We start from the raw sequence: 57,671 nt of genomic DNA on the forward strand, positions 1-57,671 counted from the left end.
CTCGTTGCCGACCTTGACCTTGGTGCCGCCGCCGGTCGCCAGGAAGCCCTCGGCCACGATGTCGGTCGTCACCGAACGGAGGCCGAAGTCGCCGCGCAGGGGCCGGCCGAAGATTTCGGTGCGGAACTGGCCCATGAGGTAGGCGCTGGTGACGGTCTCGGTGGCGCCGCGGTTGTTGCCGCGGGCGGCGCCGTTGGTCTCGCCGGCCAGGCTGAAGTCGCCGCCGGGGACGCCGGTGTTGCAGTTGCAGTAGATGTCATAGAGCTGCGCGATGGCGCGAACGTCGGGGATCACCCAGCTGCCGTGCATGCCGCCGGAGCTGTAGCCGGTCAGCAGCTTGGAGATGTCGGCGATGGTCTTGCCGGGCGGCAGGGCCGGGACGGAGGTCTCGGTGGCGCGCCGCTTCTCGAAGCTCTCGAAGGTGAACTCCGACCAGTTGACGCCCGCCTTGACGGTCAGCCAGTCGGTGGCGTCCCAGGCCATGTCATAGCGGACGGTCTTGTAGGCGTTGTCCACGCCCTGCGGGCGGATACGGATTTCGGTTCCGGTGGCGCCGGCGGCGGGGGCGTTGATCCATTGCCAGTTGGTCGCATCGGCGACGTCGAAGCCGTAGTCGATCTTGGGCTGACGATCATTGCCGCGGAAATCCCAGCTGTAGCCGTCGATGTCGAGCCGATCGAGGGTGACCGTCGTCTGCAGCGGGTTGCGGAACACCGACAGCGCGCTGCCGGCCACGAAGGTGGCCCGCCACTGGTCGTTGAACTCGTGCTGCATTTCGAAGGTGTACTGGGTGAACTCCGTCTCCAGGGCGTCGAAGCGCGATTCGCTGCGGACATCGACGTCGTCGAACAGGCCGTAGACGATATTGCCGTTGGCGTTGACTTCGGCGGCGAGCACATCGGTCGCGCCCTTGCCCTGAGCGCCGGCGCGGCTGAACGACAGGCTCTCGAGGAAGTCTTCCTGGCGGGTCGACTTCAGGTCGGCGTAGAGGACGTCGAACGAGAAGGTCGTGCTGTCGAGCGGCCGCCATTGCAGGCTGCCGGTGATGCCCAGCCGCTCCTGGCTGTGGGTCAGCCGGCCGTAGCGCGGAATGCGCGGGCTGTAGATGGAGTCCCGGGTGGCCGGCGCGCAGACCGCCGCCGCCGCCGCCGTGCAGGACTGGAACGCCGCGCCGGTGGCGCCGGAGTCGGCCCAACGCACCGAGCTGAAGCCTTCTTCCAGCAGGTCGCGTTCGCTGTAGGCGATGGAGAACAGGGCGCCAAAGGCGCCGCTGTCGGTCTGGTCGGACCAGAGGAAGGCGCCGCGCGGGTTATACTCGCTGGCCAGGTCGTTGTAGCCGTACTGGCCGGCGATGGTCAGCACCCGGTCCTTGAAGTCGAAGGGCCGCGAGGTGCGCAGATCGACCGTGGCGCCCAACGAACCTTCCTCGACTTCCGCCGACTGGGTCTTGCGCACGGTGATCGAGTTGAACAGTTCCGAGGCGAAGATGTTGAAGTCGAACTGCCGGGTGCGGTTGGCGCCGCCCGAGCTGTCGGTGCCGCCGGTCGTGGCCAGGGCCTGGATGCCGTTGACCCGGATGCGGGTGAAATCGGAGCCGAGACCGCGCACGGTGATCGACCGGCCCTCGCCGGCGTCACGGTCGATCGAGACGCCCGGGATACGCTGGATGGATTCGGCCAGGTTGAGGTCGGGGAAATCGGCGATGTCCTCGGCCTTGATGGTGTCGACGACGGCGGTTTCCTGGCGCTTGACGGAGATGGCGCTGGCCAGGCTGCCGCGGAAGCCGGTGATGACGACCTCCTCGACCTCTTGCGGCTCGCCGGCAGGCGCCGCGGCGTCCTGCGCCGAGGCATAGCCGCCGGCGCCAAGAGCCATGGTCATCGCCGCCAGCGAAGCGCCGCAACGAAGCGCAAACGTGCGCGATCGGTCCCTGTTGGTCACTTGTAGTCCCTCCCCTTGTCAGGCCGTTCGCGGTCTTGCGCCGCCGTCGCCCCATGTGAAATCGATCCCGAAGGGCCGGACTCTGCCAGACCCCCGAAGTTGTGACACCGGTGTCATTCCTCAGCGGAACTTGTTTGACACCGGTATCATCGCCGTTGATATCTCAGTTCCGAACGATTTGACAAGCCCCTCGCCGAACTTCCGACGAAGTTCCCGTCCCAGGAGATCGCCGCCTTGCACCGCCTCACCGCCTGCCTGATGGGCGCCGCCCTGACTGCGATCACCCTTCCCGCGACTGCCGCCGATCCCTTGCCCGCCTTTCCCGGCGCGGAGGGCCACGGACGATTTTCCCTAGGCGGCAGAGGGGGTTCGGTGCTTTTCGTGACCAGTCTGGAGGACTCCGGCCCGGGCAGTCTGCGGGCCGCCGTCGAGGCCAAGGGGCCGCGGACGGTGGTGTTCGAAACGGCCGGAACCATCCGCCTGAAATCGCCCCTGAAGATATCCCAGGGCCGGATCACGATCGCCGGCCAGACCGCGCCGGGAGAGGGAATCACCCTGGCCGACCAGCCGCTGATCGTCGCCGCCGACGATGTCGTGGTCCGCTACCTGCGGGTGCGACTGGGCGACGAATCGGGCGCGCAGGCGGACGCGGTCACCGTCTCGCGCGGCCGGCGCATCGTGCTGGACCACCTCTCGGCCAGCTGGTCGGTCGACGAGACCCTGTCGGTCGGCAGCAACTACCGCCCGCCGGAGGATGGCGTCTATGACGTCACCGTGCAGTGGAGCGTCATCGCCGAGTCGCTCAATCGCTCCGTCCACGACAAGGGCCAGCACGGCTATGGCAGCCTGATCCGCGGCGGCCACGGCGCGAGGATGAGCTTCCACCACAATCTGTGGGCCAACCACCAGGCGCGGATGCCCCGGCCCGGCAACTACAACGGCCCGGACATCGATCCCACTGGGCCGCTCATCGAGTTCCGCAACAACGTCTTCTACAACTGGGGCGGCAGCCGTTCCGGCTACAACGCCGACAAGGCGGCGCATACGGCCTACGATTTCGTCGGCAACAGCTACCTGCCGGGTCCCGACAGCACCGGCCAGCTGGCCTTCTGCGAGGACAACAGCCTGTCCCGCGCCTGGTTCGCCGACAACGCCATGGCCGGGGCCACGCCGGCCGATCCCTGGAGCCTGGTGGGGTGCAAGCCACCGGGGGGCTACCGGGCGGCCGGTCCGCTGGCCGCTTCGGATGTCGCCACCAGTTCGCCCGCCGTGGCGGCGAGCGCCGTGCTGGACCGGGCCGGCGCCTCGAAGGCGCGGGACGCGGTCGATCTGCGCATCATCGCGGGCGTGCGGGACGGGACCGGCCGGCTGATCGACAGCGAACAGCAGGTCGGCGGCTGGCCGGCGCTGAAGGGCGGCGTTGCGCCGGCCGACCTCGACCGGGACGGCATGGCCGACGCTTGGGAACGCAAGCACGGCCTGAACCCGAAGGACGCCGGCGACGGGCAGCTGGACGGAGATGGCGACGGCTACCCGAATGTCGAGGCGTACCTGAACGCGCTGATCTAGGTCCTTTTCCCGCTTGTCGGGAGAAGGGACCGCCCTAGCCCGTATTCCGCAGCCCCGCCGCGATGCCGGTGACCGTCAGCTGGATGGCCAGGCGGGTCTCCTCGCTGTCGTCGCCCTTGCGCCGGCGGCTGAGCAGTTCCAGCTGCAGGTGGTTGAGCGGCTTCACCGACCCCGCCGCCAGGGCCACCGACTCGGCCAGGTCCGGCCGGTCGTCGAGCAGCCGCGTGCCGCCCCGAATGGCCAGGGCCAGCTCAACAGCCGCGTCGTGCTCGCGGCGGATGGCCTCGAAGATCGGATCGGCGCTCGCGCGGTCCTCGCACAGGGCGGCGTAGCGGGCGGCCAGGGCCATGTCGCTCTGGGCCAGGGCCAGTTCCATGTTCGACAGCAGGGCCTCGACGATGTCGAACTCGGCGGCCAGTTCGGCCAGCCGCGCCGGCTCCAGCCCGGCCCGCCCTGCCCCGCCGGCCAGGCCGTACCAGCCCGGCAGCATGATCCGCGCCTGCGACCAGCTGAACACCCAGGGGATGGCCCGCAGGTCCTCGATCCGCCGGCTCTTGGTGCGCGAGGCCGGGCGGCTGCCGATGTTGAGGGTGACGATCTCGGCGATCGGGGTGGCCGACCAGAAGAAGTCCTCGAAACCGGGCGTGTCGTAGACCAGGGCCCGGTAGTGGGCGAAGGCGCCGGCGGCGAGGGCGTCCATGGCCTCCACGGCCTTGGGATGAACCGCCTCATACGGCCGCGCCGTGGCGGTGAGGACGGCGGCGGTCAGACCTTCGAGGTTGCGGCGGGCCGTGGGTTGATCCCCGAAACGTCGGAAGATCATCTCCCCCTGCTCGGTCATCCGCAGGCGGCCCTGAACGGTGCCGGGCGGCTGGGCCAGCACGGCCTCGGCCGCCGGCCCCCCGCCCCGCCCGACCGAGCCGCCCCGGCCGTGGAAAATGCGCAGGCCCACGCCCAGCCGGTCGCATTCGGCGGCCAGCGCCGTGGCGGCGCGGGCCACGCCCCAGCGGGAGGCGACATAGCCGCCGTCCTTGTTGCTGTCGGAATAGCCGACCATCACCTCCTGCACCGGCTTGTCACCGAGCAGGGAGCGGGCGGCGTCAGTCTCCAGCCAGGCGCGCAGCACGGCCGGGCCGGCCTCCAGATCGCCGATGGTCTCGAACAGCGGGCTGACCCGCACGGCGGCGCGCGGCTGGGCGCCGCCCCAGACCAGGCCTGCCTGCTTGAGCAGCACCAGGGGTTCGAGGATGTCGGACACCGTCGCCGACTTGGAGACCACATAGGCGCCGATGGCGGCCGGGCCGTAGTCGGCGATGGCGCGGGCGGCGGCGTCGATGATGGAGAGCTCGCGGGCCGTCTCCTCGCCATAGGCGGTAAAGGGCGAGCGCAGCGGCCGGCGGCTGGCCAGCTCCTCCAGCAGCAGGGCGACGCGGCCGTCCTCGGGCAGGTCGAGGTAGCCGTCGGTGGCGCCGGCCTGGGCCAGCAGCTCGGCGATCACCCGCTCATGGACGTCGGAGTTCTGGCGCAGGTCGACCGCCAGCAGATGGAAGCCGACGGCGCGGGCCAGGGCCAGCAGGGTCTTCAGCCGGCCGCCGACCAGGCGGGCGCCGCCGTTGGCCTCCAGCGAGGCGCGGATGACCTCCAGGTCGGCGATGAAGGCCTCGGGCGCCTCGTAGGCCGGGCCGTCGGGCGGGCTGACGGCATAGGCCACCCGCGCGCCGGTCAGCTTGACCGAGGTGGCGCAGAGGCGGTCGAATATCCACTCGAAGGCCAGGCGGTAGGGCTCGTCGAGGCGGTGGACGCTCGGCTGGTCGGCCTGCAGGGCCAGGGCCAGCAGGGCGTCGGAGGCCGGGCCATAGGCGGTGGAGATGGCCAGGTCGGACCACAGACGGCGCACCTCGCCGGCATAGTGGTCGAGGATCAGCCGGGCCTGCGAGCGCAGGGCCAGGGCCAGGGTTTCGGCCCCGACGCCCGGGTGGCCGTCGCGGTCGCCGCCCAGCCAGGTGCCGAGCTTGAGGATCGGGCCAAGCTCGCCGATCTCCTCGCCCCAGCGGTCGTAGAGTTCGATCAGGGCCGGCAGAATGGCGGTGCGCACCACCGACAGGGCGTTGCGGATCTCGTCCGCGACGGTGATCTTTTCCGGCCGGTAGAGGCGGGTGCGCCAGAGCAGGGCCGTCTCGCGGAACAGGTCTTCGCGGATCTGGCGGTCGAGGCCCGGCGGCAGGTGATGGCGGCGCAGGGCCATCAGCCGGGTGATCTCGACCTGCCGCTCGACCAGGGCCCGGCGGCGCACCTCGGTCGGGTGGGCGGTGAGCACCGGGGTGACCGCCAGGCCGTCCAGCGCCGCGCGGCCGGCTTGGCCGAGGGCTTTCAGGGCGTCGGCCAGGGTGGCGGTCTCGGCCAGGCTCTCGGCCTCGGCCTCCAGGCGGCGGCCGGCGACGTCCTCGCCGATGTTGGCCAGCATCGAGGCGCAGGCGAAGGCGCGGGCCAGAAGCGAGGCCTCGGCGGGGGTGACGGCGTTGAACAGGAAGCCCAGGTGCGGGGCTTCGCCGCCCTCCTCGGCCGCCGCCCGGGCGGTCTCGACCAGGCGGGCGACGTCCTCGCCGTCCAGATAGCGGATGGCCTCGGCGAGCAGTTCGCCGAGCAGGTCCAGGTTCTTGCGAACCTGGCCGTTGGAGGTGGGCGAACCGGTCAGCGGGCCAGCCATCCCCCGTCCACGGGCAGGATGGCGCCATGCACATAGTTCGAGGCCGCCGAGGCCAGGAACACGGCCGCGCCGCCCAGGTCCGACGGCTGGCCCCAACGGCCGGCCGGGATACGCTCGAGGATGGACTTGTTGCGCGCCTCGTCAGCCCTCAGGGCCGTGGTGTTGTTGGTCGAGAAATAGCCGGGCGCGATGGCGTTCACATTGATTCCCTTGGCCGCCCACTCATTGGCCAGCAGGCGGGTCAGACCGGCGATGCCGCTCTTGCTTGCCGCATAGGAAGCCACGCGCACGCCGCCCTGGAAAGACAGCATGGAGGCGATGTTGATCACCTTTCCGGCGCCTTTCCCGACCATCTCGCGGGCGGCCGCCTGGGAGAGGAAGAAGGCGGTCTTCAGGTTGACGTCCATCACCGCATCCCAGTCCTCTTCGGTGAAGTCGAGGGCGTCGTTGCGGCGGATGATGCCGGCGTTGTTGACCAGGATGTCAGGCGCGGCGGCGGCGGCCTTGGCGGCGGCGATAACGTCGCCCGAGACATTGGACTGACCAAGGTCGGCCTCGATGAAATGGAAGGCCCGGCCGGCGGCGCGGACCCCCGTTTCGGTGTCGGTCGCCGCCGAGCGGCCGACGGCGACGATGTCAGCGCCGGCTTCCGCCAAAGCGACAGCCATCGCCTGGCCGAGACCGGTGTTGGCGCCGGTGACCATGGCCGTGCGTCCGGCCAGGCTGAAGAGATCGCTCATGGTGTCAGAGCCTACTTGAGCTGGCAGATGTCGAGGACGTTCATGTCCGTATAGTCCAGGTTCTCGCCGCCCATGGCCCAGATGAAGGCGTAGTTGGCGGTGCCCGAGCCCATGTGGATCGACCAGGGCGGGCTGACCACGGCTTCCTCGTTGGCCACCACGATATGGCGGGCGCTGTCGGGTTCGCCCATGAAGTGGAACACCCGCTCGTCGCCCTTGAGGTCGAAGTAGAAGTAGATCTCAGAGCGGCGATCATGCAGGTGCGGCGGCATGGTGTTCCAGACGCTGCCGGTGTTGAGGATGGTCAGGCCGAGCAGCAGCTGGGCCGACTGGCAGACGCCCGGGATGATGTACTGGTAGATGGTCCGCTCGTTGGAGGTCTCCAGCGACCCGCGTTGCAGGGGCGTGGCCTGGGCGATGTCGATCTTCTTGACCTCGAAGCGGGCGTGGGCCGGGGTCGAGGCGAGGTAGAAGCGAGCCCCCTCCCCTTCGAAGATGACGTCCTTGGTCCCCATCGGCACATAGAGGCCGTCGCGCGGGCCGAGGTCGAAGGCCTGGCCATCGACCGTCACCTTGCCGGCCCCGCCGACGTTGATGATCCCCAGTTCCCGGCGCTCGAGGAAGGGATGACCGGCGGCGCTGGCCGGCTCGGTCTGGTCGGGCAGCTTCAGCGGCGAGGCGCCCGGCGCGGCCCCGCCGATGACGAAGCGTTCGTTGTGGCTGTAGTTGAGGACCACCTGGCCGTCCGCGAACAGGCCGCTGATCAGGTAGCGATCCCGCAGTTGGTCGTTGGTGGCCCCGTCCATCATGTCCGGATGGGTGGCCTGAAGGGTCTTGGCGAACATGCGGCGGTCTCCTCGAACGGTCGTGCTTGTGGTCAGGTAACCGGTGTCATGGATTTGGGCAAGGGCTCACAATGCCCAGTCTTCTCTGTTTACATCATCCCGATCACCCTCGCGAAGGCGAGGGTCCATGCATGGGTTGCCGTTGGCCGGACGGCGGCGGGGACAGGTCGCCACCGCATGGACCCTCGCCTTCGCGAGGGTGGACGGTGGGAGGGGTGACGATCGCACCCGGCGACGAAAGGCCGTCCAATAAAAAAGGACGCCCGCTTTTCAGCGGACGTCCTTAGCTCGCGACCCGCCTGGTGCGGGGCGGGACAGGACGGCGAGGGTGGATCGCGTCACTGTCCCCGGCCGGCCGCGAGCATTCGCTCGGGCGCGGGCCCTATTCCTCGTCGTTGTCCGACGGACCGACCAGCAGTTCTTCCTCGATGTCGGCGGCCTTGCCACGGACCTGGGCCTCGATCTCGGCGGCCATGTCGGGGTTGTTCTTCAGGAATTCGCGGACGTTGTCGCGGCCCTGACCAATGCGCTGGCTGTTCCAGGAGAACCAGCTGCCCGACTTCTCGATGACCCCGGCCTTGACGCCCAGGTCGATGATCTCGCCAAGCTTGGAAATGCCCTGGCCGTACATGATGTCGAACTCGACCTCGCGGAACGGCGGGGCCACCTTGTTCTTGACCACCTTGACCCGGACGTTGTTGCCGATGATCTCGTCGCGCACCTTGACCGAGCCGGTGCGGCGGATGTCGAGGCGGACCGAGGCGTAGAACTTCAGGGCGTTGCCGCCGGTCGTCGTCTCCGGGCTACCGTACATCACCCCGATCTTCATGCGGATCTGGTTGATGAAGATGACGATGGTCTTGGCCTTGTGGATCGAGCCGGTCAGCTTGCGCAGCGCCTGGCTCATCAGACGGGCCTGCAGGCCCGGCAGGCTGTCGCCCATCTCGCCTTCGATTTCGGCGCGCGGCGTCAGGGCCGCAACCGAGTCGATGACGATGATGTCGACGGCGTTCGACCGCACCAGGGTGTCGGTGATCTCCAGGGCCTGTTCGCCGGTGTCCGGCTGCGAGACCAGGAGGTCGTCGAGGTTGACCCCCAGCTTGTGGGCATAGGACGGGTCGAGCGCATGCTCGGCGTCGATGAAGGCGGCGGTGCCGCCGGCCTTCTGGACCTCGGCCACCACATGCAGGGCGAGCGTCGTCTTGCCCGAGCTTTCCGGCCCGTAGATCTCGATGATCCGCCCCTTGGGCAGGCCGCCGATGCCCAGCGCCATGTCGAGGCCGAGCGAGCCGGTGGAGACGCTTTCGATCTCCTCGATCTTGCCCTTCACGCCCAGCTTCATCACCGAGCCCTTGCCGAACGCCCGATCGATCTGGCTCAGCGCCGCTTCCAAAGCGCGCTGCTTGTCACCGTCGTCTTTACCCACGAGCTTCAATGCCGCCTGATTAGCCATACTGATTCCACCTTGTCCCACGATTCTCGCCGGCCCGCCCGACGCGTCGGAGACATATGTGCATGGTTTGTTCTCGTTCGCAATATGTTCTCATTCCGAAAGCGATAAAATGCGCCGACATCGCCGCGACCGGCTGACGCAGGCGCGCGACAACCACCCCTTAAGGTCCGACCGCTAGCAAGGCTGCTGACGTCCGGAGCGCCGCCTTGTCCACCTCTCCCCGCACTCTGCTCGGCTTCGCCTTCGCGGCCGGCGACCTGCTGCTCGAACTGGACGCCGCCGGCATGGTGCTGGAAGCGGTCGGGGCCGCCCAGGCTCTGGTCGGGACGCCCGAGAGCGCCATCGTCGGCCGCCCCCTGGACGCCCTGTTCGACGAGGCCGACGCCCCGCTGCTGGCCGCCATTCTCGAATGCCTCGACGAAGGCCAGCGGCGCGGCCCCGCCACCCTGCGCCTGATCCGCCCCGGGGCGCACGGCGCCGCCGTCACCCTGCGCAAGCTGCCCGGCAACGGCGGCCGCATCTCCTGCGCCCTGGTCTCCGCCCCCCTGCCCAACACCCGCGGCGGCGAGGACGGCATGCACAGCCGCGAGAGCCTCGAAGGCGTCGCCCGCGGTCTGACCGAAGCCGCCCACCTGGCCGGCCGCGAGCTGGAGCTGGCCATGGTCGAGCTGGCCGGGCTCGACGCCGCCCGCCGCGACCTTGCCCCCGCCGCCGCCAAGGCGCTGGAGGCCCGTGTCGCCGGCGCCCTGCGCGCCGAGGCCGGACAGCATGGCGTCGCCGCCCGGCTGGAGGGCGAGCGCTTCGCCCTGCTGCGTGAGGCCGGCGACACCCCCGACATCCTGGCCCGCCGCCTGAGCCGCGCCATCGCCGCCACCTGCGGCGCCGTGCCGATCCACGGCAAGGTGCAGTCGGTGCCGCTGGAGATCGCCTCGCCCAATCGCCTGGCCCGCGCCATGCGCTATGCGCTGGACGACTTCCTGGCCGAGGGCCTGAAGGACACCGCGCCGCAATCGATGGCCGACGCCATGAACCGCTCGGTGCGCCGCACCCTGGCCCGGGCCGGCGAGCTGGGCGCGGCGGTCAGCCAGCGCCGCTTCACCCTCGCCTACCAGCCGGTGGTGCTGCTGGCCGGCGGCAACCTGCACCACCACGAGGCCCTGGTCCGCTTCGAGGACAACGCCAGCCCCTTCGCCATGGTCCGCATGGCCGAGGAGTTCGACCTCATCGAGGAGCTCGACCGCGCCGTTCTCGAACAGGCCATCCGCCGACTGAAGTCCGACCGCTCCGGCGCCCTGCGGCTGGCGGTCAACATCTCCGGCCGCAGCATCGGCTCGGGGCCGTTCGTCGAGGGCCTGCAGCGGCTGATCGCCCAGACCCCGACCCTCGCCCAGCGGCTGATCCTTGAAATCACCGAGAGCGCCGCCATCGACGACCTGGCCCAGGCCAACCGCCACATCCAGGCCCTGCGCGGGCTCGGCAGCGTCGTCTGCCTCGACGACTTCGGGGCCGGCGCCGCCTCCTTCGCCTATCTGCAGACCCTGACCGTCGATGTCGTGAAGATCGACGGCCGCTACGTGCGCGACCTGGCCGGCGGCGGCCGCGACGCCGCCCTGGTGCGCCACCTGGTCCAGCTGTGCCGCGACCTCAAGGTCCGCACCGTTGCCGAGATGGTCGAGACCCGCGAGGTCGAGCAGGCCGTCCTCGACGCCGGCGTCGACTACGCCCAGGGCTGGTACTACGGCCGCCCGGCCGACACCCCCGAACAGCCGATCAAGCACGCCACCGTCGTCAACGCCCGCCGCACGGGCACGACGGACGACTGGCGCTAGCTTCCGCGCACGTCCACCGCCAACAGATAGCCCCGCCCGCGGTAGGTCCGGATGACCTCGCCGCCAGCCGCCAGCCGCCGGCGCAGCCGGCTGATGCGCAGATCCACCGCCCGGCTGTCGTCGGTCCAGTCATGGGCGCTCGACAGGGCCTGCAGCCGGGCCCGCGTCACCACCCGGCCCGGCCGTTCCAGAAGGGCCTTGAGCATCAGGTATTCGGCGCGCGGCAGGCGAACCGCCGCCCCGTCCGGTCCGTACAGGGTCTCCTCCGGCAGGTTCAGCTCGAAGCCGGCGAAGGTCAGCCGGTCGCCGGGGTTGTCATTGGCCGCCGCCTGCCCCTTGAGCCGGCCGCGCAGCACCGCCTTGACCCGGGCCGTCAGCTCGCGGGCGTTGACCGGCTTGGCCATGTAGTCGTCGGCCCCCAGCTCCAGCCCCAGCAGTCGGTCGACCAGGTCGTCGTCCGCCCCCAGCAGGATCACCGCCGGCCGGCCTGGCGCGCTGAGCAGGGTCTGCAGCATGCGCTGGCCGAACTCGGCGGACGGCGGCAGGTCGCAGACCACCGCCGAATAGAGGCATTCGCCCAGCGCCCGGTACATTTCCGGCGGCCCGCCCACCTCGCGGACCTCGCAGTCCTGGGCCTGCAGCCGTTCGGCCAGGGCCTGGCGGTGGCTCTCGTCGCGGTCGACCAGCAGCACGCGCAGACCATCGAAGACAGACAGGGACAAGGCGGACGCTCCGTCAGGATGCCGTGTCTCCCCCTCATGAAAAGTCCGCCCCGCGGGCCCGGGATACATCGTCCCGGAGCCTCGCGGGGACTTGCGGTCACCAGCGCTTCTGGATGGTCAGGAAGGCCCGGCGGCCGCGCAGGTCGTAGCCGTTCAGCGCCGAGGTCCCGACCCGGAACTGCCCGGCCGAGGCGGCCGGCGGGTCCTCGTCGAAGACGTTCTGCAGGCCGGCCGTGACGGTCATGTCGCCGAACGTCTTGCGCACCGACGCCGAGTGATAGGTTTGGAACTCGGTGTACTGCTTGTAGTAGATGTAGTTGTAGTAGGTGCTGCCGACCTTGTAGTCGTAGTTCGAGGCCGAGGCGTAGCGGGTGGACCCGTAGGTGTCCGTGCCGAACAGTTCGGTGTCCGAACCCTTGCCTATGTATTGCGTCATCCAGCTGTAGGTCCAGTCGCCGGTCCGCCAGGTCAGGGTGGTGTTGCCGACGAAATCGGGCCCCCGGTAGTTGTAGGTCGAGCCGTTGTAGTCGTCCTCCGTGCTGCCGAACACGCGGGTGGTGTCCTGCAGCTGCCAGGTGAACTGGGCGGCCAGGGTCAGGTTGCCGGCGTCGAACTCGTGCCGGTACTGGATGGCCAGGTCGACGCCCCGGTTCCGCTGCTCGGCCACGTTGACGTAGCTGTTGTAGACGGTGGTGATCTGGCCGGTGGTGGCGTCACGCTCGAACAGGCTGCAGAACGGGCTGCCGCCGGTCGTGGTGGCGTTGTAGCACTGGTAGAGGATGTTGGCGGCGCCGAACTGGTCGATCTCGTTGTTCACCTGGATGTCGAAGTAGTCGACGGCGACCGACAGATCCATGAACTGCGGGGTGAAGATCACCCCCAGGGTCGAGGCGTCGGAGGTTTCCGCCTTCAGCACCCCTGCCCCGCCGCCGGCCACGATCAGGGCCGAGGAGCCGTAGCCGGCCCAGTCCGAAGCCAGACCCGCCGCGGCGCAGTTGGCCTGGATGCGGGCATTGGTGCTGTCGCCCCAGTTGATGCAGGGATCGATCGTCGTTTGGCCGGCGTAGCTGGTCTGGTTGGCCAGATAGAGCTCATACAAGGCCGGGGCCCGGAACGAGGTGCCCTTGGTGCCGCGCAGCCGCAGCCAATCGTTGATCTGCCAGTTGAGGCCGAACTTGTAGGTGCTGTCGCTGCCGAAGCTGGAGACGTCGGTGTAGCGGCCCGACACCGACAGATCGAGCAGCTCGATGCCCGGCACGCCCTTGAGGATCGGGATCGACAGCTCGCCGTAGATCTCCTTGGTCTCGTCCGAGCCATAGGTGTGGCCGGCGGCGGTCAGGCCCCAGTTGTTGCTGTTGACCGACTCGCGGCCGGGCTGGTCGTCGATCTTGTCATGCCGGTAGACGACGCCGAACGCCGCCCCGACCGGACCGGCTGGCAGGTTGAACAGGTCGCCCGAGGCGCTGGCCTCGACCGTGTACTGCTCATAGTCGGTGTGGCCGGTGTCGACCCCGAACAGGAAGGCCTTTTCCGCCTCGGTGAACTGGCCGGACAGGATGCGGGCGCTGGACCAGGGGATGCCGGTGCTGGGCAGGGTGGAGCAGTCGCCGCCGGAGATGGTGATGGCCGCCTGGTTGCAGGCCACGCCGTAGGCCGTCGTCGCCAGGACGCGGTCGTTGTAGACCGAGCTGATCGAGTACTCGCCGCGCGACAGGCCGTACTGGGCATAGGCGTCCCAGCTCCAGGTCGCCAGCGGACCGCCGCCGAAGTCGCCCTTCAGCCCGACCAGGGCGCGGTAGTAGTCGACGTCCTGCTTGCTGTCATAGGGGATGGAGATGACCGGATAGACCGTGCCGCCGCTGATGCCCGCCGCGGCGTATTTGTTGTTCGGATTGCTGTTCGACAGGGTCGGGAACAGCTGGCGGGTGCTGTCCTGCTCGGAGGTGCGGTTGTTGTAGAGCGCCTCGCCGTACAGCGTCATGTGCGGGGTGATGTCGAAGCCGCCGGCGGTGTAGAGGGTGGCCCGCTCGACCGGGCTGATGATCGTCGAGCGGTTCCAGTTGGGGCTCGCATAGTTGGCGTAGGCGAAGGTGTCCGGATAGTTGGCCCGGCCCTGGCGCGCCATGTCGGCGAACGGCGAGTTGTTGCCATTCGCGGCGGTCGGATAGGTCACCCCGTCCTTGAGGTACTGCATGTAGCCGTAGGCCGAGGAGTAGAGGACGTTGTTGATCTGGTTGTAGCACTTGTACTCGTTGGTGCCGTATTCGTAGTAGTCGGCCCGCTGGCCGGTGTCAGGATCGACGACGTAGTCGGCGGCGCACTGGGTGTCTTCCCGGTCGCCGCGGCGCAGGGCCACCTGCTCGTAGTAGTTGGCGGCAAAGGTGATGTAGCCGCGGTCGAAGGTCTTACCCCAGGCCCCGTCGATGCTGTACTGCTCGCCGCCCGACTGGAAGGGGATGTTGGCGTTGACCGTCACCTTGCCGCCATCGAGGTTGGTCTGGGTGATGTAGTTGACCACCCCGGCCACCGCGTCCGAGCCGTAGACCGAGGAGGCGCCGTCCTTCAGGATCTCGACCCGCTCGACCAGCGAGCTGGGGATGGTGTTGAGGTCGGCCGGTCCGACCGTGCCGCGCACCCCGGCCGGCGGCAGGCGACGGCCGTTGAACAGCACCAGGGTGCGGGTGGCGCCAAGGCCCCGCAGCGAGATGGTGTTGACCCCCGGTCCGCCGGTGACGACGTAGCCGGTCAGGCTGTTGTTGACCTGGAACGAGCCGCCGGTGACCGACGAGCTCTGCAGGATCTCGGCGGTGTCGACCAGGCCGGCCAGCGAGGCCTGGTCGGCGGTGATCACCTGCACCGGCATCGCGCTGTTGTATTCCGAACGCTTGATCCGCGAGCCGGTGACGACCAGGGCCTCGACGTCGCCCTCATCCTCTTCGTCTGCGGTGGCGGTGGGCGGAGTCTGGGCAGCTGGAGCCGGCTTGGTCTGCGCCGTCGCCGGCGCGCCGAAACCCGCCGCCGCCAGACCCACCAGGGCCGTGGCGCCCATCAACTTCAGTCTCGTGATCATCAGGACCTGTTCCTCAACGCTTGCCGCCACCCCCGCTGGGCAAACGGACACGCTGGGAGCGGCGGTCCGGCGGATAGGGGCCAAGCCTATCGGTCCCGTTCCGGCCCAGATAAATACACATTCAGCATCGAGATGAATTGCAGCGACTAAAGCGGCCCGATTTCCACAGTTTGTATCTGATTGTGTAATTTCTATTCTTGAGTATTGGCCAAAACGCGGCGCTGTATTTCAGGTCGCAACGGAAAGGTAGTCGATAACGCCGGTATTGCGGCGTGAATCGTCGCTTCACATCTCAACGGTCTCGTTCCCGCGCCGACGGACCCAGCCCTGGCCACAGGGCCGTCCGATTAGGGGCGCTAGAGCAGGGCGCGATTTGATGGAATCAAGTCGCTTGCTCTAGCTTTTTCGTGGTCGCGCGTTTGGTCCGATAACCGGTTCCCACTTATCGGAACGCGCTCTAAAGCAGGAAATCGCCCACCGTCAGCGTGTTGGTCCCCAGCATCGAGAGGCTGAAGTCCGCCGTCCCGTCGCCATCGACGTCCGCCTCCAGCATCAGGTCGGCGCCGGCCACCGTGTAGCGCAGCTGGCCCGCCACGTTGGAGAAGGCTGACAGGCCGATGAAGCTGAACGCCTGGTCGCCGGCCACGCCGCTGTTGGCGTCGAGGCCGTACAGGTAAAGCCGGTCGCCGGAGCCGCTGACGAAGTCGGTGATCACGTCCACGTCGGCGCCGTCCAGATCGGCCTGGTCGAAGACGAACAGGTCCATGCCATCCCCGCCACTGAGGGTGTCGACGCCCAGCCCGCCGACCAGGATGTCATTGCCGCCCAGCCCGGACAGCCCATTGGCCGCCCCGTTGCCGACTAGGGCGTTCTTGACGCCGTTGCCCGTCCCGTCGATGGCCGCGACGCCGGTCAGCACCAGGGTCTCGATGTTGTCGCCGAGCACCCAGCTGATCGCCGCCTGCACCGTGTCGTTGGTCCCCTCGCCGCTGAGCTCGGTCACCGTGTCGCCGGCCGTGACGACATAGATGTCCGACCCCAGGCCGCCCTCCAGCACGTCGACGCCGGCCCCACCGTCGAGGGTGTCCTTGCCGTCGCCGCCGACCAGGGTGTCGGCCCCGTCGCCGCCGCTCAAGGCATTGTCCTTGCCGTTGCCGGTCAGGACGTTGTCCAGCGCGTTGCCCGTGCCGTTGATCACCCCCTCGCCGGTCAGGGTCAGGTCCTCGACGAAGTCGCCCAGGGTCCAGCTGATCGCCGCCTCGACCCGGTCGGTCCCCTCGCCGTCCAGCTCGGTCGTCCCGTCGGCGGCGTTGTCCACGGTGTAGACGTCGTCACCGCCGCCGCCGGACATGTCGTCGATGCCCGCGCCGCCGAACAGGTAGTCTGCCCCCGCCCCGCCGAGCAGCACGTCATTGCCCGCCTCGCCGTTCAGGGCGTCGTCGCCGTCGAGGCCGGCCAGGGTGTTGACCCCGTCGTTGCCGCTGACGTTGTTGTTCAGATCGTTGCCCGCGCCGTCCAGGTCGTCCGTCGTGTAGAGGATCAGGTTCTCGACGAAGTCGCCCAGGGTCCAGTTGACGGTGGCCCGGACGGTGTCGTCACCCTCGCCGTCCAGCTCGGTGGTGACGTCGCCGGCGTCGTCGACCAGGTAGGTCTCGTTGCCCGCCCCGCCGACCAGCACGTCGGCCCCGGCCCCGCCGTCGAGGATGTCGTCGCCGCCCAGGCCCGTCAGGGTGTTGGCCCCGCTGTTGCCGGTCAGGGCGTTGAACTGGTTGGTGCCGGTCCCGTCGATGTCGGCCGTCCCGGTGAGGGTCAGGAACTCGACGTGGTCGCCGAGCGTGTATGTAAAGGCGGCGACCACGGTGTCGGCCCCCTCACCGTCCAACTCGACGGTCAGGTCGGCCAGGTCGTCGACGTAGTAGGTGTCGTCGCCGCCCCCGCCCTCCATCGTGTCGACGCCGCCCTGGCCGTCGAGGATGTCGGCCCCGAGCCCGCCGCGCAGGATGTCGTCGCCCAGGCCGCCGTACAGCGTGTCCGCCCCGCCCAGCCCTTCCAGGGTATTGGCCTCGCCGTTGCCGGTCAGGATGTTGTCGGCGCCGTTACCCGTGCCGGCCAGGGCCGTGCCGGTCAGGGTCAGCCGCTCGACGGAGTCGGCCAGGGTGTGGTCGACCGAAGCCTGCACCAGGTCGTCGCCTTCGCCATCGGCCTCGACGGTCGTGTCACCGGCGTTGTCGACCACATAGGTGTCGTCGCCGTCGCCGCCGGTCATGGCGTCGGCGCCCGCGCCGCCGTCCAGGAGGTTGCCCCCCGCCGTGCCGACCAGCACGTTGTCGCCGCCATTGCCCGTGCCGTTCAGCGCCGAGCCGGTCAGCTCCAGCCGCTCGATCTCGGCCCCCAGCACATAGTCGGCCGAGGCCTGGACCGTGTCATAGCCTTCGCCGGCCAGCTCGGTGACCAGGTCGCCGCTGTCGTTGACGACATAGGCGTCGTCATCGCCGCCGCCTTCCAGGGTGTCGACGCCGCTGCCGCCGGTCAGGGTGTCGGCGCCGGCGCCGCCGCGCAGGATGTCGTCGCCGTCGCCGCCGTCCAGCTGGTTGGCGCCCTCGTTGCCGAGGATCAGGTTGTTCTCGCCGTTGCCCGTCCCGTTGATGGCGATCGGACCGCCGGTCAGGGTCAGGTTCTCGAAGTGCTCGCCCAGCACATAGCTGGCCCCGGCAAAGACGGTGTCGGTCCCCTCCCCGGCCAGTTCCTCCAGGCTGTCGTCCAGGTCGGCATGGTAGGTGTCGTCCCCGTCACCGCCCTTGAGATCGTCGGCCCCGGCCTTGCCGTACAGGACGTCGGCCCCCAGGCCGCCCCGCAGGATGTCGTCGCCGCCGCCGCCGATCAGCTGGTCGTCGCCGTCCAGCCCGTCGATCGCATCGGCCCCGACACCGCCGGCGATCAGGTTGGCCAGGGTGTTGCCGGTCAAGGCCGCGCCACCCGACCCGATCATCGTCAGGTTCTCGAAATACTGGCCAAGGGTGAAGGTCCCGTAGGTCCGGACGGTGTCGGTCCCCTCGCCGTCGTTCTCGGTCAGGGTGTCGAGGCCGTCGGTGATGTAGATGTCGTCGCCGGTCCCGCCGGCCATCTGGTCGGCGCCGAGGCCGCCGTCGAGCATGTCGTTCTCGGTCCCGCCCGACAGGCTGTCGTCGCCGGCGTAGCCCGACAGCTTGTCGTCGCCCGCCAGCCCGGTCAGCACATTGTTCCCCGCCTGGCCCTTGATGAAGTTGACCGCGCCGTTGCCCGTGCCGTTCACATTGGCCGAACCGGTCAGGGTAAGGTTCTCGAGGAAGGCCAGCAGGATGTAGCTGGCGCCGGTCTTGACCGTGTCGAAGCCGCCGCTGTCGACGACGGTGTCGCCGGCGTTGTCCAGCGTGTAGGTGTCGTCGCCGTTGCCGCCGTTCATCAGGTCGGCCCCGGTCCCGCCGTCCAGCACGTCGCCGCCCTCGCCCCCCTCCAGGCTGTCGGTCCCGGCCCCGCCGACCAGCTGGTCGTCGCCGTCCATGCCCTTGAGGATGTCGTTGTTGGCCCCGCCGACAATGTGGTTCTTCAGGGCGTTGCCGGTCCCTTCGGCCGCCCCGCCCAGCAGGGTCAGGTTCTCCAGGTCGCCCGACAGGATGTAGTTGAAGCTGGCGCGGACGGTGTCGGTCCCCTCGCCGACCAGTTCGGTGATGGTGTCGCCGACACTGTCGAGGACATAAGTGTCGTCGCCCTCGCCGCCGGTCATGCTGTCCGTGCCGGTCCCGCCTTCCAGCCAGTCGGCCCCCAGGCCGCCGATCAGGATGTCGTCGCCGACATAGCCGTACAGCTTGTCGTCCCCGCCCCCGCCGTCGATGGTGTTGCCGGCGTCCGTGCCCTTGATGATGTTGCCGCTGTCGTTGCCCGTGCCGTTCAGGGCCCCGGCCACCATCAACAGGGTCTCGATCTCTGCCGACAGCACATAGCTGACCGAGGCCTGGACGCTGTCGGCGCCGCCCGCGAAGAGCTCGGCGATCGTGTCGCCGGCGTCGTCGACATAGAAGGTGTCGTCGCCGCTGCCGCCGGTCATGGCGTCGGCGCCCAGCCCACCGTCCAGCCTGTCATTGCCGTCGCCGCCGTCGAGGACGTCCGCCCCCTCCTTGCCCTGGATCAGGTCCGCCCCGCCGCCGCCGGAAAGGCTGTTGATCCCGCTGGTCCCGGTCAGGGTGTTGGCGCTGTCGTTGCCAAAGCCGGTCAGATCGCCGGTCCCAGTGAAGGTCAGGGCCTCGACCTCGGCCTGCAGGCTGTAGAAGTCGAGCGCCGTCTTGACCGTGTCGGTCCCGCCGGCCGCCAGCTCGATGGTCAGGTCGCCATAGCTGTCGACCTCGTAGGTGTCGTTGCCCAGTCCCCCGATCATCCGGTCGGAGCCGCCCAGGCCGTTCAGCTTGTCGGCCCCCGCCCCGCCGTCCAGCACGTCGGTCCCGGCCGTGCCGACCAGGTTGTCGATGCCGTCCAGCCCCACGAAGGAGGCGGCGTGGCTGGTCGTGCCGGCCAGGTTGTCGTTACCGGCCGTGGCGACCAGGCTCTTGACCGTCACCGTGCCGACCGACACCCCGCCGTCGTCGTCGACCACCGAATACTGGAAGCTGCCGGTCGCGGCCGTGGCGGTGATCTGGATCTCGCCGCCAACGATGGCGACGGTGCAGCCGACCGGATTGCTGACGCCTAGCAGGGTCAGGGTGTCGCCGTCGGCGTCGCTGTCATTGCTGCTGAGGGCCGCGAAGGGGATGGTCACCGGTTGGTCCCGGGTCACCGACAGGGTGTCGGCGCCCACCGTCGGCACGGTCTTGGTCTGGATGCCGCCATTGGCGATCAGGTCGGCGATCTGGGCTGCCGTGACGTTCTCGATGCGCACGGTCGGCGCATTGGCGACCCCCGTGAAGGTCAGGGTCACCCCGCCGACGTCCTCGGCGACGTTGAGGTTGGCGAGCGTCAGCCCCAGGCCGGTGAAGAACAGCTTGCCTGCCATCGGGTCGAAGCCCTGGATGGTGTCGCTGCCGTCGCCGAGCGCGAAGTGGAACTTGTCGGCCTCGCCGAGACCGCCGATCAGGGTGTCATTGCCCTGGCCGCCGTAGAGGTCGTCCCAGCCGGTTCCGCCGTTCAGGACGTCGTCGCCCGCCGCCCCGAACAACTTGTCGTCCAGGCCGCCGCCTTGCAGGCTGTTGGCCACGGCCGTGCCGACAATGACGTCATTGCCGTTGCCGCCGATGGCGTTCTCGACGTTCAGCACGACGTCGGAGCCGTTGCCGGTCGCCGTGCCCTTGGCCAGGTTGATCTCCATGAAGGAGAACACCCCGGCGGCGCTGTAGGTATCGACGCCCGCGCCGCCATCGACCACATCGTTGCCGTCCGTGCCGAACGCGAAGCCGCTGCCGTCGCCGCTGAGGAACAGGTCGTCGCCGCTCTGGCCGTACAGGTTGTCGGCGCCATTGCCGCCGCGGATGCTGTCGTTGCCGCCGCCGCCGAAGATCTGGTCGTCGCCGTTCTTGCCGTCGAGGGTGTCACCGCCGTCGCTGGCGTCATCGGCCCCGCCGATGAGGATCTCGTTCCAGCCGGTGGCGGTGATGATGTCGCTGTCGCCGCCGCCGTCCAGCGTCACCACGAAGCCGACGGCCGGCAGCGAGACCTGTAGTTGGCTGATCGTGTCGTTGCCGGCCCCGCCGCTGGCCAGCTTCATCGACTGGCCGCCCAGAATGCTGTCGTTGCCCTCGTCGCCGTAGATGAAGTCCTGCGAGTCCGGGATGCCGGGGATCAGGTACTCCAGGCTGCGCAGCGTATCGGCGCCGCCGCCGCCGTGCATGACGTCGCTGCCGTCGCCGCCGTCCAGCGTATCGTCGTTGGCCCCGCTAGTGATGTAGTCGCTGAACCGGCCCCGGCCGCTGTAGTTGAGCACCTCGATGCTGACCAGCACCGTGCCGTCGCTGAAAGTGTTGTTTCCGCCCGCATCCTCATGGACGAAGGTCTGGCCGCCCGTGCGCTGCACCACGGCGGTGTCGAAGCCGGCCCCGCCGTCGAGGAAGACGTCCGGATCGTCGCTGTTGAGGGTGTCGTTGCCGTCCTGCCCGGACAGCCTGTCCAGCCCGCCCAGGCCGGTGATCGTGTCGTCGCCGCCGCCGCCCAGCAGGTTGTCGGCGCTCTGCGAGCCCTCGATGGTGTCCGGCCCTGAGCCGCCTTGCACGCCCAGGGACTCGATGCCGAAGAAGACCGTGCCGTCACCCAGCATGCCGGACGCAAACGAGATGTTGGTCGGCCCGCTCTGGGCCGACAGGTCGATGAACAGGCTGTCGCCCCCAGAATTGTCGAAGCCCGGATCGCCGCCATAGATGGTGTCGGCGCCCTCGCCATAGACGTGGGTGATGGTGTCGCCGTCCTCGCCACCTTCGATGATGTCGTTGCCGAGGCCGCCGTCGATGCTGTCGGCCCCGCCGTCGCCCCAGATGTGGTCGCCGCCGCCGGCCCCCTTCAGGACATCGTCGCCGCCGCCGCCGCGCAGGTCGTCGGCCACCGCCGTGCCGGTGACATCGTCAACCAGGCTGCCGCCCCGAAAATCGATGATCTCGAAGCCATCGTAAGTCTGGCCCGGCGCAAAGGTCCCGGAGGAAGCCAGGGTGGCGGTCAGGGCCACGCCCTCGCCGTCGATGATCAGCCGGTCGTAGTTGCCGGTATCGCCGCTGGTCAGATCGCCGTGGGCGGCGAAGCCGGCCGCCGCCAGCAGCACGGTGATGGTGTCGTCGCCGGCCTCGCCGGTCAGCTGGTCCGCGCCCAGCCCCCCGAACAGCTGGTCATTGTCGTCCTCGCCCCACAGCGAGTTGGTCGGTCCGTCGCCGGCATGGATGATGTCGTCGCCGGCCCCGCCAGTCATGTTGTCGGCGCCGTCGCCGCCTTCGATGGTGTCCGCCCCGGCCCCGCCGTCGATGATATCGCCGCCGCCGTCGCCGTAGAGGACGTCGTCCTCGCCCTCGCCTTGGATGGTGTCGTCGCCGTCGCCGCCGTGGATGGTGTTGGCCAGGGCGTTGCCGGTGATGTCGTCATTGCCGGCCAGGCCGTCGTAGGTCGTCTGGTGCGGCGTCAGCGGCGCGGTGTCGGCCCCGGCCGTGCCGACATAGAACTTCTCCCAAGCCACGGTGTAGGTGCGCACGAAGGGGGCGAACAGGGCGCTGACGTCGAAGGTGTTGCTGAACAGCTCGAGCGAGGCGAAGTCGAAACCATCGGGCGCCGGCAGGCGGCCGTTGAAAAGCGGCCCCAGGGGCACATCGAAGTCGGCGACCCAGACGTCGAGCTGCAGCCGCGCCGCCAGGGCCTTGTAGTTGAGCCCAGCGTTGAACACGAGGCTGATCGTGTTCGTCAGGGTCCCGGTTATCGTATAGGTCTCGGTGACGTCGAAGGTCCCGTAGCCGGCGTCGGGCAGGTCGAAACTGTAGTCATCGCCAAGCTTGCCGTTGAAATCGACGTCGTTGTCCAGCGTCGTCGACACCTTCATGTTGACGTCGCCGGGCGTGAACTTCAGGTCCTGCTTGAGCTTGAGGACCGTGGTCAGGTCGAGGTCCAGGAGGGTGTAGTCGATGTCGGCCGGACCCAGGCCGAAGTGGCCGCTGAACACCGGCGCGCCGCCGAAGACGATGTCCTCAATCAGGTGGGTGATGTTGATGCCGGCGTCGGCGAACACCGGCCCGGTGCCGGTGCCGGTCAGGGTTTGCAGGCCGGTGAGCGGATCGATGGCTCCGCCGACCGCCGTGATCGACGGCAGCGAGGGGAATTCGATAGAGGCATGCAGGGCTTCGCCCTCGCCGTAACTGATCGCCGGGTCGAGGTCGTCGATGTCGATGATCGGCACCGTGAAGTCGAAGCCGAACAGGTGGTAGTCGTCCAGGGTGATGTCGGGCAGGTAGTCGATGGCCAGGCCGATGTTGGTGATGTCAGCCGAGAAGTGGCCGACGCCTTCCAGCAGGAAGTAGGTGTCGTGCGACGCCACCGGCGCGATGTTGCTCAGCGAGACCGCGCCCAACGTGAAGCCGGACGTCACCGCCGCCGGCGCGGCGTTCAGCTGCAGGCCGCTCACCGGCTCGGGAATGTCGAGCGCATAGCCGATGTTCAACGTGCCGGCCAACCAGTGCAGGGTCGCTCGCAGGTTGATGTCCAAGGTCATGTCGAAGAAGGCGCCGAGGCTGGCGCCGTCGACGCCAACCCCCAGCAGGATATGGGCCAGCGGCAGGCTGACCGAGGGGCTGTTGTAGACCGCGTGCAGGTCGCCCCCACCCCAGATCGAACCGCCGACGGAATTGAAGGTGATCTCGGTCATCGACAGCCCCCTGAACCTTGGCCGGAGTACGGGCGCGGCCCCGTTCCGGATCAGCCTTGGAGCTGCGCGACGTGCCCTCGCGCCAGCCCTCGCGGAACAACGCTATCCGAGCCCAATGACGGTTTCGAGGACAAAAAGTGTGGCCGCCCAAAATGGTGATGGAATACTCACTATGAGCGCTGTTGCCGTTTACGGGTAACGGCGGTCATTCCTGGGCTGGACGGCCTTCGGCCTTCCGCCGGCGCTCCAACAGGCGTTCCGACCCATGCCCAGCTTCACCTCCCCGATAAACCTGTCCACCCTGTACGGGGCCACCGGCGACCGCGCCGCCAAGTCGGCAGCCTCGGCGGGCGACATCAGGAGCGACGGCTGCGACGACGTCATCGTCAGCGGCTACGGCCCGACATCAACGGCTCGAACGCCGGTGCCTGCTAGGTGGTATTCGGCCCATCCCGGCCGGAGCGCCGAGAGCCGGGCCCCGGGAGCGGTGCGCGCCAACTAGGAGGCCGCCGGCAATGCGCTGGCGGCCCCTGGGTCCCGGCTCAGCCCTTCGGACCGTCCGGGATGACGGTTTTGGGTGTTACTTCCCGCCCTTCGTCGCGGCGATGTAGTCGCCGACCACGTTCTCCAGCACCTTCAGCGGGGTGCCGCCCGACAGCAGCACCGCGTCGTGGAACTTGCGGATGTCGAACTTGGAGCCCAGCGCCTTCTTGGCCCGCGCCCGCTGCTCGAGGAAGGTGATCTTGCCGACCATGTAGCTGCAGGCCTGGCCGGGCCACACGCAGTAGCGTTCGATCTCAGTGATCGCCGCGCTCTCCTGGTCGCCGACGTTGTCGACCATGTACTTGACCGCCTGCTCGCGGCTCCAGCCCATGCTGTGCATGCCGCTGTCGACGACCAGCCGCACGGCGCGGAACATGGCGTCGTGGATCATGCCGACCTCGCCGACCGGGTCGCCCTTGTACATGCCCATCTCGACGGCCAGTTCCTCGGCATACAGAGCCCAGCCCTCGCTGTAGCCGGAGAAGCCGATCACCTTGCGGATCAGCGGCAGGTCGCCGGCCTCGTTGTTCAGCGCCAGCTGCAGGTGGTGGCCCGGAATCGCCTCGTGGTAGGTCAGGGTCGGCAGCAGGAACTTCGGCTGCTCGCCGCTGTCACGCAGGTTGATCCAGTAGATGCCCGGCCGCTTCCCATCGAGCGAGGGAGAGTTGTAGTAGCCGCCCGGCGCGCCGGCCTCGATGGCCTTGGGCACGCGGCGGATCTCAACAGGTGCCTTGGGCAGTTGCCCGAAATAGGCCGGCAGCTTGGGGGTGATGGCCTTGACCTGCTCGTTCAAGCTGACCAGCAGCGCTTCCTTGCCCTCGTCGGTGTTGGGCCAGTGCTGCTTGGGATCGGCGATCATGGCGGCGTAGCGCTCGCCGACCGTGCCCTTGCTGTAGCCGGCCTTCTTCATCAGCACATCGGCCTTGGCCCCCAGGCTCTTGACCATGTCCAGGCCCGTCTGGTGCACCTCGGCGGGGCTGATGTCGCTGGTCGTGTAGTTCTTCAGGGAGACGGCATAGTACTCATCGCCCTTGGGCAGGCGCTTGATGCCGGCGTCGTGGACGGCCTTGGGCTGCCAGCTCTTGACCAGCTCCAGCTGGCGCTCGAGCGCCGGGCGCACCTTCTCGTCGTAGAGGGCAGCGGCGACCTTGGCGTAGTCGCCCTTGATGTTCTTTTCCCCCACCCGGCGGACCAGCGAGGCGACCAGGGTGGTCTCGGCGGTCTTGGTGGCCAGGAAGGCCTCCATCTGGGTGACGGTCTTGCTCAGCACGAAGTCCGGCGGAATGACGCCCATGGCCGCGTCGCGGCGGCCGGTCTCGGCCTCGTTGTCGAGGTTGCGGCCGAAGCATTCCATCCGCGACAGGTAGGCGTCGGCGTCGTCGGCCGTTTCGATGCTGTGGGCGGTGTCGAGGAAGTCGGGCGTCGACTGATAGCTGCCGGTCAGCTGGCTCAGCACATAGGGGGCGCCCGAACCGCCGTTGTTATAAGCGAACTTCGAATTGCCCTCTTCCTGCACCGACAGCACGAAGTCGACGGTGTCGTAGTTGATGGCGTCCATGCCGGTCATCGCCTTGCGGTCGATGGCGTGCAGCTCGGCCAGCTGCTTGGTGTTCTGGGCGCGGTTCTCGGCCTGGGCGGTGGCCGACCCGTCCGACAGCAGGCTCTTGCTCCAGGCCATCGCCCCGTTGTCGATGCCCAGATAGGTCGGCAGCTCCGGCGAGCGCCGCATGGCCTCGTCCATCGAGCGGTCGAACATGGCGTACATCTTGGCGGCTTCGCCTGTCGGGGCGGCGGCATTAGCCAACCGCGGCACGGCGGCCATGGCGGCGAGCGCGGTGGCGGAGGCGAAGAGTTCGCGGCGGTTCATCATGGATGGCAGCTCCCCAGAGCGGTTTTGAACACGGGCGCGGCGCGCCGGATTTTGCTGGCCGACAGGGGTAAGCCGCCTGTCCCGCTGCGGCAACGGGCCGGGGGTTAAATCGGCGTAATGGGGGCGGGCGGCGATGACCGCCGCGTCCATTGCGCCGTCGGCCAGATTCCGCCTTCACAACCCTGCCCTGGCTTGGCATCTAACGTCCGCCGGTCGTTCCGGCGCTTGGGGGGATTTCCATGTTTCCGGCTTCTGTTGATCTGGCCGCGCTCGGCGCGTCCGAAGGCGTAACCATTCCTGGTGTCACCACCTCGGCCTATCTGGGGTGGTCGGTCGGCCCGGCCGGAGACATCAACGGCGACGGCCACGCCGACTTCATCCTCGGCTCGAACACCGCGACCGGCGTCGCCTATGTGGTGTTCGGCAGCGCTGCTGGCCTGCCGGCGACCATCGACCTCACGACCTTGAACGGAACCAACGGCTTCCGCCTGGACAGCCCCTTATCTGACAGCACCGGCGCCGAGGTCTGGGGCGGCGGTGACTTCAACGGCGACGGCGTCGACGACGTGATCGTCAGCGCCTATCCCGGCGGCGCCTACGTCCTGTTCGGCCGGACCGACGGTTTCACGCCCAGCGTCACCCTGGCGACCCTCGGCGGCTCGGACGGTTTTCGCATCACCGCCGCCGCGGGCTCCTTCAGCGCCGGCCGGGACGTCATGGTCCTTGGCGACGTCAACGGCGACGGCATCGACGATATCGCCGTCTCCGCGCCCTACGACTACAGCCCGGGCGACGGCATGATGTTCGGCCGCACCTATGTGGTCTTCGGCACGCAGTCGGCCATGCCCGCCTTCTTCTCGCTGGATGATCTCGACGGAACCAACGGCTTCGTCGTCACCGGCGACTTCGAGAGCTACCTTGGCTTCACCACCGCCGCCGGCGACATCAACGGCGACGGCATCAACGACATCGTCCTGAGCGCCAGCCAGGCTGACGCCGGCGGCGATCTTCGCGGCGAGGTCTTTGTCGTTTTCGGCCACGGCGCCGGCGACGCCTTCTCCGCAGGCCTGGCGACCAGCGACCTTGACGGGACAAACGGCTTCCGCATCCAGGGCGCCATCAATCGCAGCTACCTCGGATTTTCCGTCGCCGTCGCCGGCGACATCAACAACGACGGCTTTGACGACATCGTCGCCAGCAGTGGATACCAGGGCGCGGCGGTCATCCTCGGCGCCGCGACCTGGACGGCCAGCCTGAGCGTGGCCGACCTCGTCGGGACCAACGGCTTCCGCATCAGCGGTGTCGGCTCCACCGTTATCCAGACCGTCTCCTCGGCGGGGGATCTCAATGGCGACGGGTTCGACGACTTCGCCATCACCGGCCTACCCGACGGCGCCAGCGACACCCTGATCTTCGTCGTCTACGGACGGGCAGGTTTCGACCCCACACTCGACCTGCTGCTCCTCGACGGGACCGATGGCTTCGTCGTCAACGGGTTCGAAGCCTATGACGGGGCCGGTGACGGGATGGCATCTGTCGGTGACGTCAACGGCGACGGCATCGACGACCTGCTCATCGGCGCGGACCTGGCCGACTCCGGTGGCGTCTACAGCACCGGCGCCGCCTACATCCTCTACGGCCGCGTCGACCGCGCCGGGACCGCCGGCGACGACGTCCTGGCCGGCGGCTTCTCCAACGACAGCCTTTCAGGCGGCGGCGGCCGCGACACCCTCAACGGCCTGGCCGGAGACGATGAACTCAACGGTGGCGACCTGGGCGACCTGCTCAACGGCGGCGACGGGGCGGACGACCTGCTGGGTGGCGCGGGCGGCGACGTCCTCAACGGCGACGCCGGCGACGACGCGCTCGACGGCGGCGACGGCGGCGACAAGCTGAACGGCGGTCTGGGCGCCGACTCCCTGACCGGCGGCCTCGGCAACGACCGCTTCGACGGCGGTGACGACATCGACACCCTGACCGGCGGCGACGGCAACGACTACCTGGACGGCGGCGCGGGCGCCGACCTGATGACCGGCGGCCTGGGCAACGACATCTTCCTGGTCGACGACGCCAGCGACCAGGTCTTCGAAGCCGTGAATGGCGGCTACGACATCATCCGCACCGGCATCGGCATCGGCCAGTTGGACGACAACATCGAGGGCCTGGAACTGCAGGGGTCCGACGACCTGGAGGGCGAGGGCAACAGCCTGGCCAACAACATCCAGGGCAACGCCGGGGCCAACTGGCTGTACGGCCGGGCCGGAGTCGACACGATCAACGGCGGCGACGGCAACGACCACATCGTCGGCGACAACGGCAACGACCTGCTGCGCGGCGGCCTGGGCGGCGACGTCTTCCATGTGTTCGGCAACAGCTTCGGCGGCCCGTCGCTGGAGACCGACCAAGTCTACGACTTCTCGACCGCCGAGGGCGACATCATCGACCTGTCCCTGGCCTATGGCGGGACCTTCGCCCTGGTCTCCAGCTTCACCAAATCCGCCGGCCAGATGACCCTCTCGTTCGCGAGCGGGATCACCACCCTGCGGCTCGACGTCAACGGCGACGGCAAGGTCGACTACCAGATGAAGATCAACGGGGACGTCACCGAGGACAGTGGCGGCTGGACGCTCTGACGATCACCCGCTTTGGGTAAGCTTCATGAATTGGCAACACAGGTAAACAATTCTGCGTCCCGCAGCCGGCGCGATTTGCCCCGGTCTTTTGGGGACGTCTCGCCATGCCCGTTATCACCGGAACCAACGCCGCCGACACCATCGAAGCGCCGCCGGTCGTGCAGCCCTATACGATCTACGGCCTCGACGGGGACGACTTCATCGACGGCTATGTTGGCAATGACCTCATCTACGGCGGGGCTGGCGGCGACTTCATCACCGGCAGCAGCGGCGCCGACATCATCTACGGCGGGGCCGGCGAGGACGTCATCACCGGCGACGGCGGCAACGACACCCTCTACAGCGGCGACGGCAGCCCCGGCGCCGCTGAAAGCGGAACCATGTTGGGCGGGGCCGGCAACGACACGCTGATCGGCACGGGCGCCATGTACGGCGACGCCGGCAACGACACCTTCTACGTCCTGCCCGGCGGCGGTATCGTCAGCGGCGACGATGGCGCCGACATCATCTACGGCAACGGCGCGCTCATCATGGGCGGCGACGGCAACGACCGCATCTACATGAATGGCGACCTCGCCGAAGGCGGCGACGGCTCCGACACCTTCTACGTCGGGCCGGGCGGCTCCGGCGGCTTCATGTACGGGCAGCTCGGCAACGACGTCTACGTCTTCGAGGGCGGCGAAGGCCACGACGCCATGGAGGCGGTCAATGAAGGCTACGACATCGTCCGGACCGACTACGCCTACTCGCTGGACGACAATATCGAGGGATTGCAGCTGACCGGCAGCGCCAACATCGACGGCGGCGGCAACGACCTGGCCAACAACATCCAGGGCAACAGCGGCAACAACCGGCTGTACGGCAACGAGGGCGTCGACACCCTCAACGGCAATGACGGCGACGACCGCCTCTACGGTGACTCCGGCAACGACCTGCTTCGGGGCGGCGCGGGCGCCGACACCTTTGTCGCTTCGGGCTCGGTCAGCGCGACGATCGAGACCGACCAAGTCTACGACTTCTCGGTCGCCGAAGGCGATACGGTCGATGTTTCCACCGGCTACGTCCTGGTCTCGGCCTTCACCAAGGCGGCGGGCCAGATGACCCTGACCTTCGCCTCGGGCGTCACCACCCTGCGCATCGACACCACCGGCGACGGCAAGACCGACTATCAGATGAAGCTCAACGGCGACCTGACAGGCGACACCGGCTGGCTTGTCTAGCCGGGGCCGGCCTAGGCCGATGGCCCTTCGCTGACCACCTGGGCCGGCTTGTAGCGCTCGACGAGGCTGTCCAGCTCCTGGGCGCGGGTGGCCCCGGCGACGTTCAGGCGGACGTACAGCGCCTCGGCGCCCTTGTCCTTGGCGCCCTTCCAGGCCTTGGCGGCCGACTGCAGGCTGTTGGCCGCGCCGGCGCAGATGACTTCCAGCTCGCCGCCCTTGTCCCGCACACAGACGAAGTTGCCGGCCATGGCCGGCAACTCCTCAAGCCGGGTGTTGAGCCGGAAGCGGAGCGGGACGCCATCAGCGCCCTGGAGTTCAATATAGTCGTTCACGCGCTTCCTTTAGGCGGTGGCGCGTCCCATCGCCAGCACGATCGGAGGATCACCGGTCTGTGAGGCGAAACTAGGACCTGATCGGCGGGCTGGCGGCGGGGCCTCCGCCGCTTGGTAAGGTCTCGTAAACACCTGTGAACGACCTTCGATGACGCAAAATGGGGATTGGACCGGCGCCGGGCGTCCATCCGTCCGTCCCCCGGGGAAGAAACACCATGCCGACCATCACCGGAACCGCCGGCCATGACACCATTCAGCCGGTCGATCTCAATGTCGCCTACACCGTTTACGGCCTCGCCGGCTCTGACATCATCGAGACGGGCTACCTCGTCGATCTCCTCTACGGCGGCGACGGCGACGACTACCTCAATGCCCGCCCCGGCAATGACGCCCTCTATGGCGAAGCCGGCGACGACTACCTACGGGGCGGCCAGGGAAATGACGTCCTCTATGGCGGCGCGGGCGAGAACCAGCTGTACGGCGACGAGGGCAACGACGTCATCTACAGCGTCAACCTCACCGACAGCATCGACGGCGGCGACGGCGCCGACACGATCTGGAGTCCTGGCGGCTGGATCGACGGCGGCGAGGGCAACGACGTCATCCACGTGGGCCTGGATGGCGGCTGGGTCTATGGCGGCGGCGGCGCCGACGCCATCCACTCGGACGGCAACAGCTGGATCTTCGGAGACGACGGCAACGATCGCATCTATTCCGGCGCCCATGGCGGCGACATCGCCGAGGGCGGAGCCGGCGCCGACACCTTCTACGTCAGCGCCGGCGGCGGCCGGTTCCTCGGCGGCCTCGGCAACGACATCTACGTCATCCAGAACCAGGACACCCTGGATCTGATCGAACTGGCCAACGAGGGCTATGACATCGTCCGCTCCACCGCCACATTCGAACTCGTCGACAATGTCGAGGCCCTGCAGCTGGAGGGTTCGGCCAACGTCAACGGCCACGGCAACGGCCTGGCCAACAACATCCAGGGCAACGCTGGCGACAACCGCCTCTACGGCGAGGCCGGCTCCGACACCCTCAACGGCGGCGACGGCGACGACATCATCCTCGGCGGGCTGAACAACGACCTGCTGCGCGGCGGCGCCGGCGCCGACATCTTCCGCATCGACAACAACAGCGCGACGGCCGCGACGCTGGAGACCGACACCGTCTACGACTTCAGCACCGCCGAGGGCGACATCGTCGATATCTCGAACCTGATTTCCGGCGACGCCGACGGCGCCTTCTCGCTGGTCGCCGCCTTCAGCAAGACGGCAGGCGAGATGACCCTGACCTTCGCCTCGGGCATCACCACCCTGCGCCTCGACAACGACGGCGACGGCAAGGTCGACTACCAGATGAAAATCAACGGCGACGTCACCGGCGACAGCGCCGGCTGGCTGCTCTGAGGCGGCGCTGACGCCCGTTCTGGGGATTTGCGCGACGCCCGGTCGCGCGGCGCGCGGTCACGGTCCCCTGCCCCGCGCTAACGACTAGGGTGGCCTCGCCTCAAAGCGGCCTCTGGATCGGCAGAGACGGCGTCGCGCCCGCATCAAGCGCCCGCCACCTTTCGGTGACAGTCACGCTGCGCGAGACAGTCACCGGGCTCTTAAGCCGCAATCTGCTGCTTCACCCGTTCGGCCAGGGTCTTGATGTCGATCGGCTTGGGCAGAAACGACACCCCTTCCTCGCCTTCCAGCAGATCGCTGAACTCGGCCTCGGCATAGCCGCTGATGAACATCACCGGCGCGTCGCCCAGATAGCCGCGCGCCTTCTTCAACAGCGTCGGTCCGTCCATGCCCGGCATGATCACGTCGCTGATCAACAGGTCGATGGTGCCGGCGTGCTCGATGCACAGCTCCAGGGCCTCCTCGCCGTCGGCCGCCTCGATGACCTCGTAGCCGCGCGCCCGCAGCAGCCGGGCGGCCACCCCGCGCACGGCGTCCTCGTCCTCGACGAACAGGATGCGGCCGACGCCCGACAGGTCGCGGGCCGGCTGGCGAACCGGCTTGGCGGCCTCGACGACCGGCAGAGCCCCGGCGACCGGCACATGCACCGGCAGGAAGATGCGGAACACCGCCCCCTGCCCCGGCTCGCTCTCGACATGGATCCAGCCGTCCGACTGCTTGACGATGCCATAGACGGTGGCCAGCCCCAGGCCCGTGCCCTCGCCGACCGGCTTGGTGGTGAAGAAGGGGTCGAAGATCTTGCCGACCACCTCGGGCGGAATCCCCGGGCCGTCGTCGCTGACCTCGATCAGGGCCATATCGCCCATCGGCAGGCCGGCATAGCCCAGGTTGGCGGCCTCGACATGGGTCACCCGGGCCGTGCGGATACGCACCACCCCGCCGCTGCCCGCCGCCCGCACCGCGTCGCGGGCGTTGACGGCCAGGTTCATCACCGCCGTCTCCAGCTGGCTCTTGTCGGCTCTGACCAGCGGCAGGTTGCGGCCATACTCGGTGACCAGCTTGACGTCCTCGCGCAGCAGCCGGCGCAGCAGCACCTCGAACTCGCTGATCAGCTCGCCCAGCTCCAGCACCTCGCGCTGCACCGTCTGCTTGCGGCTGAAGGCCAGCAGCTTGCGCACCAGGTCGGCGGCGCGAACCCCCGTCTGGCGGATCTCGTTGAGCCCGTCATACGACGGATCGCCCAGCGGATGGCGCTGCAACAGCTCGTCCAGCCGCAGCTGGATGGCGGTCAAGAGGTTGTTGAAATCGTGGGCCACGCCGCCGGCCAGCTGGCCGATGGCCTGCATCTTCTGGGCCTGGGCCAGCTGCAGCTCGATCTGCTTCTGCTCGGAGACGTCGACCAGATAGGCGGTCAGCCGCCCGCCCTGGCGGTTCAGGTAGAGGTGCCCGATGCGGGCGTTGTCGTGCGCCAGCCGCACCTCGAACGGCCCGGCCCGGCCCTCGGCGGCGCCCAGACCAGCGTCGAGCCGCGAGCTCTCGGCCACCAGCTCGCCGAACACCAGGCCCGGCTTGGCCGCCCCGCCGGTGATGTCGCCCAGGGCCGTGTTGGCCTCGACGATCTTCGCCGTGAACACATCGGCCCCGTCCAGCAGCGCCGCGCCGAACGGCGAGGCAGCGGCCAGCGCGTCCAGCCCCGCCTCGTCGGCGGTCGGAATGGCCAGAGCCTTCGCGCTGACCTCGCTCGGCGGCGCGGCCAGGGTCCGCACCGGCGCCAGCCGCAGCAGGAAGCGGCCCGGGCCCAGCGGCGCGACGGTCAGGTCGCGGTCGCCCTCCTTCAGCTTCAGCGAGGTATGGGCCGGCAACCCGCGGCGGGCGCGGTTGAAGGCGCCGTACAGCCCGGCCGCCTGACCGTTGCGCGGCAGCCGTCCGCCCGCGCCCAGCTCGGCGGCCCAGTGCTCGTTGGCGGCGATCACCTTGCCGTCCAGCCCGGCCACGGCCGCCGCCTCCGGCAGCGCCTCGACCATGGCCTCCAGCACCGGCGTGTCGTCGACCTCGTTCGGCGTCCCCGAGGCCCGGAAGGCCAGCAGGCCCAGGCAGGCCACGCCCGCCAAGCCGATCAGCAACAGCAGCCCGGCCAGGGTCTCGACCCCGGCTTCAAGGGCCGGATAGGCCGCGAACCCCACCGCCAGCACGAAGAACACCGCGGCCGAACCCACCAGGGGATCGAACCGGAACTTCTTCTTCTCGCTCATGTCGCCACGGGCCATCGGCTCCTTGGGGGTCAGCGTCGAATCACTCATTGGGGAGGATACTCGTTAATGGAACCGACCCCGAATCGGGGAGCGGAGCGCCCAGCGCGGAGCCCTTCTCCCGCTGCGGAGCGCACAGCGCGCAGCCCTTCTCCCGCTGCGGAGCGCGCAGCGCGGAGCCCTTCTCCCGCTCGTCGGGAGAAGGTGGCGGCCGAAGGCCGTCGGATGAGGGCAGCGCCAGCTTCGGCAAGCTGAGGCACGTTCTGGCGCGGGTAGCGCCGACGGTTTTCATGGCCCGCAGGACAAGCCGGCGCTGCCCTCATCCGACCGCTTCGCGGCCACCTTCTCCCGGCAAGCGGGAGAAGGAACGCGGTTGAAATACTCATCGCAGCGTCGTCGCCCGCGACGCCTTCTGGCTCATCACGAACCCGATGATCTTGGCCACCGCCTGATAGTGCGCCTCGGGGATCGCCTTATCGACCTCGGTCGTCGCGAACAGCGCCCGGGCCAGCGGCGGATCCTCGATGATCGCCACCCCGGCCTCCTCGGCCACCGCCCGGATCCGCAGCGCCAGCTCGTCCACCCCCTTGGCCACGCATTCCGGCGCCGCCGTCTCCCCCTGCACGTAGCGCAGCGCCACGGCGTAGTGGGTCGGGTTCATCACCACCACCGTGGCGGTCGGCACGTTCTGCATCATCCGCCGGCGCGAGACCTCCATCTGCATCTGCTTGCGCTTGGCCTTCACATGCGGGTCGCCGTCCGACTGCTTGTACTCGTCCTTCAGTTCCTCGCGGCTCATCCGCATGCGCTTCATGAAGCGCGCGCGCTGCCACAGCCAGTCGGCCCCCGCCGTCACCAGCAGGAAGCACAGCACCGCGAAGAACAGCGCCTTGGTCAGCGCCATGGTGGCCGGCAGGATGGCCGCCGGGTCGGCCGCGGCCAGCCCCTGCAGCTCGTGGGCATGGGGTTTCAGCACCATCCAGGCCACCGCCCCGGTGACCAGGATCTTCAGCGTGCTCTTGAGGAACTGCACCCAGCCGTCCGGCCCGAAGATGCGCTTGAAGCCCTCCAGCGGGCTGACCTTCTTGAGGTCCGGCTTCATCTTCTCGGCGGTGAACAGCAGGCCGTGCTGCACCACATTGCCGGCGATGCCGGCGATGCCGGCCGCCACCATCACCGCCATCAGCGCCGGCATCCCGGCCATGATCGCCTGCTGAGCGATGCCCACCCCGCCGTTGCCCGACAGGTCCATCGCCTCCGGGTGGGAGATGAACGGCAACAGCTTGGCGGTCATGTCGGTCGACAGCCAGCCGCCGCCGATCAGGATCACCCCGGCCACGGCGGCCAGACTGAACAGCTGCGGCAGGTCCGGGGTCTTGGCGACGTCGCCCTTCTTGCGGGCTTCCTCGAGTTTCCTCGGTGTTGGCTCTTCTGTCTTCGAGGAGGCTTCATCGTCCGCCATGGATCAGCCTCCCGTGCCGGCAAATGTGCCGATAAGCTCGCGGTAGCGGCCCACCCACACCGTGCCGACCACGCCCAGGCTGAGGGCGAACAGGGACAGGCCGAAGATCACCGCCAGCGGCGAGGTGACGAAATAGATCTGGAACTGCGGCATGATCCGCCCGACCAGCCCGGCCGCCAGGTTGAAGATCAGCGAAAACACGATCACCGGCGCCGCCAGCTGGATGCCAAGCGCGAAACTGCCGGCCACGGTGCGCACGGCCAGACTGGCCGCGTCGCCGACCGGAACGCCGGCCTTGCCCAGCGGAAACAGCTCGTAGCTGTTGACCATGGCCCCGATGAACAGATGGTGCAGGTCGGTGGTCATGATCAGCACCACCCCGATCAGGCTCAGGAAGGTCGACAGGGTGGCGTTGGGCTGGCCCAGCATCGGGTTGGCGGTCTGGGCGAAGCCGAGCGTGGTCTGGATCGACACAACCTCCCCCGCCGTGGCCAGGGCCGACAGGAACAGCCGCATCATCATGCCGATGGTCAGGCCGATGAGCACCTCGCGGATCACCTGCAGCCCCATGTCGCCCATGGTCGCCGGCACGAAGACGTTGCGGGCCGCCAGCGGCGCCAGCACCAGGCACATCAGCAGCGCGAAGCTCAGGCGGATGCGCGGCGGCACGCTCTGCTCGCCGATCCCCGGCAGCAGCATCACCAGCGCCCCGACCCGGGCGAAAATCAGCCCGGCGGCATAGACCTGGGTTGCGGTGGCGTAGGCTTCCACCTGCGTCCTTACATGCCGGCGATGCGGGCGGCGATACCGTTGAAGAAGCCGCTCATCAGCGCGCCCATCAGCGGCAGGAACAGCAGCAGGGAGACGAAGATGGCGACGATCTTGGGCGCGTAGACCAGGGTCGCTTCCTGGATCTGCGTCAGCGCCTGCATCAGCCCGATGCCGACCCCGACGACCAGACCGACGATCAGCACGGGCGCCGACAGCTGGATGGTCAGCCAGATGGCGTCGCGACCGACGTCGAGAACCTCAGCGCCGTTCATGGAAATACCTCACGCGTGGAATCGGGAACGAGCGTGAGATTTGCCGCAGTATGGTTAACGGGTGTTTACGGACCGGCGCCACCATGCATAACATCGCAATCTGAAACGCCTCAGCGTTGCATCTCCGGGGGGAGCACACATGGCCATCACCTTCACCATCCGCACGGACGGTTCGCCGCAAAAATTCAAGACGAAGTGGTTCGCCAAACGCGACGGTTCGGCGGAGCCCGAGTTTCTCGTCGGCCAGACCGTTTCGTTCAATGACGGCGACGGCGCCCATCGCGGCCTCTATCAGACCCGCGTCATGGATCAGATTCCGGCGCTCTTCTACGACCGCGCGGAAGCCTTCAAAACGCTCGGGCTCTGGGCGCATTTCATCTGGCCGTCCGTCGTCGCCGAGGGCGGCGGCCATCATCTGATCGTCAACACCTACGACCGCGCGGCGTTCACGTTCGGATTCTATCAACTGGCCGCCCACACCCCGGGCGACAATCTCATCCTGTTGTTCCGTGAACTGCTGTCCCTGCCAAAGGCGGCCGACTATTTCCCGGACCTGTCGCTGAGGAACGGAAAGGTGCATCGGACCGAAGGGACCTCGACCTATTCGCTCGAGACCGTCACGGCGGTCCATCGGCCAAACGGGAAGGTCGAGAACCAGATCGTCGGCTTCATGACCTATCTCAATCCTGACACGCTCAACGCGGGCGACGCCGAGGCGCTGAATGCCGCCAAGCTCATGCATTGGCTCATCAACGATCCAAGAGCGGTTGAAGCTTCCGTCAAGACCGCATTCTCGATCATGCGCCGAAAGATCAAGTCGGCGGCTACGAACTACAGCCTGAAAGGCAAGGATCCGCGTCTGGCGATCTGGGTCTCCGACATCGTCCACCAAGGCCGTGGATCCAAGGACCAGATCAAGGCGGCGCTGGCCAAGCCGGCGCTCGCGGACAAGCTGGCCGCCCTGCATCTCATCGGGAGCGGCAACCCGGACTACACCGGACGCCGCAACACGGTGAAAGCCAAGATCGCGGTTCTGACGGCCGAAAAGGTCTTCGACGGCGTCAACCTCGGCGACGCCGCGCTATCCTTGGACTAGCGAGGCCCCCTCACAACATCGGGTCCTCGCGTTGCGACCAATCACCGCTTATGCTCCCCAGCGTGGGGCATGCCGCGCCCCGTCGCCTGACCCGAGACCATGTTACTCATCGCCTGCGCCGTGGTTCTGCTCCTTGTAGTGCTCAACGGCGTCTTCGCCATGTCGGAACTGGCGGTCGTCTCCTCCCGCAAGGCCAAGCTTCAGTCCCGCGCCGAGAAGGGCGACGAGGGCGCCGCCGAGGCGCTGCGGCTGGCCGAGGACCCGACGCGCTTCCTGTCGGCCGTGCAGGTCGGCATCACCCTGATCGGCATCCTGGCCGGCGCCTACGGCCAGGCGACCATCGCCGGCGAGCTGGCCAAGACCTTCGCGGGCATCCCGGCCATCGCCGACTACAGCCACGTCATCGCCACCGGCATCGTCGTGGTGCTGCTGACCTACTTCTCCCTGGTGCTCGGCGAGCTGGCCCCCAAGCGTTTCGCGATGATCTATCCGGAGACCATCGCCGGCATCGTCGCCCGGCCGCTGTCGCTGATGGCCAAGGCCATGCACCCCTTCGTCAGCCTTCTGACCATCTCAACGGCCGGCCTCCTTCGCCTGATGGGCGTCAAGGACAACAGCGGCGAGGCCATCACCCAGGAGGAGGTCGAGACCGTCCTGGCCGAGGGCGCCAACGCCGGCCTGATCGAGCCCGAGGAACAGACGATCATCGCCGAAGTCATGCGGCTGGGCGACCGCCCGATCCGCGTCGCCATGACCCCTCGCAAGGACGTCTACTGGATCAGCCTGGCCGACAGCGAAGAGACCCTGAAGACCGAGATCCGCGCCTGCCCCTACAGCCGCATCGTCGTCGCCGAGGGCATGGACATCGACGAGCCCCGGGGCATCGTCCACAAGAAGAGCCTGCTCGACCGCATCCTCGACGGCGGGGCGCTGGACCTCGAATCCCTGGTCGTCGTCCCCCTCTACATCCCCGAGACCACGACGGTCCTGAAAGCCCTCGAACTCTTCAAGCAGACGCCGCACCACATGGCCCTGGTGGTCAACGAGTTCGGCGCCCTGGAGGGCGTGGTCACCGCCATCGACATCCTCGAGATGATCGCCGGCGACTTCCCCGAGAGCCACGACGAGGATGCCCCCAAGTCGATCCTGCAGCGCGAGGACGGCAGCTTCCTGGTCGACGGCCGCGCCGACCTCGACGACCTCAACAAGGACCTGGGCCTCAACCTCGACGACGACGGCGGCTTCCACACCGCCGCCGGCCTGGTGCTGCAGCGGCTGGGCCACCTGCCCAAGGAGGGCGAGACCCTCTCCTACGGCGGCTACCGCATCGAGATCGTCGACATGGACGAGCGGCGCATCGACAAGCTCCTCTTCAAGAAGCTGCCGGCCAAGCCCAAGCCGAAAACGGAATGATCCGGCCATACCCGGTATTGGAAAAGGCGCTGACCGACCTGGCGTTCGCGCCGGGTAAGAATGGTCCGCCGTTGATCGGGGTGTCGGGCGTCCAGGGGTCGGGCAAGACCACGCTGGTGACGGCCGTCGCCGAGGCGATCGGGGCGGCGCACCTGTCGCTGGACGATGTCTACCTCACCGCCCATGAACGCCTGTCGCTGTCGCAACGCCAACATAACCTTTTCGCTACCCGAGGCGTACCCGGCACCCATGATATACCCATGCTTTTGACGGTCTTGGACGCCCTGGCGGCGGCCGGTCCGGACAGCCGTACGCCCCTGCCCGCCTTCGACAAACTGGCCGACGACCGCTTGCCGCCGGAGGCCTGGCCGGTCTTCGAGGGCCGCCCTACCGCCATCCTGATCGAAGGCTGGTGCCTCGGCGCGACGCCGCAAACCCCTGAAATGCTTGAGACTCCCGTCAACGCCCTCGAACGCGACGAGGACCCGGACGGCCTCTGGCGGACGGCGGTAAACCGCTTCCTGGCTGGCCCCTATGCTACAATGTTTGGCCGCTTCGATAAGCTCATGCACCTCCTCGCCCCCGATTTCGAGATCGTCGAACGCTGGCGCGGCGAGCAGCAGGCGGGACTTCTCGGCCGCGCCATGACAGACGAGGAAACCACGGCCCTGCACCGGTTCATCCAGCACTACGAGCGCCTCACCCGCCACATGCTGGCCGGCGGCCGGCTGCCGGGTGTTTCGATCCAGCTGGACGCTGATCGCCGCCCCGTGGGCGCGCCCGTGGAATCCCGTTAGCGTCGCCGGATGAACGAGCTCGCCCGCCTCATCCTGACCCTGGCCCTGGCCGGCACGGCGGTGACCTTCCTGGGCAGCCTGATCGTCTGGGCGACCAATGAGGAGCGCCGCATCGGGGCCGCCCTCAGGCGGGTGCTGAACGGCGCCTCGGAAGCCACCCTGATCGCCCGCGGCCGCGGCCGCGGGGCCGGGCTGTCGGTGACCACCGGCCTGTTCGCCACCGCCTGGGACAAGGGCGACTGGTGCATGGTCTACCGCCTGGACGAGGTCACCGGCGCCGAACTCCTCATCGACGGCGAGGTCGCCGCCCGTGTCTTCCGGGGCGAGCCCCGCAAGGCCCTCGACCGGGTGCCGGCCACCGCCCGCGAGGTCACCCTGCGCCTGGTCTTCGACGACCCCCGCTACCCCGACTTCGACCTTGAACTGTGGACCGCCGGCGACGAGACCCGCCGCGACGCCCCTACCGCCGCCGCCTGCGCCCAGGCCGCCAACCAGTGGCTGGCCCGCGTCGAGGCCATCGTGCGGCGTCCCCGCTCCGCCCCCGTCGTCTCGGCCTCGCCGCCGCCGCCCGCCCCCAAGGTCGCCAAGCGCCCGCCGCCGCCTCCCCCGCCTGAAGACGAAGCCCCGCCCTGGGACGACGATGAGGACGAGGACGATCTCGACCCCGACCTGTTCGACGCCGACTACGACGACGACCGCGAACGACATAATTGACAGCGTAAATAATAGAGCGCACCTTCCCGCCAACCCACGGGAGGCCCCGCCATGTCGATGCTGATCGCCGCCGCCGCTGTCTTCGTCCTGATCCACCTGCTGGTCTCCGGCACCCGCCTGCGCGGCGCCCTGGTCGGGGTGGTCGGCGAGCCTGCCTACATGGGCCTCTTCTCCCTCGCCTCGCTGGGCGTCATCGTCTGGCTGAGCCTGGCCTACGGCGCCGCCCGGGGCGCCGGCCCGGTCCTCTGGAGCGTGCCCGAGGCCGCCCGCTGGGCCCAGGCCGGCATCCAGCTGCTGGCCCTGCTGTTCGTCGTCCCCGGCCTGCTGACGCCCAACCCGACCAGCGTCAAACAGGAGGGCGCGGTCGAGCGGCCCGTCGCCGGCATGCTGCGCATCACCCGCCACCCCTTCCTCTGGGGCGTGGTCATCTGGGCGCTCGGCCACTTGGCTCTCAACGGTGACGCCCCCAGCCTGATCCTGTTCGGCTCCATGGCCGTGCTCGGCGTCTTCGGGACCTACAGCATCGACGCCAAGCGCAAGGCGGCCCTCGGCGCCCCCTACGAGGCCTTCATGGCCCAGACCGCCAACATCCCCTTCGCGGCGGTCGTCCAGGGCCGCCAACCGCTGCGCCTGCTGGAGATCGGCTGGTGGCGGCTGTTGCTGGCGATCGTGATCTGGGCCGCCCTGATGTGGGGCCACGGCCTGGCGTTCGGGGTCAGCGCCCTGCCCGGCTAGAGCGCCCCCTCGACCGCCGCCTTGATCTCCGGATCGAGCGGGTCGGTGCGCGGCCCGAAGACGTTGACCAGCTTGCCGTCCTTGCCGACCAGCAGCTTGTGGAAGTTCCACACCGGCTCGGCCGGCTCGCCGACCTGTTCGACGGCCCATTTGTAGAAGGGATGGGCGTCGTCGCCCTTGACGTCGACCTTGCCGGTCATCGGGAAATCGATGCCGAAGTTGGTGCGGCAGAACTCGCTGATCTCCGCCTCGGTGCCCGGCTCCTGGCCCATGAACTGGTTGCAGGGCACGCCAAGCACGACAAAGCCCTTGTCGCGGTACTCGGCGTACAGCTTCTCCAGCCCGTCGTACTGCGGGGTGAGACCACACTTGCTGGCCACGTTGACCACCAGCACCGGGTGGTCCCTGAAGGTCGTCATCGGCAGCGGCTGGCCGTCGATGGCGGTGAACTCGAAGTCCCAGGCGTTGGTCATGGCGCGCTCCTCATTTGATCGAACCATGGCGCCGTTTGAGACCATGGCAACTATGACGTGGCGTCAGAACCCCGCCGCCTGTTCCACCGCCAGCCCCAGGTCCAGCGCCCGGGCCGCCTCCTCGCCGGTCACCACCGGCCGCGGCGACCGGCCGAGCACGGCATTGACGAAGCCCTGCACGCTGGTCCCCAGCGGGTCGCGGCCGGCCGGGGTCTCGGTGAAGGCCTCGTTGAGCGGGAAGCCCGTGCCGTTGTGGAAGGCGCGGGTGACGAAGTCGATCTCCAGCACCCCCGAGGGATAGACAATCCGCATCGTCCGCTCCCGCGCCGCCGCGTTGCGGGCGGCGGTGAACACGGCGGTGAAGCCGTCCTCGAAGGTCGCCTCGCCCGTGATCTCGTCGGCGTCGCCCTCGGCCTCGACGGTGAAGGGCTCCGCATCGGTCAGCGCCAGGGCCAGGTCGATGTCGTGGATCATCAGGTCCAGCACCACCGACACGTCCTTGCTGCGGATCGACGGCGTGCCCTTGCGCACCGCCTCCAGCCGCAGGGGCTTTTCGGGGATGTCGAGCAGGCCCATGGCCTGGCTGACCACCCGCTCCTGGTGGCCGCAGGCCAGCACCAGCCCGGCCCTGGTCGCCGTGGAGATCAGCCGGTCGGCGTCCTCCAGGGTCGTGGCCAGCGGCTTTTCGACATAGACCGGCTTGCCGGCGTTCAGGCACTGCAGCGCCAGCCGGGTGTGGGTCGTGGCCGGCGTCGCCACCGTCACGATGTCGGCGACCTTCAACAGGTCGTCGAGATCGCCATAGGCTTCCGCGCCATACTGATTGGCCATGTCGAAGCAGCGTTCGGGATGCAGGTCGTAGATGCCGACCAGTTCGATCCCGTCCATCTCGGCGTATTTGCGCGCATGGTAGCCGCCGAACACGCCCGAACCGACAACACCGGCTTTGAGAAGTTTGCTCATGCCCGGCGGTTTAGCGCAGTTCGCGGCTTTCGCGAACGCTGAAGAGCGCCTAAACAGTCGTTTGAATATACGCCGTAAAACGGAGAGGAAATCCCATGACGACGTCCCGCGAAGTCCGCCTCAAGAGCCGCCCCGAGGGCCTGCCGACGCCTGCCAACTTCGAGGTGGCCAGTGTCGAACTCCCCGCCCCCGGCCCCGGCCAGGTGCAGGTGCGCAACCACTTTATGTCGGTCGACCCCTACATGCGCGGCCGCATGTACGACCGCCCCTCCTACGTGCCGCCCTTCCAGATCGGCGAGGCCCTGCAGGGCGGCGCGGTCGGCGAGGTGATCGCCAGCAACGACCCGGCCTTCAAAGTCGGCGATGCGGTGCAGTCGATGTGGGGCTGGCGCGAGGCCTTCAACGCCGACGCCAAGACGGTGCAGAAGCTGGAGACCCACGGCCTGCCGCTGCAGGCCTTCCTCGGCGTCGCCGGCATGCCCGGCATGACCGCCTACGCCGGCCTGCTGCGCATTGGCGGCCTGAAGGAGGGCGATGTGGTTTTCGTGTCGGCCGCGGCCGGCGCGGTCGGCTCGGTCGTCTGCCAGATCGCCAAGATCAAGGGCCACACCGTCATCGGCTCGGCCGGCGGCCCTGAAAAGGCGGCCTTCCTCAAGTCGATCGGCGTCGACCATGTCATCGACTACAAGGCCGTGCCTGACCTGAAGGCCGCCCTGCGCGCAGCCGCCCCCAAGGGCATCGACGTCTATTTCGAGAACGTCGGCGGCGAGCACCTGGAGGCGGCCATCGATGCGGCCCGCCCCTTCGCCCGCTTCGCCCTCTGCGGCATGATCAGCCAGTACAATGAGACCGGCGAGCCCAAGGGCCCGGCCAACATCATCCAGGCGGTCGGCAAGAGCCTGAAGCTGGAAGGCTTCATCGTCTCCAACCACTACGACATGCTGCCCGACTTCCTGCGCGACATGTCGGGCTGGATCGCCTCGGGCCAGTTGCAGTGGAAGGACACCGTCGACGAGGGCATCGACAACGCGGCCGGCGCCTTCATCAAGCTCTTCAAGGGCGAGAACATGGGCAAGATGCTGGTCAAGCTCAGCTAGGCCCAGCCCGTCAGGCGGAAGTGTTTGCGGTTCCGCCGCCCGGACGGGCGCTCGACAAACATGTGGAGGCCCGGGCTTAAACGCCCGGGCCGTCTGTCCTATTCCATCTCGAGAATGCAGCCGGCCACATCGCCGGCGATGGCCGTCAGCCCCTCGGTGCTGCTCTTCTCGATGGCCTTGCCATAGCCCTCGGCGGTGACCCGCATCTCGGCCAGGGCGGCGGTCTGGTAGGGCTCGGGCCGGCCCTGCAGGTCGGTCAGCCAGGTCAGGGCCATGTCGGTCATCGGCCGCTCGTCGCCTTCCTTGGCGTCGGCCTCGGAGATCTTGGCGAACAGGGTGGTGGCGGCGATGCATTTGCCCGACAGGGCCGCCGTGGTGCTGGCCTTCACCTTCAGGGTGGCCTGGGCCTGGGCGCCGCCGGCCAGGGCGACGGCGACAGCCACGCCGGCGGCGAGGCGGAGAAGAGCGGGTTTCATGCGGGACGTCCTGTTATTGTCCCGGCAGACCTAGCAGCCGCCCAAACCCCCGCGCGCCCTCAGAAAAGGTGGGGTCAGTCGCGGGCCTTCAGCTCGGTCAGCGCCCATCTGTCGCCCTGCTTGCGGAAGCTCAGCGCCACCCGCGCGCCCGGCGCCCCCGGGGCGGTCGCCATGACGTCGGCATAAGCCCGGAAGGTCGTGCGCCCCGCCGCCAGCCCGGCCTCCGGCACGGCCTCATGGTCGATGGTGGCGCTCTCCAAGGTCGTCGACGAGATCGAGCCGGTGGTCGCGTAGGTCGCCCCCGACAACGGCGGCAGGGTCTCGACCTTGTTGATCTTGTCCGGCCCCGGTCCGCAGGCGGCGGCCAGCAGGCAGAGCGCCAAAGCGCAGAGGGGGGCGGCGGCGAGCCTCATCGGGGATCCTTCCTTGTACGGAGCGGCCCGTACCACGCCCGTATGACAGTTCAACCAATTGCCTTCCCGGCGGGGCCCCCATGGCCTACAAGCCCCGCCTGATTTGAGTTTTTTGAAGCTGGAGAGTGAACGTGGCGCGGCTGTTCGACGCCTTTGTGATGGTCGACTGGAGCGCGTCTTCCACGCCGAAGACGGGCCGCGATTCCATCTGGATCGGGGTCAACAAGCGCGACGCCCGCTTCCGCCCGACCTTCGAGGCCCATAACCCGGCCACCCGCGCCGCCGCCATCGCCACCCTGCGCGAGGTCATCGGCGACCTGCGCCGGCGCGGCGAGCGGGTGCTGGTCGGCTTCGACTTCCCGCTCGGCTATCCGCGCGGCACGGCCGCCAAGCTGGGCCTCAAGTCGGCCGACTGGTCGGGCATGTGGAAGTTCCTGGCCGACAACGTCGTCGACAAGCCCACGAACGTGAACAACCGCTTCGCCGTGGCCAACAAGGCCAACCGGCTGATGACGGATTCGGCCAAGCCCTTCTGGGGCTGCCCGGCCAAGGACGCCCAGACCTGGCTCGGCGCCACCAAGCCGGAACATACCGCCGACCTGCCGCCGGTGCTGCGCGCCGCCGAGATCGCCACCCAGGGCAAGGGCAAGGCCGGGGCCAAGAGCGTCTGGCAGATCTTCGGCAACGGCACCGTCGGCAGCCAGGCCATCGTCGGCATCCCGGCCGTGCGGGCCCTGAAGGCCGAGCTGGGCGACAAGGCCCGGGTCTGGCCGTTCGAGACCGGCTGGAAGACCCTGAAGGACGCCGATGTCGAGGGCATCGAGGTGCTGTTCGCCGAAGTCTATCCGGCGCTCGGCGACGTGCGGCCGGAGACCGGCGAGATCGTCGACCGGGCCCAGGTCCGCGCCCTGTGCGAACACTTCCTGCGCCTCGACGAGGCCGGCAAGCTGGGCGAGGTGTTCGCTCCTGGCAAGGGCGCCAGCGAGGCCGAGATCGCCGTCATCGAGGCCGAGGAAGGCTGGATCCTCGGCGCCTGACGGCCGGTTTGCAAAGCCGTCTCCGCCGCCTAAGGTCCCACCGGGGGCCCGCCTCAGTCGGCGGGCATGCGTTGGGGGATGCCATCTTGAAGATCACGTCCGTAGCAGCCGCCGGCGCGGCGGCGAGCATCCTGCTGCTGGCCTCGCCGGCCTTCAGCCAGGCCTGGATCGGGACCATGGCCGGCCAGATGTCGGCCGAACGGCAGGAAGCCCTCTGCCAGGCCAACCGTCGCCCGTTCGAAGCATCCCGGATCGAGATCACCGGCAAGATCAACGCCATGATGCTGAAACTTCGCGCGCCGGGGATGGCGCCGAAGGAGCTGGCTAAGCTGTTCAGCAAGCGCAAGGGCGCCAAGGTGGCCAACACCACCCAGCTGATCAGCCAGGAGGAGCTTCGCGTCCTGCTCGGCCCGAACGGCGCGCCGGGCGAGTGGAAGCATCTGGTGGTGGCGGCGGACCACAACAGCGCCCGCGGCGTCTGGCGCAGCGTCACGCCCGGCCTCGACGGCGCCCCGGAGACCGTCCGCGAGTTCGGCTTCGACTTCGTCAACGAATGGGGGGCCTGGAAGGTCCTCCACGCCCAGGAGTACCCGGGCCCGCTGTTCGCGCCCGAGCCGGACGTCTACTGCCACGCCTGGAACACGGCCAGCTATTGACCCTGTGGCTTGCAGGCCACGCTCGTTGACCCTTGCGCCACACCCCTCTTGCCAGACCGGCGTTCGTCGTGAGACACGCCGCTCCCTCGATTTGGAGACCACCGCCGCATGCAAACGCGCGCCCTAACCCCCTGCTGGAGCCTCGGCGACCAGCAACGCGCGCGTCCTGGCGGTAACGTCCTGGCGCGCCCGCACCTGTAACCTGGCGGCGCCTTCCGGCGTCGCCTTAGCGACGCCTGGAGAGATGATCATGACCGCCTGGACGGGCCCCTGGGCCCCTGTCCATGTTCCGACCCCGCTGCTGCGGAAGCTGGCCGGCGAGTTCGCCGACCGGATCGCCCGCGTCTGGCCGCAGCCGCACGCCGCCTTCCTGATCACGCCCGCGGCCCGCCGCCACCTGGCCTGCCTGGCCCTGCTGGACGGCGACCGGACGGCCGAGGCGATGGAGACGGTGCTGTCCGACCCCTTGCGGATCGCCCTGCGCAACCTGCTGCCTGACGCGCCGGCCGGTCTGGGCCGGGCCCTGGAGCGGATGGGTGAAGAGGCCTGGACGGTGGCGGAATACCGCCGGCTGCTGGCCGCCCTTGCCGACCCGTTCATGGCCAAGGTGCTGAACCACGCCAAGACCGTGTCGCCCGAGGCGGTCATGGGCGTCGCCAGCCTGCCGTCCGCCATCGTGCAGGCGGGCGGCGGGCGGCTGGCGCTGAACGGCGCCCAGGCCTCGGTGCTGCGCGAAGCCTACGACGCCATCGTGCACCGCGCCGGTGCGCAGGGCGCCGCGGCGGTGGCGGAGCGCTGGGGCCGGGCCGGCAGCATCACCCAGCTGTTCGAATGGGCGGCTGAGGACATCGTCGGGGAAATCCCGACGCCCGCCCTCCCCGCGCCGCCCGGGTTTCGCGTCCTGGACTCCCAGGCCGATATCCGGGAGGCGGCCATCCGGTTCCGTAACTGCCTGCGCGGCTACGTCGCCAACGCCGCCACCGGCGAAAGCGTCTTCTTCGAATGGCTGGGCCCGCCTGCGGCCATTGTCCAGGTCTCGCGCGACGCCGTCTTCGGATGGCGGCTGAACGAGGCCAAGGCCGCCGACAACGAAAGCGTTGCGGTCGAAAACCGCGACGCGATCGTTGCCGGGCTGAAGAGCATCGGTGTCGTGGTGGGTCCGAACCACTGGACCCTGCACCACGCCCTCGAGCAGGCCGGGCGCGGAAACGCCCGGGTGATTTCGCTGGAAGAGCGCCTCGACGAGGTGTTCGAATGAATGGCCGGACCTCCTTCCTTCGGGAAGGAGGTCCGTGCTTCAGTCGCCGCATTACCGATCGTTGAGATGTCAGACCGCCCCGGTTCGGCTAACACTTCCGCCGGGGCGTTGCGCCCGGGCGACAAAAGGCGAGCCATGTCGACGGGCCAGGGCCAACACAGCTGGATGCGCCGCGCGCCGGGCGCCCTGCCGCGCATCGAGGCCCGGTTTTCCGGCCGCGCCTACGCCCCGCACCGCCACGACACCTACGCCATCGGCCTGACCATGGAGGGGGTGCAGAGCTTCGACTATCGCGGAGCGACCCGCCATTCGCTGCCCGGCCAGCTGGTCGTGCTGCATCCCGACGAGGTGCACGACGGCCGGGCCGGCGATGGGGGCCAGTTCCGCTACCGCACCGCCTACATCGCGCCCGCCGATCTGCAGGCGATGCTCGGCGGTCGTCCCCTGCCCTTCGTCAAGGACGGGGTCTCGAACCATCCGGGTCTGGTCCGGGCCGTCACCGGCCTGCTGGCCGACCTCGACCATGACCTGGAGCCGCTGGCCCAGGCCGACGCCCTGTACGACCTGGCCCAGGCCCTGGTCGCGGCCTCCGGCGACGCGCCCGCCGCCGGGACCGTCGACAGCCGCGCCGCCGGGCGCGCCCGGGCGGCCATCGACCAGCGCCTCGCCCAGGGGATCAGCCTGGCCGACCTGGAGGCGCAGACCGGCCGCGACCGCTGGAGCCTGTCGCGGGACTTCCGGGCCATCTACGGAACCAGCCCCTATCGCTATCTGATCTACCGCCGCCTGGACCTGGCCTGCGCCATGCTGCGCGAGGGCCACAGCAGCGCCCAGACAGCGGCCGACTGCGGCTTCGCCGACCAGAGCCACTTCACCCGCCACTTCAAGGCCGCCATCGGCCTGACGCCGCTGGTCTGGCTGAAGGCGGCGGGGCCGGCGGCCGCACGATCCTTCTATACCGCCGCCCGGAGCGCCGAGTAGGTCGCCTGACATCCGGCTCGCGGCCGGTGTTTGGGAGACTGCGTTGTGACCAGAACCGGACCCTTTTCCACCGATGCGGCCAAGGGCTGGGTTCCCTGGGCCCTGCTGGCCCCGGTCATCGGCCTGGCCTTCGTCATCCTGCCGGTGCTGGGCACGGACGGCGTCCTGACGGCGCACGGCTTTCTCGATCGCCGGGGCGACCCGATCGGCTTCAACGGGCTGGTGGTCTTCCTGACCATCCCCTTCGCCCTGATGTCGCTGCTGGTGCTGGTCTGGGTCTGGCTGGTCGAGCGGCGGCCGCTGGCCAACATCGGACTGGCCCGGGGCGCCGCCCTGAAGTCCTTCGGGCGCGGCCTGCTGCTCGGCCTGGCGACCATCCTGTCGGTGGTCGTCGCCATCCTGCTGCTGGGCGGCTACGAGATCGGCGAGATCGCCCCGGCGCTGTTCAAGCCCAAAGGCCTGTTGGGCGTCGCGATCCTGCTGCCCTGCTTCATCCTGCAGGCCAGCTCCGAGGAGCTGCTGTTTCGCGGCTGGCTGCTCTCGGCCCTTGGCCGCAAGCTGCCCATCGTCGTGGCGGTGGTCGTCACCTCGATCCTGTTCATGCTGCTCCACTACGGGCCGGGCCAGCGGTGGCTGGTGATGCTGGGGACCTTTCTGTACGGCCTGTTCGCCTGCGCCTGGGCGCTCAAGGCCGGCAACATCTGGGGCGTCATGGGCTGGCACTCGGCCTGGAACTGGCTGCTGGCGGTCGGCTTCGAGCTGCCGGTCACCGGCCTCGACGCCCATGTGCCCGCCCTGCTCATGAAGCTCCTGCCACGCGGTCCCGAAATCCTGACCGGCGGCGCCGAAGGGCCGGAGGGCAGTATCGTCTGCGTCGCCTTCCTGGCCCTCTGGTCGGCGATCCTGATCTGGCGGCGGTGGCGGGCGGTCAGGCGTCCCGCCGGCTGAGCAGCCAGAACCGGCCGACCAGGCAACCCGCCGAGACCAGGCTGGCGAGGATCACCGCCCAGACGATGCCGCTGAGCCCCAGCTTCAGCGGATGGGCCAGCCACCAGGCCAGGGGCGCCATGATCAGCGCATAGGAGAGGATGTGGGTGAAGGTCGGCAGCCAGACCTCGCCCCGCGCCCGCAGGGCCTGGGCGGCGACCACCTGCAGGCTGTCGGCGGCGAAGAACAGGCAGGACAGCACCAGGGCCGGCGCGGCCAGGGCGATCAGTTCCGGCTGGCGCGTGTAGGCCCCGGCGATCCAGGGCGCCAGCGGCCAGACCAGGGCCGAGATCAGCACCCCGAAGGCGATGGCCACCCCGAACCCCAGCCAACCGGCCCGCGCCATGCCGGCCCGGTCCCGCGCCCCGTAGGCCCGGCCGACCAGCACCCCGGTCGCCGCCGACAGGCCGAGCGGGACCATGAAGATCACCGCCGCCACGTTCAGCACCACCGCATAGCCGGCCACCACCAGCGCCCCCAGCCAGCCAGCGACCAGGTTCATGCCGGCGAAGGCCGCCGTCTCTACGAAGTAGCTGGCCCCGGCCCCGTAGCCGATCCGCCGCTGCTCGGCCGCCTCGGCCCGGTTGGGGAGTGGCCTGTCGAACACGCCAAGGTCTCGCGAGTCCTTCATCCGCCAGATCCAGGCCAGCAGCATGACCATCAGGAAGACCCGCGCCCCCAGGGTCGACCAGGCCCCGCCGACCGCCCCCATGGCCGGGATGCCAAAGGCGCCTGGCACCAGCAGCAGGTTGAGCCCCAGGTTGACGACATTGGCCGCCCACATGCTCCACATGCCCGGCCCCGGCCGCGACAGGGCCTCCAGGTAGAAGGTCGCCGCCACCGAGACGAGGTAGGGCGTCAGCGACAGGGCGAAGATGCGCAGCGCCTTGCCGGCCCCCTCGGCCAGCCCGGCCTCCAGGCCCAGCGAGCGCAGGAACAGCGGCCCGGCGACGAACATCACCACCGTCGAGGCGATGCCGATCCAGAAGGAATAGACGATGCCCCGGCGCAGCACCGCCCCGGTCTCTTCCCGCCGCCCCTCGCCGACCAGCCGGGCGGTCATCACCTGCACGCCGAGCAGCAGGCCGACGGCCGTGGTCACGATCACCGAGGTCGGCGCCCAGCCCAGGGCGTGGAAGCCGAGCTGCTCGGCCGAATAGCGGCCCACGACGATGGCGTCGGTCAGGCCCATGACCATGATGCCGAGCCTGGCCATGACCACCGGCCCGGCCAGCCGCAACAGCTCGAAAAGGTCGGCCCGCAGTGGTGGGCGAACAGGCGTCGTCATGGTCCCTCGCGAAGGGCCGGGAGACTGGCCGGGTTCGCCGGAGGCGACAACCCGCCCCTTGACGTCCGCGCCCACGGGTCCACCTTCCTCTCCGCTCTGGGGAGGGCCGAATGACCGACAATGATCGCCACATATCCATCGACGCGGTGCGCGGCTTCGCCGTGCTCGGCATCCTCTTGATGAACATCGTCGGCATGGGCCTGCCGGCCTTCGCCTACATCGACCCGACCTACTACGGCTTCGAGCCGCACAAGGCCGCCAACCTCTGGACCTGGGCCATCAACTACGTGGTCGCCGACGGCAAGATGCGCGGCCTGTTCACCATGCTGTTCGGCGCCAGCCTGGTGCTGATCGCCGAGCGGGCCGAGGGCCAGCGTCCCGGGCCCGCCGCCACCCATTACCGGCGCGTGGCCTGGCTGTTCGTGTTCGGCATGCTGCACGCCTACCTGCTGTTCTTCGGCGACATTCTCGTCACCTACGCCCTGGCCGGGGCCGTCGTCTTCCTGCTGCGCAAATGGTCGCCCAGGCTGCTGATTGGCATCGGCGCCGTCGTCCTGGCCCTGCTGGTCGCCAAGGGCCTGTTCGAGACCCACCACCTGGCCGGGCTGCGCGACGCGGCCCAGGCGCCGGACGCCAGCGAGGCGGCCCGCAAGGCCTGGGCTCAGCAGTCATTCGTGGTCAATCCGCCCCCCGAGTTCGGCCAGCGCGAGATCGCCGGCTATCGCGGCGACTTCTTCGACGCCATGAAGGCCCGCGCCTTCATGGCCGTGCTGCTGCAGACCGTATTCCTGCTGACCGAGACCCTGTGGGAGGCCATCGCCCAGATGATGATCGGCGTCGGCCTCTATCGGCTGGGCTTCTTCACCCTCGGCTGGAAGACCCGGTCCTACGGGGCGATGATCGCCATCGGCTGGGGCGTCGGCGTGCCGGTCACCGCCTGGCTGGCCTGGCGGGTCGCCCAGGCCGACTTCGAGCCCTTCCTGCGTCAGGAAAACAGCTACTGGGCCGCCATCCCGCGACCCTTCATTGCCCTGGCCCACGCCAGCGCCCTGATGCTGCTGGTCCGGGCCGGCGCCGCGGGCTGGCTGGTCAGCCGCCTGGCCGCGGCCGGCCGCATGGCGCTCAGCAACTACCTGGGGACCTCGATCATCACCGCCTTCGTCTTCTGCGGCTTTGGCCTGGGGCTGTTCGGCCATCTGGAGCGCTACCAGCTCTACGGCGTCGTCGCCCTGATCTGGCTGGCGATCCTGATCTGGAGCAAGCCGTGGCTGTCACGCTTCCACTACGGGCCGTTCGAATGGGTCTGGCGCTCGCTGGTGCGCTGGAAACCTCAGCCCTTCGTGAAGCGCGCCGCCTAGCGAAAGTCCCCATCCCGGGTTACCAAGCGGGCAATGGGGATTTTCAAGCCTGCAGTCATCGCCACGGCCCTGCTGGCCGCGCCGACCCTGGCCCTTGGCCAGGGGCCGGCGGCGCCTGCCCCTGCGCCGGATCGCGCGGCCCAGGTCGACCGATTGTTCGCCGCCTACCCCAACCTCGACACCCCCGGCTGCGCCGTCTCGGCCACCCAGGACGGCAAGGTGCTGGTCGAGCGGGCCTACGGCTCGGCCGACCTCGAGCATGACGTGCCGATCACAGTCGCCACGCCCTTCGAGGCTGGCTCGGTGGCCAAGCAGTTCACCGCCGCCGCCATCCTGATGCTGGTCCAGGACGGCAAGGTCAGGTTGACCGACGACGTCCGAAAGTACCTGCCGCAGCTGCCCGATTACGGCCGGCCGATCACCATCGACCAGTTGCTCAGCCACACCAGCGGCCTGCGTGACTGGGGGGACCTGGCCTTCTGGCAGGGCTGGCCGCGCACTACCCGGGCCTTCACCCAGGACGACGTCATCGACCTGATCCGCCGCCAGCGCGGCCTCAACTACCTGCCGGGGGCCGAGTACGCCTACACCAACAGCGGCTACAACCTGTTGACCGAGGTGGTGCGCAAGGCCTCCGGGCAGAGCCTGGCCGACTTCACGGCCGCCCGTATCTTCAGACCCCTGGGCATGGCCAGGACCAGCTGGCGCACCGACTTCCGAAGGGTGGTCAAGGGCCGGGCCATCGCCTACGGCCGCTCACCCGACGGCTGGCAGCAGCAGATGCCCTTCGAGGAGGGCTACGGCAACGGCGGCCTGATCACCACCGTCGCCGACCTGCAGACCTGGAACGCCGCCCTCGCCTCCCAGAAGCTGGGCGACTTCCTGACGGTCGAGATGCGCCGCCGGGCGGTCCTGAACGACGGCACGCGGATCACCTACGCCCGCGGCCTGGTCGTGCAGACCTGGGGCGGCCAGGAGGAGATCAGCCATTCCGGCTCGACCGGCGCCTATCGCGCCTGGCTGGGCTACTATCCGCGCCAGCGCCTCAGCGTGGCCGTGCTGTGCAACGCTTCCGACGCCAACGCCACGGTCCTGGGACGCGGCGTGGCGCTGACCGTCCTGCCGCCGGCGCCGCCTGAGCCGCCTGGTCAGCCGCTGCTCAACCCGGCCTCCCGCGCCGGCCTCTATGTCAACGAGCGGACGGGCCGCACCCTGCTGCTGGTCGCCGACCCCGCCGCCGCCGGCGGCCTGCGGGTGGCCGGCGCCGGTCCGCTCTGGCCGCTGGGCGGCGAGGCGGTGCGGTTCGGGGCCGATGAGCTGACCTTCGGCAAGGACGGCATGACCCAGAAGACCTTCGAGGGCGACCGCTACCTCTATCGCCGCACGCCGCTGTGGCTGCCGACCCAGACCCAGCTGGCGCCCTTCGTCGGCCGCTACCGCAGCGACGAGATCGGGGTGACCTACAGCGTGGTGCGCTCGGTGAACGGTCTGGTGCTGAAGCTCGAGGATCGCCCCACGGTCGTCGTGCCGATGAACCCGGTCTACCGCGACGCCTTCGACCTGCGCGGCAACCTCGCCCGCTTCCGCAGGGATGCGAATGGCCGGATCATCACCTTAAGCCTGGGCAGCGGCCGCGTGCGCGACCTGCGGCTGCGGAAGATCGGCTGACAGTTGGAGGCATCCCGCCGACGCCTTCTCCCTCGCTATCGTCATCCTAGGCCTTGTGCCTAGGATCCCGGGTTCAGCCGCGACAAGCCCATGCCCTGGAGGCGCGGCCGCGCCTCCACCCCACCGTGAGAGCAAGCGGACAGCGGGATCCTAGGGACAAGCCCTAGGATGACGATAGCGGTGGGGGAAATCCCGCGCCTCGAAAGGCGACCTCTAGCTCGCCGCCCGCAGGTCTTCCGACCTGAGCGCCCGCAGCTTCTCGGCCACCAGGAACGACAGCTCCAGCGCCTGTTCGCCGTTGAGGCGGGGGTCGCAGTGGGTGTGGTAGCGGTCGGCCAGTTCGCCTTCCGTCACCGCCCGGGCGCCGCCGGTGCATTCGGTGACGTTCTGGCCGGTCATCTCCAGGTGGACGCCGCCCGGATGGACGCCTTCCGACCCGGCGATTTCCACGAAGGCGCGGACCTCGGCAAGGATGCGGTCGAAGGGCCGGGTCTTGTAGCCGTTGTTGGCCTTCAGGGTGTTGCCGTGCATCGGGTCGGTGGACCAGACGACGCTGCGGCCCGACTTCTTCGTCGCCTCCATCAGGCGCGGCAGGCGGTCGGCGATCTTCTCGGCCCCGAAGCGGCCGATCAGGGTCAGGCGGCCGGGCTCGTTGGCCGGGTTCAGCACGTCGATCAGGCGCAGCAGGTCGTCGGCCTCCATGGTCGGGCCGCACTTGAGGCCAATGGGGTTCTTCACCCCCTTCATGAAGTGGACGTGGGCGCCGTCCAGCTGCCGGGTGCGCTCGCCGATCCACAGCATGTGGGCGCTGGTGTCGTACCAGTCGCCGCTGGTGCTATCGACGCGGGTCATCGCCTCCTCGTAGCCCAGCAGCAGGGCTTCGTGGCTGGTGAAGAACTCGACGCGGTGCATCTCCGGATGGGTGTCCGGAGTGACGCCGATGGCGGCCATGAAGGTCAGGCTCTCGCTGATCTTCTCGGCCAGTTCCTTGTAGCGGGCGCCCTGCGGGCTGTCGGCGACGAAGCCCAGGGTCCAGCGGTGGATGTTGTAGAGGTCGGCGTAACCGCCGCCGGCGAAGGCCCGCAGCAGGTTGAGCGTCGAGGACGACTGACCGTAGGCCTTCAGCAGGCGCTCGGGATCGGGGGCGCGGACGCCGGCCTCGAACTCCATGCCGTTGATGTTGTCGCCGCGGTAGGACGGCAGGGTGACGCCTTCGATGGTCTCGATGGGTTCCGAGCGCGGCTTGGCGAACTGGCCGGCAATGCGGCCGACCTTCACCACCGGCTTGCCGCCGGCAAAGGTCAGGACGACGGCCATCTGCAGGATCAGGCGGAAGGTGTCGCGGATGTTGTCGGCGCTGAATTCCTTGAAGCTCTCGGCGCAGTCGCCGCCCTGCAGCAGGAAGGCCTTGCCGTCAGCCACATTGCCCAAGAGCGACTTCAGGCGGCGCGCCTCACCTGCAAAAACCAGCGGCGGCATCCGGCGAAGCTCGTCCTCGACCCGCGTCACGGCGCCCGCGTCCGGATAGTCGGACGGGATATGCTTGGCGGGTTTGGCTCTCCAGGATTGCGGGGTCCAACGCTCGGTCATCAGTCTGCTCAAAGTCCAAAAGGATCGCGGCTCATACAGGAAGCGCACGATACAGGCAAAATAATGCGCGTGGGTGGCGACAAATCCACGCGCGGAGGAAAAATCGCCCTAACAGTCTCAGTTTGTGAGCCCGTCCGGGCGGCGGAACCGCAAACACTTCCGCCTGACGGGCTCAGGCGGCAACGCCCATGTTCGGCGGAATGTACTTGTCCTTCATCGTCACCAGCTCTTCGGCGGCGGTCGGGTGGACCGCGCAGGTCGAGTCCCACTGCTGCTTGGTGACGCCCATCTTCACGGCGATGGCGGCCATCTGGATCATCTCGCCGCTGTCGGGGCCGACGATGTGGACCCCGACCACCTTCTGGTCCTTGGGGTTGACCAGCACCTTCATCAGCATCTGCTCCTCGCCGTGATAGAAGGTCACCTTCATCGGCCGGAAGACGGCGCGATAGACATCGACCTCGCCGAAGGCCTGGCGGGCCTCGAACTCGGTCATCCCCACCGTGCCGATCGGCGGCTGCGAGAACACCGCTGTCGCCACCATCTCATGGTCGAAGGTCGTCGGGTTGTCGCGGAACTGGGTCTCGGCGAAGGCGGCGCCCTCGCGGATGGCCACCGGCGTCAGGTTGATCCGGTCGGTGACGTCGCCGACCGCGAAGATGTTGTCGACATTGGTCTTCGACCATTCATCGACGGCGATGGCGCCCTTGTCGTTGAGCTTCACACCGGCCGCGTCCAGGCCCAGATCCTTGACATAGGGCTCGCGGCCGGTGGCGAACATCACCTGCTCGGTGGTCAGCTTCAGGTCGTTGGTCAGGCAGCTGACCAGGCCGCCGGCTGTCTTCTCGATGCTGGTGTGCTGCGTGCCCAGCACCACCCGGATGCCACGCCGCTCCATCTCGCGGGTCAGGTGGATGCGCACATCGTCGTCGAAGCCGCGCAGGATGTTGGGGCCGCGATAGAGCAGCGTGGTCTCGACGCCGAGGCCGGCGAAGATGCCGGCGAACTCCACGGCGATATAGCCGCCGCCAACCACCATGATCGACTTGGGCAGGGTCTCCAGGTGGAAGGCCTCGTCCGAGGTGATGACATGCTCGATGCCCGGCACCTCGGCCGGCACCGTCGGCCGGCCGCCGGTGGCGATCAGGATCTTGTCGGCGGTGACGGTCATGTCCTTGCCGAGGATCTCGACGGTGTGGGCGTCCTTCAGCACGGCGCGGGCGTGGACCAGTTCGGCCCCGGCCTTGGCCAGGTTGGCGACATAGATGCCCGACAGCCGGGCGATCTCGACGTCCTTGGCCTCGATGAACCGCTTCCAGTCGAAGGTCGCCTCGGGAATGGTCCAGCCGAAGCCCTGCGCCACCTTGATCTGGCTCGACACCTCGCTGGCGTAGACCATGAACTTCTTGGGCACGCAGCCGCGGATGACGCAGGTGCCGCCGACCCGCGACTCCTCGGCCACGGCCACCTTGGCCCCGCTCATCGCCGCCAGCCGGGCGGCCCGAACACCGCCGCTGCCGGCGCCGATGACAAACAGATCGTAGTCGTACTTGGCCATGGCGGCACAGGTCTCCGGAAGAACAGTCGGTATATCTAGGTATTCAGGGGTGCAGGCGCACTACGCCGTCGTCGGTCCCGATCAGCGCCTCGTCGGCGAGGTCGAGGAACAGGCCGTGGTCGACCACCCCGGTCACCGATTTCAGCGCCTCGGCCAGGGCCGCCGGCTGGTCGATCCGCCCCGAGGCCATGTCATAGATCAGGTTGCCGCCGTCGGTGATGGTCAGCCCCCGGTCCGAGCGGCGCAGGCGCGGCGGCGGCAGGTCGAACTCGGCGGCGATGTCGGCCAGCCGCTGGCCGGTGTGGACATGCCCGAAGCGCACCACCTCGATCGGCAGCGGGAACTTGCCCAGCGCCTTCACCTGCTTGGCGGCGTCGGCGATGACCACGCAGCGGCGCGACGCCTCCCAGACCAGCTTCTCGCGCAGCAGAGCCGCCCCGCCGCCCTTGATCAGCGACAGCCCCGGCCCGACTTCGTCGGCGCCATCGACGGTCAGGTCGACCCGCTTAACGTCATCCAGCCCGACGATGGCGATGCCCAGCTCCCGCGCCAGGTCGGCCGTGGCGTCGGAGGTCGGCACCCCCTTGATGTCGAGCCCCCGCGCCGCCAGCGCCTTGACGAACCAGGCGGCGGTCGAGCCCGTGCCCAGCCCGACGACCATGCCGGCCTCGACCAGTTCGGCGGCGGCCTCGCCGGCGGCTTGTTTCTGGGAGTCGGCGCTCATGCCTTGCCTCTCACGCGCATCTTCGCCGCCCGGAAGCGCGCCGCCCAGCCGGGTTTCACCTCCTGCGGCGGCCGCGTCAGCGCCAGGGCGTCGTCCTCGACATCGCGGGTGATCACCGAGCCCGAGCCGGTCATCGCCCCCGCGCCGATCGCAACCGGCGCCACCAGGCTGGAGTTGGAACCGATGAAGGCCCCCGCCCCCACGTGGGTGTCGAACTTGTCGAAGCCGTCGTAGTTGCAGAAGATCGTCCCGGCCCCGATGTTGGCCTTCTCGCCGATGGTGCCGTCACCCAGGTAGGCCAGATGGTTGGCCTTGGCGCCGGCCCCGACCTTGACCTTCTTGACCTCGACGAAGTTGCCGATGTGGGCGTTCTCGCCGATGTCGGCGCCGGGCCGCAGG

41 protein-coding genes and 1 pseudogene (2 of these 42 only partly in view) are annotated in these 57,671 nt (G+C 68.7%); 19 read left to right on the top strand and 23 right to left on the bottom strand.

What is annotated here, in order from left to right:
* On the bottom strand, positions 1-1,875 hold the 5' portion of the coding sequence (locus tag AC1RSK_RS06555; protein ID WP_492906657.1) for a TonB-dependent receptor. Its footprint begins 900 nt before the window's first position; 1,875 of the gene's 2,775 nt are visible here — the first part of the coding sequence; the start codon lies at positions 1,873-1,875; its stop codon lies beyond the left edge, outside the window.
* Positions 1,876-2,313: 438 nt separating this feature from the next.
* Here AC1RSK_RS06555 and AC1RSK_RS06560 point away from each other — a divergent pair, with 438 nt between their 5' ends.
* Positions 2,314-3,510, top strand: coding sequence for a pectate lyase family protein (locus tag AC1RSK_RS06560; RefSeq protein WP_492906659.1), 1,197 nt, complete (start codon positions 2,314-2,316; stop codon positions 3,508-3,510).
* A gap of 34 nt (positions 3,511-3,544) precedes the next feature.
* Here the strand turns inward: AC1RSK_RS06560 and ppc are convergent, their stop codons facing one another.
* From ppc to recA, 4 genes are all read right to left on the bottom strand, one after another.
* Positions 3,545-6,217, bottom strand: a complete 2,673-nt coding sequence (gene ppc / locus AC1RSK_RS06565) for a phosphoenolpyruvate carboxylase (RefSeq protein WP_492906660.1) — start codon at positions 6,215-6,217, stop codon at positions 3,545-3,547.
* Entirely contained in the window at positions 6,202-6,957 is a 756-nt protein-coding gene (gene kduD / locus AC1RSK_RS06570; protein WP_492906661.1) for a 2-dehydro-3-deoxy-D-gluconate 5-dehydrogenase KduD, read from the bottom strand. Before kduD ends, ppc begins: the two co-directional genes overlap by 16 nt.
* 11 nt (positions 6,958-6,968) lie before the next feature.
* Positions 6,969-7,802 (bottom strand): 5-dehydro-4-deoxy-D-glucuronate isomerase, encoded by an 834-nt coding sequence (kduI, locus tag AC1RSK_RS06575; protein ID WP_492906663.1) that lies wholly within the window; start codon positions 7,800-7,802, stop codon positions 6,969-6,971.
* 382 nt (positions 7,803-8,184) lie between these two features.
* A complete protein-coding gene (gene recA, locus AC1RSK_RS06580; protein WP_492906665.1) occupies positions 8,185-9,255 on the bottom strand; it encodes a recombinase RecA in 1,071 nt (356 codons plus the stop codon).
* A 206-nt stretch (positions 9,256-9,461) separates the two neighbouring features.
* Here recA and AC1RSK_RS06585 point away from each other — a divergent pair, with 206 nt between their 5' ends.
* Complete coding sequence (locus AC1RSK_RS06585; protein WP_492906667.1) at positions 9,462-11,084, top strand: EAL domain-containing protein; 1,623 nt, start codon at positions 9,462-9,464, stop codon at positions 11,082-11,084.
* Here the strand turns inward: AC1RSK_RS06585 and AC1RSK_RS06590 are convergent.
* The 3 genes from AC1RSK_RS06590 to AC1RSK_RS06600 form a co-directional block, all read right to left on the bottom strand.
* The gene (locus AC1RSK_RS06590; RefSeq protein ID WP_492906669.1) at positions 11,081-11,806 is read right to left on the bottom strand and encodes a response regulator transcription factor; all 726 of its coding nucleotides are present in this window, start codon (positions 11,804-11,806) and stop codon (positions 11,081-11,083) included. The genes AC1RSK_RS06585 and AC1RSK_RS06590 overlap by 4 nt on opposite strands.
* Before the next feature lie 97 nt (positions 11,807-11,903).
* Positions 11,904-14,876, bottom strand: coding sequence for a TonB-dependent receptor plug domain-containing protein (locus AC1RSK_RS06595; protein ID WP_492906671.1), 2,973 nt, complete (start codon positions 14,874-14,876; stop codon positions 11,904-11,906).
* Between the two features lie 457 nt (positions 14,877-15,333).
* The gene (locus AC1RSK_RS06600) at positions 15,334-23,229 is read right to left on the bottom strand and encodes a beta strand repeat-containing protein (protein WP_492906673.1); all 7,896 of its coding nucleotides are present in this window, start codon (positions 23,227-23,229) and stop codon (positions 15,334-15,336) included.
* Positions 23,230-23,653: 424 nt separating this feature from the next.
* Here AC1RSK_RS06600 and AC1RSK_RS06605 point away from each other — a divergent pair.
* A pseudogene (locus AC1RSK_RS06605) lies at positions 23,654-23,840 on the top strand (hypothetical protein).
* Here AC1RSK_RS06605 and AC1RSK_RS06610 read toward each other — a convergent pair.
* The gene (locus AC1RSK_RS06610) at positions 23,810-25,642 is read right to left on the bottom strand and encodes a DUF885 domain-containing protein (RefSeq protein ID WP_492906675.1); all 1,833 of its coding nucleotides are present in this window, start codon (positions 25,640-25,642) and stop codon (positions 23,810-23,812) included. The pseudogene AC1RSK_RS06605 and the gene AC1RSK_RS06610 sit on opposite strands and share 31 nt — an antisense overlap.
* A gap of 239 nt (positions 25,643-25,881) precedes the next feature.
* On the opposite strand from AC1RSK_RS06610, the gene AC1RSK_RS06615 reads away from it, so the two are divergent.
* Positions 25,882-28,275 (top strand): hypothetical protein, encoded by a 2,394-nt coding sequence (locus AC1RSK_RS06615; RefSeq protein ID WP_492906677.1) that lies wholly within the window; start codon positions 25,882-25,884, stop codon positions 28,273-28,275.
* Between the two features lie 104 nt (positions 28,276-28,379).
* Positions 28,380-29,495, top strand: a complete 1,116-nt coding sequence (locus AC1RSK_RS06620; protein ID WP_492906679.1) for a calcium-binding protein — start codon at positions 28,380-28,382, stop codon at positions 29,493-29,495.
* Positions 29,496-29,506: 11 nt separating this feature from the next.
* Here the strand turns inward: AC1RSK_RS06620 and AC1RSK_RS06625 are convergent, their stop codons facing one another.
* On the bottom strand, positions 29,507-29,827 hold the full coding sequence (locus tag AC1RSK_RS06625) for a hypothetical protein (protein ID WP_492906680.1): 321 nt from the start codon (positions 29,825-29,827) through the stop codon (positions 29,507-29,509).
* A 215-nt stretch (positions 29,828-30,042) separates the two neighbouring features.
* Here AC1RSK_RS06625 and AC1RSK_RS06630 point away from each other — a divergent pair, with 215 nt between their 5' ends.
* Entirely contained in the window at positions 30,043-31,236 is a 1,194-nt protein-coding gene (locus AC1RSK_RS06630) for a calcium-binding protein (RefSeq protein ID WP_492906682.1), read from the top strand.
* 200 nt (positions 31,237-31,436) lie between these two features.
* Here AC1RSK_RS06630 and cckA read toward each other — a convergent pair whose 3' ends face one another.
* The 4 genes from cckA to fliQ form a co-directional block, all read right to left on the bottom strand.
* On the bottom strand, positions 31,437-33,503 hold the full coding sequence (gene cckA / locus AC1RSK_RS06635; protein ID WP_492906873.1) for a cell cycle histidine kinase CckA: 2,067 nt from the start codon (positions 33,501-33,503) through the stop codon (positions 31,437-31,439).
* A gap of 364 nt (positions 33,504-33,867) precedes the next feature.
* Complete coding sequence (gene flhB, locus AC1RSK_RS06640) at positions 33,868-34,947, bottom strand: flagellar biosynthesis protein FlhB (RefSeq protein ID WP_492906684.1); 1,080 nt, start codon at positions 34,945-34,947, stop codon at positions 33,868-33,870.
* Between the two features lie 3 nt (positions 34,948-34,950).
* A complete protein-coding gene (fliR, locus tag AC1RSK_RS06645) occupies positions 34,951-35,718 on the bottom strand; it encodes a flagellar biosynthetic protein FliR (RefSeq protein WP_492906686.1) in 768 nt (255 codons plus the stop codon).
* Between the two features lie 8 nt (positions 35,719-35,726).
* Complete coding sequence (fliQ, locus tag AC1RSK_RS06650; protein WP_492906688.1) at positions 35,727-35,990, bottom strand: flagellar biosynthesis protein FliQ; 264 nt, start codon at positions 35,988-35,990, stop codon at positions 35,727-35,729.
* 139 nt (positions 35,991-36,129) lie between these two features.
* Between fliQ and AC1RSK_RS06655 the strand changes: the two genes are divergently transcribed.
* The 5 genes from AC1RSK_RS06655 to AC1RSK_RS06675 all read left to right on the top strand — a co-directional run bounded on the left by AC1RSK_RS06655 (position 36,130) and on the right by AC1RSK_RS06675 (position 40,745).
* Positions 36,130-37,086 (top strand): hypothetical protein, encoded by a 957-nt coding sequence (locus AC1RSK_RS06655; protein ID WP_492906690.1) that lies wholly within the window; start codon positions 36,130-36,132, stop codon positions 37,084-37,086.
* A gap of 99 nt (positions 37,087-37,185) precedes the next feature.
* Entirely contained in the window at positions 37,186-38,499 is a 1,314-nt protein-coding gene (locus tag AC1RSK_RS06660; RefSeq protein WP_492906692.1) for a hemolysin family protein, read from the top strand.
* A gap of 17 nt (positions 38,500-38,516) precedes the next feature.
* The gene (locus AC1RSK_RS06665) at positions 38,517-39,296 is read left to right on the top strand and encodes a kinase (protein ID WP_492906694.1); all 780 of its coding nucleotides are present in this window, start codon (positions 38,517-38,519) and stop codon (positions 39,294-39,296) included.
* 9 nt (positions 39,297-39,305) lie between these two features.
* Positions 39,306-40,010, top strand: a complete 705-nt coding sequence (locus tag AC1RSK_RS06670) for a hypothetical protein (protein WP_492906696.1) — start codon at positions 39,306-39,308, stop codon at positions 40,008-40,010.
* 51 nt (positions 40,011-40,061) lie between these two features.
* The gene (locus AC1RSK_RS06675; protein ID WP_492906698.1) at positions 40,062-40,745 is read left to right on the top strand and encodes an NnrU family protein; all 684 of its coding nucleotides are present in this window, start codon (positions 40,062-40,064) and stop codon (positions 40,743-40,745) included.
* Here AC1RSK_RS06675 and AC1RSK_RS06680 read toward each other — a convergent pair.
* Both AC1RSK_RS06680 and AC1RSK_RS06685 read right to left on the bottom strand, forming a co-directional pair.
* The gene (locus AC1RSK_RS06680; RefSeq protein ID WP_492906699.1) at positions 40,742-41,218 is read right to left on the bottom strand and encodes a glutathione peroxidase; all 477 of its coding nucleotides are present in this window, start codon (positions 41,216-41,218) and stop codon (positions 40,742-40,744) included. The two genes, AC1RSK_RS06675 and AC1RSK_RS06680, sit on opposite strands and share 4 nt — an antisense overlap.
* Before the next feature lie 63 nt (positions 41,219-41,281).
* Positions 41,282-42,181, bottom strand: a complete 900-nt coding sequence (locus AC1RSK_RS06685) for a Gfo/Idh/MocA family protein (RefSeq protein WP_492906701.1) — start codon at positions 42,179-42,181, stop codon at positions 41,282-41,284.
* 95 nt (positions 42,182-42,276) lie between these two features.
* Here AC1RSK_RS06685 and AC1RSK_RS06690 point away from each other — a divergent pair, with 95 nt between their 5' ends.
* Positions 42,277-43,278, top strand: coding sequence for an NADP-dependent oxidoreductase (locus tag AC1RSK_RS06690; RefSeq protein ID WP_492906703.1), 1,002 nt, complete (start codon positions 42,277-42,279; stop codon positions 43,276-43,278).
* A gap of 98 nt (positions 43,279-43,376) precedes the next feature.
* Here AC1RSK_RS06690 and AC1RSK_RS06695 read toward each other — a convergent pair whose 3' ends face one another.
* Positions 43,377-43,754: a hypothetical protein gene (locus AC1RSK_RS06695; RefSeq protein WP_492906704.1), complete on the bottom strand. Its 378-nt coding sequence runs from the start codon at positions 43,752-43,754 to the stop codon at positions 43,377-43,379.
* 74 nt (positions 43,755-43,828) lie between these two features.
* Positions 43,829-44,167 (bottom strand): copper-binding protein, encoded by a 339-nt coding sequence (locus tag AC1RSK_RS06700; protein ID WP_492906706.1) that lies wholly within the window; start codon positions 44,165-44,167, stop codon positions 43,829-43,831.
* 131 nt (positions 44,168-44,298) lie between these two features.
* Here AC1RSK_RS06700 and AC1RSK_RS06705 point away from each other — a divergent pair, with 131 nt between their 5' ends.
* The 5 genes from AC1RSK_RS06705 (at position 44,299) to AC1RSK_RS06725 (ending at position 49,047) form a co-directional block, all read left to right on the top strand.
* Positions 44,299-45,204 carry a cobalamin biosynthesis protein CbiG gene (locus AC1RSK_RS06705; protein ID WP_492906707.1) on the top strand — a complete coding sequence of 302 codons (906 nt, stop codon included), beginning with the start codon at positions 44,299-44,301 and terminating at the stop codon, positions 45,202-45,204.
* A gap of 86 nt (positions 45,205-45,290) precedes the next feature.
* A complete protein-coding gene (locus tag AC1RSK_RS06710) occupies positions 45,291-45,860 on the top strand; it encodes a hypothetical protein (protein ID WP_492906709.1) in 570 nt (189 codons plus the stop codon).
* A gap of 250 nt (positions 45,861-46,110) precedes the next feature.
* Positions 46,111-47,118, top strand: a complete 1,008-nt coding sequence (locus AC1RSK_RS06715) for a hypothetical protein (RefSeq protein WP_492906710.1) — start codon at positions 46,111-46,113, stop codon at positions 47,116-47,118.
* Positions 47,119-47,253: 135 nt separating this feature from the next.
* A complete protein-coding gene (locus tag AC1RSK_RS06720) occupies positions 47,254-48,099 on the top strand; it encodes an AraC family transcriptional regulator (protein ID WP_492906712.1) in 846 nt (281 codons plus the stop codon).
* 45 nt (positions 48,100-48,144) lie between these two features.
* Positions 48,145-49,047 (top strand): CPBP family intramembrane glutamic endopeptidase, encoded by a 903-nt coding sequence (locus AC1RSK_RS06725; protein ID WP_492906714.1) that lies wholly within the window; start codon positions 48,145-48,147, stop codon positions 49,045-49,047.
* Here the strand turns inward: AC1RSK_RS06725 and AC1RSK_RS06730 are convergent.
* Positions 49,028-50,374 carry an MATE family efflux transporter gene (locus AC1RSK_RS06730; protein WP_492906715.1) on the bottom strand — a complete coding sequence of 449 codons (1,347 nt, stop codon included), beginning with the start codon at positions 50,372-50,374 and terminating at the stop codon, positions 49,028-49,030. The genes AC1RSK_RS06725 and AC1RSK_RS06730 overlap by 20 nt on opposite strands.
* A 110-nt stretch (positions 50,375-50,484) precedes the next feature.
* Here AC1RSK_RS06730 and AC1RSK_RS06735 point away from each other — a divergent pair, with 110 nt between their 5' ends.
* Positions 50,485-51,732 (top strand): DUF418 domain-containing protein, encoded by a 1,248-nt coding sequence (locus AC1RSK_RS06735; RefSeq protein WP_492906717.1) that lies wholly within the window; start codon positions 50,485-50,487, stop codon positions 51,730-51,732.
* A gap of 33 nt (positions 51,733-51,765) precedes the next feature.
* Positions 51,766-53,400 (top strand): serine hydrolase domain-containing protein, encoded by a 1,635-nt coding sequence (locus AC1RSK_RS06740; protein ID WP_492906719.1) that lies wholly within the window; start codon positions 51,766-51,768, stop codon positions 53,398-53,400.
* 213 nt (positions 53,401-53,613) lie between these two features.
* On the opposite strand, the gene AC1RSK_RS06745 is transcribed toward AC1RSK_RS06740, so the two are convergent.
* The 4 genes from AC1RSK_RS06745 to glmU form a co-directional block, all read right to left on the bottom strand.
* Positions 53,614-54,990, bottom strand: coding sequence for a class II 3-deoxy-7-phosphoheptulonate synthase (locus tag AC1RSK_RS06745; RefSeq protein ID WP_492906721.1), 1,377 nt, complete (start codon positions 54,988-54,990; stop codon positions 53,614-53,616).
* 172 nt (positions 54,991-55,162) lie between these two features.
* A complete protein-coding gene (gene gor, locus AC1RSK_RS06750) occupies positions 55,163-56,548 on the bottom strand; it encodes a glutathione-disulfide reductase (RefSeq protein ID WP_492906723.1) in 1,386 nt (461 codons plus the stop codon).
* Positions 56,549-56,591: 43 nt separating this feature from the next.
* Positions 56,592-57,272 (bottom strand): ribose-5-phosphate isomerase RpiA, encoded by a 681-nt coding sequence (gene rpiA, locus AC1RSK_RS06755; RefSeq protein ID WP_492906724.1) that lies wholly within the window; start codon positions 57,270-57,272, stop codon positions 56,592-56,594.
* Positions 57,269-57,671 carry the 3' end of a bifunctional UDP-N-acetylglucosamine diphosphorylase/glucosamine-1-phosphate N-acetyltransferase GlmU gene (gene glmU / locus AC1RSK_RS06760; RefSeq protein ID WP_492906725.1) on the bottom strand. The gene runs 935 nt beyond the window's last position, so 403 of the gene's 1,338 nt are visible here — the last part of the coding sequence; its start codon lies off the right edge, out of view; the stop codon is at positions 57,269-57,271. Before glmU ends, rpiA begins: the two co-directional genes overlap by 4 nt.

The sequence above is a fragment of the Caulobacter sp. GW821-FHT11A05 genome, from assembly GCF_058809015.1.

Excerpts from the sequence above, each read along its gene's own strand:
- gor (WP_492906723.1), bottom strand. The coding sequence starts at position 56,548 with ATGGCCAAGTACGACTACGATCTGTTTGTCATCGGCGCCGGCAGCGGC.
- fliQ (WP_492906688.1), bottom strand. The coding sequence starts at position 35,990 with ATGAACGGCGCTGAGGTTCTCGACGTCGGTCGCGACGCCATCTGGCTG.
- AC1RSK_RS06630 (WP_492906682.1), top strand. The coding sequence starts at position 30,043 with ATGCCGACCATCACCGGAACCGCCGGCCATGACACCATTCAGCCGGTC.
- AC1RSK_RS06690 (WP_492906703.1), top strand. The coding sequence starts at position 42,277 with ATGACGACGTCCCGCGAAGTCCGCCTCAAGAGCCGCCCCGAGGGCCTG.
- AC1RSK_RS06655 (WP_492906690.1), top strand. The coding sequence starts at position 36,130 with ATGGCCATCACCTTCACCATCCGCACGGACGGTTCGCCGCAAAAATTC.
- AC1RSK_RS06620 (WP_492906679.1), top strand. The coding sequence starts at position 28,380 with ATGCCCGTTATCACCGGAACCAACGCCGCCGACACCATCGAAGCGCCG.
- AC1RSK_RS06695 (WP_492906704.1), bottom strand. The coding sequence starts at position 43,754 with ATGAAACCCGCTCTTCTCCGCCTCGCCGCCGGCGTGGCTGTCGCCGTC.
- AC1RSK_RS06745 (WP_492906721.1), bottom strand. The coding sequence starts at position 54,990 with ATGACCGAGCGTTGGACCCCGCAATCCTGGAGAGCCAAACCCGCCAAG.
- AC1RSK_RS06720 (WP_492906712.1), top strand. The coding sequence starts at position 47,254 with ATGTCGACGGGCCAGGGCCAACACAGCTGGATGCGCCGCGCGCCGGGC.
- AC1RSK_RS06680 (WP_492906699.1), bottom strand. The coding sequence starts at position 41,218 with ATGACCAACGCCTGGGACTTCGAGTTCACCGCCATCGACGGCCAGCCG.
- AC1RSK_RS06670 (WP_492906696.1), top strand. The coding sequence starts at position 39,306 with ATGAACGAGCTCGCCCGCCTCATCCTGACCCTGGCCCTGGCCGGCACG.
- AC1RSK_RS06700 (WP_492906706.1), bottom strand. The coding sequence starts at position 44,167 with ATGAGGCTCGCCGCCGCCCCCCTCTGCGCTTTGGCGCTCTGCCTGCTG.
- AC1RSK_RS06735 (WP_492906717.1), top strand. The coding sequence starts at position 50,485 with ATGACCGACAATGATCGCCACATATCCATCGACGCGGTGCGCGGCTTC.
- flhB (WP_492906684.1), bottom strand. The coding sequence starts at position 34,947 with ATGGCGGACGATGAAGCCTCCTCGAAGACAGAAGAGCCAACACCGAGG.
- AC1RSK_RS06685 (WP_492906701.1), bottom strand. The coding sequence starts at position 42,181 with ATGAGCAAACTTCTCAAAGCCGGTGTTGTCGGTTCGGGCGTGTTCGGC.
- cckA (WP_492906873.1), bottom strand. The coding sequence starts at position 33,503 with ATGGCCCGTGGCGACATGAGCGAGAAGAAGAAGTTCCGGTTCGATCCC.
- AC1RSK_RS06660 (WP_492906692.1), top strand. The coding sequence starts at position 37,186 with ATGTTACTCATCGCCTGCGCCGTGGTTCTGCTCCTTGTAGTGCTCAAC.
- kduD (WP_492906661.1), bottom strand. The coding sequence starts at position 6,957 with ATGAGCGATCTCTTCAGCCTGGCCGGACGCACGGCCATGGTCACCGGC.
- AC1RSK_RS06615 (WP_492906677.1), top strand. The coding sequence starts at position 25,882 with ATGTTTCCGGCTTCTGTTGATCTGGCCGCGCTCGGCGCGTCCGAAGGC.
- AC1RSK_RS06730 (WP_492906715.1), bottom strand. The coding sequence starts at position 50,374 with ATGACGACGCCTGTTCGCCCACCACTGCGGGCCGACCTTTTCGAGCTG.
- AC1RSK_RS06675 (WP_492906698.1), top strand. The coding sequence starts at position 40,062 with ATGTCGATGCTGATCGCCGCCGCCGCTGTCTTCGTCCTGATCCACCTG.
- AC1RSK_RS06595 (WP_492906671.1), bottom strand. The coding sequence starts at position 14,876 with ATGATCACGAGACTGAAGTTGATGGGCGCCACGGCCCTGGTGGGTCTG.
- ppc (WP_492906660.1), bottom strand. The coding sequence starts at position 6,217 with ATGGCTGGCCCGCTGACCGGTTCGCCCACCTCCAACGGCCAGGTTCGC.
- recA (WP_492906665.1), bottom strand. The coding sequence starts at position 9,255 with ATGGCTAATCAGGCGGCATTGAAGCTCGTGGGTAAAGACGACGGTGAC.
- AC1RSK_RS06600 (WP_492906673.1), bottom strand. The coding sequence starts at position 23,229 with ATGACCGAGATCACCTTCAATTCCGTCGGCGGTTCGATCTGGGGTGGG.
- AC1RSK_RS06740 (WP_492906719.1), top strand. The coding sequence starts at position 51,766 with ATGGGGATTTTCAAGCCTGCAGTCATCGCCACGGCCCTGCTGGCCGCG.
- kduI (WP_492906663.1), bottom strand. The coding sequence starts at position 7,802 with ATGTTCGCCAAGACCCTTCAGGCCACCCATCCGGACATGATGGACGGG.
- rpiA (WP_492906724.1), bottom strand. The coding sequence starts at position 57,272 with ATGAGCGCCGACTCCCAGAAACAAGCCGCCGGCGAGGCCGCCGCCGAA.
- AC1RSK_RS06715 (WP_492906710.1), top strand. The coding sequence starts at position 46,111 with ATGACCGCCTGGACGGGCCCCTGGGCCCCTGTCCATGTTCCGACCCCG.
- AC1RSK_RS06610 (WP_492906675.1), bottom strand. The coding sequence starts at position 25,642 with ATGATGAACCGCCGCGAACTCTTCGCCTCCGCCACCGCGCTCGCCGCC.